The organism is Luteibacter sp. 329MFSha, assembly GCF_900111665.1.
Taxonomy (GTDB): domain Bacteria; phylum Pseudomonadota; class Gammaproteobacteria; order Xanthomonadales; family Rhodanobacteraceae; genus Luteibacter.
In genome coordinates this window covers 649478-707148 of record NZ_FOJE01000001.1, presented here as the reverse complement: position 1 = coordinate 707148, position 57671 = coordinate 649478, and the positions used below count along the sequence as shown (strand labels likewise).

Annotated in this window: 45 protein-coding genes (2 of these 45 running past the window's edge); 9 read left to right on the top strand and 36 right to left on the bottom strand. The window is 68.8% G+C overall.

Going from position 1 to position 57671, the window contains the following annotated elements:
* Positions 1-437, bottom strand: partial view of a DUF1003 domain-containing protein gene (locus BMW54_RS03110; protein WP_090052910.1) — the 5' portion only. 127 nt of this gene lie to the left of the window's left edge; only the first 437 of its 564 coding nucleotides appear in the window; it begins with the start codon at positions 435-437; its stop codon lies off the left edge, out of view.
* A gap of 102 nt (positions 438-539) precedes the next feature.
* Entirely contained in the window at positions 540-1649 is a 1110-nt protein-coding gene (locus BMW54_RS03105) for a mechanosensitive ion channel family protein (RefSeq protein WP_090052908.1), read from the bottom strand.
* A 72-nt stretch (positions 1650-1721) separates the two neighbouring features.
* Here BMW54_RS03105 and BMW54_RS03100 point away from each other — a divergent pair, with 72 nt between their 5' ends.
* A complete protein-coding gene (locus BMW54_RS03100) occupies positions 1722-2255 on the top strand; it encodes a mismatch-specific DNA-glycosylase (RefSeq protein WP_090052906.1) in 534 nt (177 codons plus the stop codon).
* On the opposite strand, the gene BMW54_RS03095 is transcribed toward BMW54_RS03100, so the two are convergent.
* A complete protein-coding gene (locus BMW54_RS03095; protein WP_090052905.1) occupies positions 2231-3451 on the bottom strand; it encodes a cytochrome c in 1221 nt (406 codons plus the stop codon). The genes BMW54_RS03100 and BMW54_RS03095 overlap by 25 nt on opposite strands.
* Before the next feature lie 3 nt (positions 3452-3454).
* On the bottom strand, positions 3455-4156 hold the full coding sequence (locus tag BMW54_RS03090) for a c-type cytochrome (protein ID WP_090052903.1): 702 nt from the start codon (positions 4154-4156) through the stop codon (positions 3455-3457).
* Between the two features lie 133 nt (positions 4157-4289).
* Here BMW54_RS03090 and BMW54_RS03085 point away from each other — a divergent pair, with 133 nt between their 5' ends.
* The gene (locus BMW54_RS03085; protein ID WP_090052901.1) at positions 4290-5870 is read left to right on the top strand and encodes an amidase; all 1581 of its coding nucleotides are present in this window, start codon (positions 4290-4292) and stop codon (positions 5868-5870) included.
* A gap of 5 nt (positions 5871-5875) precedes the next feature.
* On the opposite strand, the gene BMW54_RS03080 is transcribed toward BMW54_RS03085, so the two are convergent.
* The 11 genes from BMW54_RS03080 to cmk form a co-directional block, all read right to left on the bottom strand.
* Positions 5876-6811 carry a Dyp-type peroxidase gene (locus tag BMW54_RS03080; RefSeq protein WP_254779027.1) on the bottom strand — a complete coding sequence of 312 codons (936 nt, stop codon included), beginning with the start codon at positions 6809-6811 and terminating at the stop codon, positions 5876-5878.
* Positions 6812-6825: 14 nt separating this feature from the next.
* Entirely contained in the window at positions 6826-7092 is a 267-nt protein-coding gene (locus tag BMW54_RS03075; RefSeq protein WP_090052898.1) for a hypothetical protein, read from the bottom strand.
* 46 nt (positions 7093-7138) lie between these two features.
* Complete coding sequence (locus tag BMW54_RS03070) at positions 7139-8152, bottom strand: MBL fold metallo-hydrolase (RefSeq protein ID WP_090052896.1); 1014 nt, start codon at positions 8150-8152, stop codon at positions 7139-7141.
* A gap of 325 nt (positions 8153-8477) precedes the next feature.
* On the bottom strand, positions 8478-9353 hold the full coding sequence (gene galU, locus BMW54_RS03065; protein WP_090052895.1) for a UTP--glucose-1-phosphate uridylyltransferase GalU: 876 nt from the start codon (positions 9351-9353) through the stop codon (positions 8478-8480).
* Positions 9350-11248, bottom strand: coding sequence for a polysaccharide biosynthesis protein (locus BMW54_RS03060; RefSeq protein WP_090052894.1), 1899 nt, complete (start codon positions 11246-11248; stop codon positions 9350-9352). The genes galU and BMW54_RS03060 overlap by 4 nt, the downstream gene beginning before the upstream one ends.
* A complete protein-coding gene (locus BMW54_RS03055) occupies positions 11235-12158 on the bottom strand; it encodes an MraY family glycosyltransferase (protein WP_254779024.1) in 924 nt (307 codons plus the stop codon). Before BMW54_RS03055 ends, BMW54_RS03060 begins: the two co-directional genes overlap by 14 nt.
* A gap of 107 nt (positions 12159-12265) precedes the next feature.
* Positions 12266-13438, bottom strand: a complete 1173-nt coding sequence (lapB, locus tag BMW54_RS03050; RefSeq protein ID WP_090052891.1) for a lipopolysaccharide assembly protein LapB — start codon at positions 13436-13438, stop codon at positions 12266-12268.
* Positions 13435-13695, bottom strand: coding sequence for a LapA family protein (locus BMW54_RS03045; protein WP_090052889.1), 261 nt, complete (start codon positions 13693-13695; stop codon positions 13435-13437). Before BMW54_RS03045 ends, lapB begins: the two co-directional genes overlap by 4 nt.
* 115 nt (positions 13696-13810) lie before the next feature.
* On the bottom strand, positions 13811-14113 hold the full coding sequence (locus BMW54_RS03040) for an integration host factor subunit beta (RefSeq protein ID WP_036113981.1): 303 nt from the start codon (positions 14111-14113) through the stop codon (positions 13811-13813).
* Positions 14114-14195: 82 nt separating this feature from the next.
* The gene (gene rpsA / locus BMW54_RS03035) at positions 14196-15869 is read right to left on the bottom strand and encodes a 30S ribosomal protein S1 (RefSeq protein WP_090052888.1); all 1674 of its coding nucleotides are present in this window, start codon (positions 15867-15869) and stop codon (positions 14196-14198) included.
* A gap of 166 nt (positions 15870-16035) precedes the next feature.
* The gene (gene cmk, locus BMW54_RS03030; protein ID WP_090052886.1) at positions 16036-16716 is read right to left on the bottom strand and encodes a (d)CMP kinase; all 681 of its coding nucleotides are present in this window, start codon (positions 16714-16716) and stop codon (positions 16036-16038) included.
* Between the two features lie 124 nt (positions 16717-16840).
* On the opposite strand from cmk, the gene BMW54_RS03025 reads away from it, so the two are divergent.
* Complete coding sequence (locus BMW54_RS03025) at positions 16841-17101, top strand: acyl-CoA-binding protein (RefSeq protein ID WP_090052884.1); 261 nt, start codon at positions 16841-16843, stop codon at positions 17099-17101.
* A 188-nt stretch (positions 17102-17289) separates the two neighbouring features.
* Here BMW54_RS03025 and treY read toward each other — a convergent pair whose 3' ends face one another.
* The 14 genes from treY to asnB form a co-directional block, all read right to left on the bottom strand.
* Positions 17290-19899, bottom strand: coding sequence for a malto-oligosyltrehalose synthase (treY, locus tag BMW54_RS03020; protein WP_090052882.1), 2610 nt, complete (start codon positions 19897-19899; stop codon positions 17290-17292).
* Positions 19896-21974, bottom strand: a complete 2079-nt coding sequence (malQ, locus tag BMW54_RS03015) for a 4-alpha-glucanotransferase (protein ID WP_175472741.1) — start codon at positions 21972-21974, stop codon at positions 19896-19898. Before malQ ends, treY begins: the two co-directional genes overlap by 4 nt.
* Before the next feature lie 4 nt (positions 21975-21978).
* On the bottom strand, positions 21979-23733 hold the full coding sequence (gene treZ, locus BMW54_RS03010) for a malto-oligosyltrehalose trehalohydrolase (RefSeq protein ID WP_090052879.1): 1755 nt from the start codon (positions 23731-23733) through the stop codon (positions 21979-21981).
* The gene (glgX, locus tag BMW54_RS03005) at positions 23730-25841 is read right to left on the bottom strand and encodes a glycogen debranching protein GlgX (RefSeq protein ID WP_090052877.1); all 2112 of its coding nucleotides are present in this window, start codon (positions 25839-25841) and stop codon (positions 23730-23732) included. Before glgX ends, treZ begins: the two co-directional genes overlap by 4 nt.
* A gap of 11 nt (positions 25842-25852) precedes the next feature.
* Positions 25853-28024 carry a 1,4-alpha-glucan branching protein GlgB gene (gene glgB, locus BMW54_RS03000; RefSeq protein ID WP_090055633.1) on the bottom strand — a complete coding sequence of 724 codons (2172 nt, stop codon included), beginning with the start codon at positions 28022-28024 and terminating at the stop codon, positions 25853-25855.
* Positions 28025-28035: 11 nt separating this feature from the next.
* Positions 28036-31353 (bottom strand): maltose alpha-D-glucosyltransferase, encoded by a 3318-nt coding sequence (gene treS / locus BMW54_RS02995; RefSeq protein WP_090052876.1) that lies wholly within the window; start codon positions 31351-31353, stop codon positions 28036-28038.
* 3 nt (positions 31354-31356) lie between these two features.
* The gene (locus tag BMW54_RS02990; protein ID WP_090052874.1) at positions 31357-34629 is read right to left on the bottom strand and encodes a maltotransferase domain-containing protein; all 3273 of its coding nucleotides are present in this window, start codon (positions 34627-34629) and stop codon (positions 31357-31359) included.
* Between the two features lie 440 nt (positions 34630-35069).
* Entirely contained in the window at positions 35070-36056 is a 987-nt protein-coding gene (gene zipA / locus BMW54_RS02985; RefSeq protein WP_090052872.1) for a cell division protein ZipA, read from the bottom strand.
* A 26-nt stretch (positions 36057-36082) separates the two neighbouring features.
* Positions 36083-39583, bottom strand: a complete 3501-nt coding sequence (gene smc, locus BMW54_RS02980; protein WP_090052870.1) for a chromosome segregation protein SMC — start codon at positions 39581-39583, stop codon at positions 36083-36085.
* A gap of 247 nt (positions 39584-39830) precedes the next feature.
* Positions 39831-40094: a BolA family protein gene (locus BMW54_RS02975; RefSeq protein ID WP_090052869.1), complete on the bottom strand. Its 264-nt coding sequence runs from the start codon at positions 40092-40094 to the stop codon at positions 39831-39833.
* A complete protein-coding gene (locus BMW54_RS02970) occupies positions 40091-40390 on the bottom strand; it encodes a YciI family protein (RefSeq protein WP_090052867.1) in 300 nt (99 codons plus the stop codon). The genes BMW54_RS02975 and BMW54_RS02970 overlap by 4 nt, the downstream gene beginning before the upstream one ends.
* 4 nt (positions 40391-40394) lie before the next feature.
* Positions 40395-41927 carry a lysine--tRNA ligase gene (gene lysS, locus BMW54_RS02965; protein ID WP_090052866.1) on the bottom strand — a complete coding sequence of 511 codons (1533 nt, stop codon included), beginning with the start codon at positions 41925-41927 and terminating at the stop codon, positions 40395-40397.
* A gap of 56 nt (positions 41928-41983) precedes the next feature.
* Positions 41984-43109 (bottom strand): peptide chain release factor 2 gene (gene prfB, locus BMW54_RS02960; RefSeq protein WP_139206020.1). Its coding sequence is split into 2 segments (ribosomal slippage): positions 41984-43033 and positions 43035-43109, totalling 1125 coding nucleotides; the frame shifts between segments, so codons are not numbered across the junction.
* Positions 43110-43284: 175 nt separating this feature from the next.
* On the bottom strand, positions 43285-44955 hold the full coding sequence (gene asnB / locus BMW54_RS02955; RefSeq protein WP_090052864.1) for an asparagine synthase B: 1671 nt from the start codon (positions 44953-44955) through the stop codon (positions 43285-43287).
* A 234-nt stretch (positions 44956-45189) separates the two neighbouring features.
* Here asnB and BMW54_RS02950 point away from each other — a divergent pair, with 234 nt between their 5' ends.
* Complete coding sequence (locus tag BMW54_RS02950; protein ID WP_090052862.1) at positions 45190-45624, top strand: hypothetical protein; 435 nt, start codon at positions 45190-45192, stop codon at positions 45622-45624.
* On the opposite strand, the gene BMW54_RS02945 is transcribed toward BMW54_RS02950, so the two are convergent.
* Positions 45588-46940 (bottom strand): formimidoylglutamate deiminase, encoded by a 1353-nt coding sequence (locus BMW54_RS02945; RefSeq protein WP_090052861.1) that lies wholly within the window; start codon positions 46938-46940, stop codon positions 45588-45590. The two genes, BMW54_RS02950 and BMW54_RS02945, sit on opposite strands and share 37 nt — an antisense overlap.
* 51 nt (positions 46941-46991) lie before the next feature.
* On the opposite strand from BMW54_RS02945, the gene BMW54_RS02940 reads away from it, so the two are divergent.
* The 4 genes from BMW54_RS02940 (at position 46992) to BMW54_RS02925 (ending at position 52209) form a co-directional block, all read left to right on the top strand.
* The gene (locus BMW54_RS02940; protein WP_090055631.1) at positions 46992-48572 is read left to right on the top strand and encodes a GNAT family N-acetyltransferase; all 1581 of its coding nucleotides are present in this window, start codon (positions 46992-46994) and stop codon (positions 48570-48572) included.
* The gene (hutI, locus tag BMW54_RS02935; protein ID WP_090052859.1) at positions 48569-49804 is read left to right on the top strand and encodes an imidazolonepropionase; all 1236 of its coding nucleotides are present in this window, start codon (positions 48569-48571) and stop codon (positions 49802-49804) included. The genes BMW54_RS02940 and hutI overlap by 4 nt, the downstream gene beginning before the upstream one ends.
* Positions 49805-49942: 138 nt before the next feature.
* Entirely contained in the window at positions 49943-51460 is a 1518-nt protein-coding gene (locus tag BMW54_RS02930) for a hypothetical protein (RefSeq protein ID WP_090052857.1), read from the top strand.
* A complete protein-coding gene (locus BMW54_RS02925; protein WP_090052856.1) occupies positions 51457-52209 on the top strand; it encodes a class I SAM-dependent methyltransferase in 753 nt (250 codons plus the stop codon). Before BMW54_RS02930 ends, BMW54_RS02925 begins: the two co-directional genes overlap by 4 nt.
* 49 nt (positions 52210-52258) lie before the next feature.
* On the opposite strand, the gene BMW54_RS19145 is transcribed toward BMW54_RS02925, so the two are convergent.
* The 3 genes from BMW54_RS19145 to BMW54_RS02910 all read right to left on the bottom strand — a co-directional run bounded on the left by BMW54_RS19145 (position 52259) and on the right by BMW54_RS02910 (position 53952).
* Entirely contained in the window at positions 52259-52420 is a 162-nt protein-coding gene (locus BMW54_RS19145; protein WP_090052854.1) for a 30S ribosomal protein THX, read from the bottom strand.
* An 81-nt stretch (positions 52421-52501) separates the two neighbouring features.
* The gene (locus BMW54_RS02915) at positions 52502-53467 is read right to left on the bottom strand and encodes a cation diffusion facilitator family transporter (RefSeq protein WP_090052853.1); all 966 of its coding nucleotides are present in this window, start codon (positions 53465-53467) and stop codon (positions 52502-52504) included.
* Positions 53468-53505: 38 nt separating this feature from the next.
* Positions 53506-53952, bottom strand: coding sequence for a MerC domain-containing protein (locus BMW54_RS02910; protein ID WP_090052851.1), 447 nt, complete (start codon positions 53950-53952; stop codon positions 53506-53508).
* An 85-nt stretch (positions 53953-54037) separates the two neighbouring features.
* Here BMW54_RS02910 and BMW54_RS02905 point away from each other — a divergent pair, with 85 nt between their 5' ends.
* Positions 54038-56053, top strand: coding sequence for a TonB-dependent receptor domain-containing protein (locus BMW54_RS02905; protein ID WP_090052850.1), 2016 nt, complete (start codon positions 54038-54040; stop codon positions 56051-56053).
* Positions 56054-56175: 122 nt separating this feature from the next.
* On the opposite strand, the gene BMW54_RS02900 is transcribed toward BMW54_RS02905, so the two are convergent.
* The 3 genes from BMW54_RS02900 to gltX all read right to left on the bottom strand — a co-directional run.
* Complete coding sequence (locus tag BMW54_RS02900) at positions 56176-56655, bottom strand: transcriptional repressor (protein ID WP_090052849.1); 480 nt, start codon at positions 56653-56655, stop codon at positions 56176-56178.
* A gap of 40 nt (positions 56656-56695) precedes the next feature.
* Positions 56696-56971, bottom strand: coding sequence for a hypothetical protein (locus tag BMW54_RS02895; RefSeq protein ID WP_090052847.1), 276 nt, complete (start codon positions 56969-56971; stop codon positions 56696-56698).
* Between the two features lie 109 nt (positions 56972-57080).
* A protein-coding gene (gltX, locus tag BMW54_RS02890) for a glutamate--tRNA ligase (protein WP_090052846.1) crosses the window boundary here: on the bottom strand, positions 57081-57671 show its final stretch. Its footprint extends 813 nt past the window's final position; the window shows 591 of its 1404 coding nt (coding positions 814-1404); the start codon falls outside the window, past its right edge; it ends in the stop codon at positions 57081-57083.

Genomic DNA, 57671 nt, shown 5'->3' with positions numbered 1-57671 from the left:
CCCATGATCTCGATCTCGGCCTTGAGGTTCACCTTGTAATCGTTGGCGGCGTCGAGGCGGTCCATCGACGCCTGCCGGTTCTGGCTCATCATGATCACGGGCGCCTGCACGGCCGCCAGCATCGAGAGCATCAGGTTGAGGAAGATGTACGGATACGGATCGAACGGATGCTTCAGCACGAACGAATTGACGCCGGTCCACAGCATGAGGATCACGGCGAAGACGATGATGAAGGTCCACGAGCCGCCGAAGCGCGACACGTTGTCCGCCAGCCGTTCGCCGAAGGTGAGATCGGAGCGGAACACCGCGTTGACGTCCTCGGAAACGAGTTTGCGCTTCGCGAGGCGGTCGAGCAGGCGCTGTTCGGCGTGGCCGAGTTCATGCAGGCCCTTCGAGAACCAGTGGCGTGCGACGTGTTCGGGATCGGTCATGGACATGGTGGCGTACCGGCATCGGGAAACTGGCGCAGACGCTAGCACGACCGGCTGTCGTCGGCCTTGCGGGGGATGGCTTCCGCTTGCAGGCCCGCTTCGGACCGGTCAGCGCCCACCCATGGACAGGCGGCCGACGGACGGGGCGTCCGGCACGCGCACCTCACTCTCGATGTCGCCGCGCAGGCGCGGCAGGTACTGCGGGCACTCGCGGCGAACGAACGCGATCAGGCCTTCGCGCACCTTGCAACGCAGGTCGAAGGATCGTCCGGAATCCGCCGAGCTGACGAGGGCGCGCAGCTGCATCGCCTTGTCGTTGCTGTCGACCACCTGGAGCACGCACACGCGCCCATCCCATTCCGGCGCACCCTTGCACAGGCGCTCGAGCTCGGCCCGGACCGGATCCAGCGGCATGCCGTAATCGAACCACAGCAGTACCGTGCCGAGGATCTGCGAACTCGTGCGCGTCCAGTTCTGGAACGGCTGCTCGATGAAGTACTGCAGCGGCACGATCATCCGTCGCTCGTCCCAGATCTTCACGACGACGTAGGTGCTGGTGATCTCCTCCACCCTGCCCCATTCGCCCTCCACGATCACGACGTCGTCGATGCGGATCGGCTGGGTCAAGGCGATCTGGATGCCCGCGATGAGGTTACCAAGCACCGGCTTCGCGGCGAGGCCGACCGCGAGGCCCGCGAGACCGGCCGACGCCAGGAGGCTGGCGCCGAACTGGCGGACGGCGGGAAACGTCATGAGTCCGACACCGATGCCCAGCACGATCGCCACGACCATGGCGGTGCGGCTCAACACGCGCACCTGCGTCTGCAGGCGCCGCGCGTGCAGGTTGTCCTCGAGATCGATGGGGTTGAAGCGCGACACGGTGGCTTCCAGCGCACCCACGCAGCGCACGACGAACCAGGTACACGCCGCGATCAGCCCGAGGGCGATCGTGTGCTCGATGAAGGCGAGAAGCCTGGCCGGCTCCTCGGGCGCGGCGCGACAGGCGATCAGGAGCATCGCGAGCGGCACGATGGCCTCGAGCGGCGCGTTCGCCCGGGCGACGATGCTCGCGCCCATCGGATGACGCAGGGCGAAGCGGCGCAGCAGGAAGTGCACGACGCGGCGCGCGAGCCCCGCGACCACGAGCGCGATGACGACGATCAGCGCGAACCGGGTCCACGGCTGTGCGGTGTCTGGCAGCCAGTCCAATACAGTCATGGCTCCTTACCCTAGCGCCGGGGATGTCCACGTTTTGTTGTGACGCAGCACGGGCCGGGTAAAGTGCACGCCATGCCCACGCCTGCCGCCGCCGATGGTTTCGTGCTCCCCGACCTGCTGGAACCGGGGCTGCGCCTCGTGTTCTGCGGCACCGCGGCGGGTACGCGCTCGGCGCGCGAGGGCGCCTACTACGCCCATCCCGGCAACATGTTCTGGCGAACGCTGTTCGCCACGGGACTGACACCGCGTCTTCTCGCCCCCGCCGAATACCCGCTGCTGACCTCGTTCGGCATCGGACTCACCGATCTTTCGAAATTCCACTACGGCAACGACGCCGAGCTTCCCGCCGACGCCTTCGACGTCGCGGCGCTCGAGGCGAGGATCCGCCGCGTCGCGCCCGGCGCGATCGCATTCACCAGCAAGCACGGTGGCGTCGCCGCGCTCGGCAAGGGCATCGGTTACGGCGCGCAGCCCGCCACGTTCGCGGGCGTTCCCGCCTATGTCCTGCCATCGCCTTCGGGGCAGGCCAGGCGATCGTGGGACGTCGGCATCTGGCAGGCGCTGGCCGATGCCGTGCGCGCTCAGCTTCCGGGCGTGGACCGGTAGGCGCGCACGTCCCCGGGCGCCACGGCGGCCGCCTTGTTCGACCAGGCCTGGCGGATGTACGTGACCACCGCGGCCGCGTCGTCGTCGCCGAGGATCTGCGAGAACGGCGGCATCGAATAGGGTCGCGGGTTCGCGGCGGTCGCTGGCGCGAACCCGCCCGAGAGCACGATGCGGATCGCGTTGATGCCCGTGGGATCGGTCACCGAGCCGTTGCCATCCAGCGGAGGGTACGCCTCGCCCTTGCCGCGGCCGTCGGCGCCGTGACACGTCGCGCAGCGTTCCGTGTAGACCGTCCCCCCGCGCAAGGCGAGCTCGCGGGCGCCGGCGGCGGATTCGCGCTGCCGTGGCGCCGGGCGTTCCGGTAGCGAGGCGAGGTATGTCGCCATGGCCGCGAGGTCCGTGTCGGAAAGGTGCTGCGTGCTGCGCAGGACGACCTCCGCCATCGGGCCGAAAGCCGTCCCCTTCCGCGAGCGTCCCGTCTTCAGCAGGGCGACGACGTCGGCTTCGGTCCAGCCGGCGAGACCGCCGTGCCGGCCCATCGACAGGTCGGGCGCGTACCAGTTCTGCACGGGCACGATGCCGCCGGCGAGGAACGGATCGTCGACCGGCGCACCGAAGCTGTCGCGACGGGTGTGGCATTCGTTGCAGTGCCCGAGGCCCTGCACCAGGTAGGCGCCGCGATTCCACGCGGCCGACCGTTTCGGGTCCGCCTGGTATTCGCCTTCGTCGAAGTAGACGGCGCGCCACGCGGCCATCAATGGCCGCACGCGGTACGGCCAGCGCAGCGTGTTCTCGATCGACGGCCGCCGCACCGCGGGCAGGCTCTTCAGGTACGCGAAGATCGCATCGGTATCGGCACGCGTGACCTTCGTGTACGACGTGAACGGGAACGCGGGATACAGCGAGGTGCCATCGTGGCTCTTTCCCTCGTGCATCGCGCGGTAGAAATCGTCCGCGCTCCAGCCGCCGAGGCCCGTGTCGCGGTCCGGCGTGAGGTTGGGCGACGGGATCGCGCCGAAAGGCGTGGCGACGACGCGGCCGCCGGAATACGGCGCGCCATCGCGCGGCGTGTGGCACGCGGCGCAATCGCCGGCCGTGGCGAGGTAGCGTCCACGTTCGACGGCATCGTCGGCGAGCGCCGCATGCGTGACGAACGACAGCGCGAGGAAAGCGAGAAGTCGCGAGGCGCGTGTCATCGGTCAGCCTCCCAGCACGCCGCAGCGCAGCGGCGGTTGCACGCTGCCGGCCGCCGTCGCATGCGCGTCAGGCGGCACGGGCCGCTGCGCGAGGTACGCCGCGACGGCGCTGATGTCCGCGTCGCTCAGCCGCCCGACGATCGTCTCCATGCAGTCAGGCTCGACCGTCCCGCGCGTATTCGTGCGCCAGGCACCCAGCTGCGCGCTGATGTAGTCGTACGGCAGCCCGACCAGCCCGGGGATGTCGGGCTCCACCCCCGTCAGCCCCGGCCCGTGGCAGGCCGTGCACGCGGGGATGCCGCGGCCGCTGTCGCCGCGTGTCACCAGCTGCTCGCCACGCGCCATGGCGGCGGGCGTCGTCGACGGCACCGGATGCGTCCGGTACGCAACCTCCTGCGCGGCGAAGTACGCCCCGATCTCGCGCATGTAGTCGTCGGTCAGCGGCGCGACCATGTATTCCATGATCTCGTAGTGACGCAGGCCGCGCCGGAAATCCTGCATCTGGCGCACGAGGTATCCGGCGGGTTTGCCGGCCAGCCGTGGATTGAACGCGTTGTCCCCACCCTCGCCGTGCTCGCCATGGCAGCTCGTGCACGCGGCGATGCGCTGGACCAGGGTATCGGGAACCGTCGGCGGGTCGGCCGCCCAGGCGGGCGCGGCACCGAGCGCGGCGGCGATGACCAGCCGGCGGACAAGACATCGCATAAGGCACTCCCTGGCGTCACGTTGGCGTGGCCCGCGACGCGCTGCGACCGGGCTTGGCATCGGTCGAGTATATGCCCCCGCGCCTTGGGTAAGATGCGGTGCGACGCTTCGTTCCGCTCCCGGGGGAAACACCATGCCGCACCGCTGGACCCGCTCGCTCGCGCTCGTCGCGGGTATCGCCTCCTCGTTTTCCGTTGCCGCCGCGACCACGCGCCAGCCCGGAGAAGACGACGCGTTCGCCTCCATCGCCGTGCTGCGCGCCGCCTACGCCTCGGGCGAGCTGACGCCCGAGGGCATGACGCGCCTCTTCCTCCAGCGCATCGCGACGATCGACCAGTCGGGCTCCACGGTGAACTCGGTGCTCGAAACGAATCCCGACGCGCTGTCCATCGCGCGCAAGCCCGCGGAGGGCCCGCTCAAGGGCATCGTCGTCCTGCTCAAGGACAACATCGACACGGGCGACCGCATGATGACCAGCGCCGGGTCGCTCGCGCTCACGGTGAAGCCGGCGCCGCGTGACTCGGCGGTGGCCGCGCGACTGCGCAAGGCCGGTGCCGTCATCCTCGGCAAGACCAACCTGAGCGAATGGGCGAACATGCGCTCCACCCACGCGACCAGTGGCTGGACCGGGCGCGGCGGCCTCACGGTGAATCCGTACGTGCTCGACCGCAACGCATGCGGGTCGAGCGCCGGCTCGGGCGCCGCCATCGCGGCGGGCCTGGCGACCGTGTCGATCGGCAGCGAGACCGACGGCTCCATCATCTGCCCGGCCTCCATGACCGGCCTGGTCGGGATCAAGCCCACGGTCGGGCTCGTCAGCCGCGCGGGCATCGTGCCCATCTCGGCGAGCCAGGACACCGCCGGCCCGATGGCGCGCAGCGTCGCGGACGCAGCGGCCGTGCTCGCGGCGATCGCGGGCAGCGATCCGCGCGACCCGGCCACGGCGGAAGCCGACCGGCACGTCTCCGACTACGCGTCCGTGCTCGTCCCGGGCACGCTGCGCGGCAAGCGCATCGGCGTCGTGCGGCAGCTCGCGGGCATCGAGCCGAACGCCGACCGCGCGCTGGAGACGACGATCGCGCTGCTGAAGTCGGAGGGTGCGACCGTCGTCGACGACGTGGAGATCCCGCACCTGAAGGAACTCGGCGAACACGAACTGGACGTGCTGCTGTACGAGTTCAGGCACGGCATCGAGGCGTACCTCGCCACCCGCCCCGACCAGCCCATGAAGACGCTGGCCGACCTGATCGCCTTCAACACGCGCGAAGCGGCCAAGGAAATGCCGTGGTTCGGACAGGAGCTCTTCCTGCAGGCGCAGGCGAAGGGCGGCATCGACGATCCCGCGTACGTCGCGATGCGCGACCGCAACAAGCGCCTCGCAGGCCCCGAAGGCATCGACGCCGCGCTGGCGAAGGACCGGCTGGACGCCCTGCTCGCTCCGAGCTGGGGACCCGCCTTCGTCAACGACCTCGTGCTGGGCGACCATGTCGTGAGCGGCGACCCGACCGTCGGCGGCGTTTCCGCGCCCGCGGCGATCGCGGGTTACCCCTCGATCACCTTGCCGGTCGCCTTCGCGCACGAGCTGCCCGTCGGCGTGGTGTTCTTCGGCGCGAAGTGGAGCGAGCCGACGCTGATCGGCATCGCCTACGGCGTGGAACGGAAGGCGCAGGCGTTCCGCCGGCCGACGTACCTGAAGACGCTGCCGGTGCGTTGATACCGCTACGGGGCGCGCGTTGCCGCGCTCTCCAGCAGCGCGGCGGACGGCACGAAGAAGAGGCTTCCCGTCACCGCGGTGCTGACGTCGAGCAGGCGGTCGTAGTTTCCGGGCGGGTTACCGACGAACATGTTCACCAGCATGCGTTCGATGCGCGACGGATGGCGCGCGTAGCCGATGAAGTACGTGCCGAACTCGCCCTTGCCGATATCGCCGAAGGGCATGTTGTCGCGCAGGATCTTCAGCTCCTCGCCCTCCTCATCGATGGTGGTCAGCACGGTGTGGGCGTAGGACGCCTTGGCGCTCGCAGGCAGTTCCACGTCGGACAGCTTGCGCCGGCCGACGATCGTCTCCTGCCGTTCGACGGGCAGCGCGTTCCATGCGCGCAGGTCGTGCAGGTATTTCTGCACGATCACGTAGCTGCCTCCGGCGAACGCGGCGTCCTCGTCGCCGATCGTCGTCGCGGCCACCGCTTCGGCACCGACCGGATTCTCGGTGCCGTCGACGAAGCCGAGCAGATCGCGCTCGTCGAAATACTTGAACCCGTGCACTTCGTCGACGGTGGTCACGTGTGCTCCGATCCGCTCCATCACCTGGGTGGCGAGTTCGAAGCAGAGGTCCATGTGCGTCGCGCGGATGTGGAACAGGAGATCGCCCGGCGTCGACGGAGCGTGCCGCTCACCGCGCAGTTCGCGGAACCGGTGCAGGCCCGCGGGCCTTGGGCCCGGGTACAGGCGACTCCACGCCTCGGATCCGATCCCGGTGACGCACGACAGGTGCCGCTCGGGAAACCGGAAGCCGATACCGCGCGTGAGCCCGGCCATGTCGGAGCACAACGCGCGCACCGCATCGACCGCTTCGTCGCCGGCGTGGATCACCGCCACCAGGAAGATCGCCGCCTGCGTCAGCCTCGCCGTGACCGCCTGACTCGCTACCGCCATCGTCGCTCCCGGCATTACGGCTGCCAGGCCCGCATCCACGCCTCGAAAAGCGCGATCTTCTCGTCGGCCCACGGCGTGCCGCCCGGCGGCATGCGCGGAGTCTCCTGCCCCTTCAGCCGCGCGAGGACGTGCCGCGCGTTGGCGTGGTCGGCGTAGACGTCGTCGCCCGCCGGGTCGGCCATGTAGACGAAGTCGCGCAGCATGACGCCCATGCCGCCCATGCATCGGGCGTCGCCGTCGGAAAACAGGGGGGCGATCGCGCTCGCAAACGATGGATTCATGAGGTCTTCTCCAGTGGAACGATGGGTGTGTCCGGTTCGCGGGGCGTCACTTCGATGTCGGTGCCGGCGGGGCGGGCTTCCGGTTGACCGAGTAGGTCACGGGAACGAACGCGTAGCCCTTTCCATCGGCCGTCCTGGCGACATGGCCCATCGCCGGGAATGGCAGGTGGGAGCCCGCGACGAGGAAGCCCCGGGCGGCGGCGTCGGCGAACACTTTCTCGCGTTCGTGCTCCGCGGCGCGGTCGTGACTGTCCCAGGCGATCCGCACCGACGGATCGGCGAACTGCACGGGCGAGGCGTGCACGACATCGCCCCAGGCGAGGAGCATCTGGCCCCTGCTTTCGATGGCGTAACACGTATGCCCCGGCGTATGTCCCGGCGTGGGCAACGCCCTGACCCCCGGCACGATCTGCGTCGCGCCATCGAACGGCGCGAGCCTGCCGGCGGCGATGTAGGGACCGAGCGCCTTCTGCGCGACCGCGAAGCTCGCGCGGACGCCTTCGGGAGCCCGCGCTTGATTCGCGGGATTCATCCAGAAACCGAGGTCGGCGCGGGCGATGTGCAGCACGGCGTTCGGGAAGACGCGTTCACCGTCGCGCGCGAGTCCACCGGTGTGGTCGGCGTGCATGTGGGTGATCACGATGTCGTCGACCTGTTCCGGCGCGTACCCGGCGGCCCGGAGGCTGGCGAGCATGCGCCCCAGCGTCGGGCCGAAAGCGTCGCCGGCGCCGGTGTCGACGAGCACCAGGCGGCTTCCCGTGTTCACCAGGAACTGGTTCATCGACGTTTCCGCGGGCAGCGGCTGGAAAGCCTTCCGGAAAGCGCTACGGATCGCCTCGGGGCGTTCGCCGGTCAGGAGCTCGTCCATCGGGAAATCGATGGTGCCGTCACTGAGCGCCGTGACCTCGATGTCGCCGACCATGACCCGGTAATAGCCCGGCGCCTGCCCGCCCTGCAGAGGAGCGGCCGCGAACGCGGGACCGGACGGACCCGTGAGGGACGTCGCCGAGGCGATGCAGAGCAGGACGCGCGCGAGCGCGCCCCGGGATGGCAGATTCATGAGGACCTCTTCGATGCGGTTGGACGTCGCGGCCGACGGGGGGCGCCGGGGGCGATGACATGGCCCTTAGGCTAGGCAACGCGACGCGCACCGGGTAGCTCCGATGCATGCATCATCGCGATGTCCGGCTGGCAACAAAGAGGGTGGGTTTTCGCAAGCGTGCCCGCCGTTCCGCGAGCGACGGCAAGGCGCCGTAGGAGCGCGCCCTGCGCGCGACATCTTCTCGCCTGATGCAGCAGGTCGTGTTGCGTTTCGCGAAAAGCTGTCGCGCGCAGGGCGCGCTCCTACGGCGGGGAAACCGGGGCCGTGATGGCCCCCGGCTGGATCAGGCCTTGTTCGCGAACTCGCGGACGATCGGTGCGAGCTTCGGATCCTCCAGCGCCATGGCCATGGTGGCCTGCACGAGGCCGGCCTTGTTGCCGCAGTCGAAGCGCGTGCCCTCGAAGCGGTAGGCCAGCACCTTGCCCTGGTCCTTGAGCAGGTTCTCGATGGCGTCGGTGAGCTGGATCTCGCCACCGGCACCGGGGGTCGTCTTGTGCAGGTAACCGAAGATGCTCCCCGGCAACACGTAACGGCCCACGACGGCGAGGTTGGACGGCGCATCGGCCGGCTTCGGCTTCTCGACCATGTGACGGATCACGGTGGCACGGTCGCTGAGCGCTTCCGTGGCGTCGACGATGCCGTACTTGTCCGTGTCCGTTTCGGGCACTTCTTCCACGGCGATCACGCCGGCGTCGTTCGCGAACGCGACATCGGCCATCTGCCGCAGGGCGCCCTTGCCCTTGGTCCAGATCAGATCGTCCGGGAGCATGATGCCGAACGGCTCGTCGCCGACGACGGCTTCGGCGCGAAGCACCGCGTCACCGAGGCCCAGGGCTTCCGGCTGCGTGACGAACACGCATCGGACGTGGCGCGGAAGGATGCCGCGCAGGATCGAGAGCAACTCGTCCTTGTTCTTCTCGGCGAGCTTTTCTTCGAGCTCGTAGGCCTTGTCGAAGTAGTCGGCGATCGCATGCTTGTATCGGTTGGTGACGAACACCAGCGTATCGGCGCCCGCATCCACGGCTTCGTCGACCGCGTACTGGATCAGCGGACGATCGAGCACCGGCAGCATTTCCTTGGCCACCACCTTGGTCGCGGGAAGGAATCGCGTACCGAGGCCGGCAACCGGAAATACGACCTTGCGCAGGGGTTGGGTCATGCAATGTCTCCACTTTCGTTTCGGCGTAGCGGCAGAACGTTGTCGCTCTGCGGCTCGCTCCAACGGAAGGAAGGCAGCAGCTGCGACACGCACCGGCGCAGGGTTTCTTCATCGAACGCGGCCACGGCCTCTTCGGCGCGTGCCAGCTGGGTCTGCAGCAGTTCCCACGACACCTGTCGGTGCTGGGCCTGGAAGATCTTCGCGTGGGTCGTGCTCGTGTAGTTCTCCAGCGGGTGGAACAGTTCCTCGAACAGCTTCTCGCCCGAACGGAGTCCCGTGTAGACGATCTGGATGTCCGAGCCCGGCCGCTTGCCCGCCAGGCGGATCATCTGCTCGGCGAGGTCGCGGATCTTCACCGGATCGCCCATGTCGAGCGCGAAGATCTCGCCACCCTTGCCGAGACTGGCCGCCTGGAGGATCAGCTGGCAGGCCTCGGGAATGGTCATGAAGTAACGCGAGATCTCCGGATGGGTGATGGTCACCGGGCCGCCCTGCCGGATCTGCCGGCGGAACAGCGGGACCACCGAACCGGCGGAGTCCAGTACGTTACCGAATCGAACCGTAATGAAACGTGTCGAGGTATGCGCTGCGAGGTTCTGGCACCAGATTTCCGCCATGCGCTTGCAGGCGCCCATCACCGAGGTCGGATTGACCGCCTTGTCGGTGGAGATGAGCACGAACGACTCGGCACGGCAGCGCACGGCTGCGTCGGCCACGATGCGGGTGCCGAGCACGTTGTTGCGGAATGCCTCGCGCAGCTGGCCCTGAAGCATCGGCACGTGCTTGTACGCCGACGCGTGGAACACGATCTGCGGCTGGGTGTCATCGAACAGGCGGTTGATCGCCGTGGCGTCGCGCGCGTCGGCGAGCACGCCGTTGAAGATGAGCTCGGGATAGGCCGAGGTGAGCTCCTGACCGATGCGGTAGAGGTTGTACTCGGACATCTCGACGACGGTCAGCGAGCTGGCGCCGAGGCGCGCGACCTGGCGGCACAGCTCCGAACCGATCGAGCCGCCACCGCCCGTCACGAGCACGCGGCGGCCACTGACGTTCTCGCGGATCGCGGTCCAGTCGAGCTCCACGGCGTCGCGGCCCAGGAGATCCTCGATCGCGACTTCCTTGATCTCGTTGAACTGCGCCCTGCCCGCCACGACGTCTTCCAGGCGGGGCACCGTGCGGAACGGCAGGCCCGTCGTTTCGCAGAACGCCACGATGCGGCGCATCTGCGCGGTCGTCGCGCCGGGCACGGCGATCAGCAGCATCTGCACCGCGACGGCCTTCGACAACTCCGCGAGCTGGTCGACGGTGCCGAGCACCGGTATGCCGCCGATCTGCGCGCCGCGCAGCGCCAGATTGTCGTCGACGAAGCCGATCACGCTGTAACGACTGTCGCGGCGCAGATCGCGCGACAGGGCTTCGCCGGCGCGATCCGCGCCTACGATCAGCACGCGCTTGGTCGGCGCCGACTGGAACAGGTCGATGCGGCTGTCCTTCCAGAACCGGTAGCTCAGGCGTGGCAGGCCGAGGAGCACGACCAGCACGACCGGGTAGACCAGAAGCACCGACCGGGGCACGCCGTCGAGGCGCGCGTACATGACCATGGCCAGGCCGATGATCAACGCGCCGATCACCGTCGCGCGGATGATGTTCCACAGGTCGGGAAGACTGGCGAATCGCCAGACGCCCTTGTACAGCCCCGTCCAGTTGAACACGGCGCCCTGCACGAGCAGCACGATGGGGAACTCCATCGGCAGGTACGTGACCGGCGCGAGGTCGGGCATCAGCGCGTAGCGCAACGACTTGGCGATCCACCATGCGAACGCCGCCATGGCCAGGTCGTGCGCGACGACCGCCGTGCGGGGGTGGATGATGCCTATGAACCTACGCAGAAACATGTCGCTCCCTTCGACGCAAGCAACCACGCTTGCCAGTACGCCAGACCGCTGCTCCAACCAGATACACGAGCCCGAAGCACAAGGGCGCCACCGCCGGCAGGCGGAACGCGATCCATGCGACGGGAACGCAGACGAGGACGTTCCATGCGAAATAGCCGGCGGCCACCTTCCGGTGCGACGACCCTCGTCTCACGAGCCATTGGTACAGGTGCTCGCGGTGCGGAGTGTACCAGCGCGCACCGCGCAGCATTCGCACGAGCAGCGTCAAAGTGGCGTCGATGACGAAGGCCGACGAAAAAATCAACGACGGCCAGAGTAAGTTCGTGCGAAAAGCCCAGAACATCGCCGAAATGGCGAAAACCATGAGACCTAGCGTGCCGCTGCCCACGTCCCCCATGAAGATCCGCGCCGGCGAGCGGTTGAACCACCAGAACCCGAGCGCCGCCGCGGCCATCGCCAGGCCAGCCCCCGCGATCGCGGGGCTGCCCGCGGCCCAGGCCAGCGCCGCAGAGGCGGCGCCGAAGAACATCGCCTGCTGCGCGGCGAGTCCGTCGATGCCGTCCATGAAGTTATGCAGGTTGATGCACCAGACGCCGGCGACCAGGAGCGGGAGGGCCCACCAGAGGCTCGTGGTCAGGGACGCGATGGCGACACAGAGCAGCAGCGTCGCGGCCAGCTGGATCACCAGCCGTGGGCGGATCGGCAGCGAACCGTGGTCGTCCAGCCAGCCGATGGCAGCGACCGCGATCGTCGCCACCGTGAACGCGCCGACCGTCGCGGGCCCGGGGGACAGGGGAAGCATCAGCAGCGCGGCAGGCATGCCCACCAGCGCGCCGAGGACGATCCCGATGCCTCCGCCGCGTGGCGTGGGCAGGGTGTGCGAGCGCCGGCGCCCCGGCGCGTCGAGCATGCCGCGGCGATGCGCATAAGCGATCGCCGCGCGAACGCAGGCGAACGAGACGAGGAAAGCGACGAGCGTGCAGCCGGCGAGCGTGGCGGCGGGCGAGACCGGGAGCGTCATTCGTTGGCGACGCCATGGATGGGGCGGACGGTGCCCCAGCTCTTGCAACTCGGGCACTGCCAGTGGTGCGCCTTCGCTCCGAATCCGCAACGGCTGCAGCGATACATCGCCTGCCCTTCGAGCAGCTTGCGCGTGAGGTCGCGCAGGATCAGGTAATTCTCGCGCGCCTCGCCGGACACCTTGTCCATCGTCGCGTCGATCAGCGCCATCAGGCCACGAACCGACGGCCGCTTGCGCAGCTGGCCCGTGAGGAAGTCGATCGCGGTGCGCTCGCCGTCCCTGCCCTCGTAAAGCCGCGTCAACGCGAGCACGGGCGAGATGCCGTGGTAGCGCTCCATGATCTCGCGCAGGAAGGACTCGGCGCGGTCCATCTGCTGCGAGCGCGCGTAGCAGTTGAGCAGCGGCGGGAGGATCTCCGGCACGAACGCGATGTCGGCGGCGATCGCGGCCTCGTACGAGGCGATCGCCTGCTCGATCTCGCCGTCTTCCGACGAGAGGCGACCCGCGATCATGTGCGCGCGCACGCAGTCGCGCTGGCACACGAAGGCCTCGCGCACGTAGTCGCGCGCCTCGGTACGCGCACCGTGCTGGCGCGACTGCTCCGCCAGTTCGCAATAGAACTGGGCGATCATGGGCGACTCGTCCTCGCCCGTCATCGCCTCGAGGCGGCGGGCATGATCGATCGCCTTGTGCCATTCGCGCTCGTGCTGGTAGATCGCGATCAGGTGACGCAGCGCCGACGGCGCCAGCGCGTCCATCGCGACCAGATCGGAGAACAACGTTTCAGCGCGATCGAGCAGGCCCGCGCGCATGTAATCCTCGCCGAGCTCCAGCAGGGCCACCGTCTTCATCTCATCCGACAGCCCCTGACGGGACACAAGGTGCTGGTGCAGACGGATCGCGCGGTCCACTTCGCCGCGCTTGCGGAACAGGTTGCCCAGCGCCAGATGCGTCTCGACGGTGTCCCGGTTGTACTCGGCCAGGCGCAGGAACACCTCCAGCGCCTTGTCCTGCTCTTCGTTGAGCAGGTAGTTCAGGCCACGGAAGTAATCGGACGAAAGTTCGTTGACGCGATCGCCCGAACGCCGCGCGAGATTCCGGCGGGCGAGCCACCAGCCGCAGGCGAAGGCAAGCGGGGGAACGAGCGCCAGCAGCCAGATCGGATTCATGCGGCGGTCGCGTTGCCTACCTTGCTTCCGTCACGCTCGCGCCGACGTCGCCGCCGATGGCTCAGCGACGTGCCCAGCCAGGCCGTGATGCCGCCGAGGATCCAGCCCACCAGCACCGCGGCGAGCATGGCGCCGCCCTTGGGGAGCGAAAGTCGGGCGAAGCCCAGGTCGAACGGCACCAGATCGGCGTTCAGCGCGCCGAAGACGATGCCCGCGGCGACGAAGAGCAAGAGGAAAAGGATGGCTATGAGACGCATCCGGCGACTGTACCCGAAAGCTGAACACGGTGGTGCCCACCGGTTCGCTTTTCGTACAGGTTTCGGGCGCTTGGGACGGCAGACGGCCGTCGGCCGCGCCAAAAAAAACGCCGCGTCAGAGCGCGGCGTTCGTTTCCTCGACGAGGTTCACGCGTTCGCGTAATTCCTTGCCAGGTTTGAAATGCGGGACGTGCTTGCCCGGCAGGGCGACGGCCTCGCCGGTCTTGGGGTTACGTCCCATGCGCGGCGGACGGAAATGGAGCGCGAAGCTGCCGAAGCCGCGGATCTCGATGCGCTCGCCCGTGGAGAGGGCGTGGCTCATCTGTTCGAGCACGCTCTTGACGGCTAGTTCCACGTCGCTGAACGCAAGGTGGGTCTGGCGCCGCGCCAGCGCCTCGATCAGTTCCGACTTTGTCATGGGTCCCCTGGTGGTTCTCGAACTGACGCAAATACGGTGGAACAACAGCGAGGGGCGGTGTTGGCCGCCCCTCGCCCGACGGTTAGTCGGCCTTGTTCATCTGCTCCTTGAGGAGCGCGCCGAGCTTGGTCGTGCCGCCGGCGGCGGACTGGTAGTCGGCCATCGTATCGGCCAGCTCTTCCTCGTCCTTCGCGCGGATCGACAGCTGCAGCTGACGGCCCTTGCGATCCATGCCGGTGAACTTCGCCTCGACGGCGTCGCCAACCTTCAGGTACTGCGTGGCGTCTTCCACGCGTTCCTTGGCGATGTCGTTCGCGCGGATGTAGCCCTCGACGCCTTCGCCGAGGTCGATCGTCGCGCCCTTGGCGTCGACTTCGCGGACCGTGCCGGTCAGGACCGTGCCGCGCGGATTCGTGGCCATGAACTGACCGAACGGATCCTGCTCCATCTGCTTGATGCCGAGGGAGATGCGCTCACGCTCCGGATCGACCGCGAGAACCACGGCCTCGACTTCGTCGCCCTTCTTGAAGTTGCGGACGAGGTCTTCACCCGATGCCTGCCACGAGATGTCGGACAGGTGGACGAGACCGTCGATGCCGCCTTCCAGACCGATGAAGATACCGAAATCGGTGATCGACTTGATCTGACCGGAGACCTTGTCGCCCTTCTTGTGCATGGCGGCGAAGGCTTCCCACGGGTTCGAGCGGGTCTGCTTGATACCGAGGGAGATGCGACGACGCTCTTCATCCACGTCGAGGACCATGACTTCCGTCTCGTCACCGACCTGCACGACCTTGGCCGGGTTGACGTTCTTGTTGGTCCAGTCCATCTCGGAGACGTGCACGAGGCCTTCGACGCCCGGCTCGATCTCGACGAAGCAGCCGTAATCGGTGACGTTGGAGACCTTGCCGAACAGGCGGCTGCCGACCGGGTAGCGGCGGGCGATGGCGACCCACGGGTCGTCGCCGAGCTGCTTGAGGCCGAGCGACACGCGGTTGCGCTCGCGGTCGTACTTGAGCACGCGGACGTCCAGCTCGTCGCCGACGTTGACGACTTCGGACGGGTGACGCACGCGCTTCCACGCCATGTCGGTGATGTGCAGCAGGCCGTCGATGCCGCCGAGGTCGACGAACGCGCCGTAATCGGTGAGGTTCTTCACCACACCCTTCACGACCGCGCCTTCCGTCAGGCGCTCGAGCAGCTTCTCGCGCTCTTCCGAGAACTCGGTCTCGACAACCGCGCGGCGGCTGACGACGACGTTGTTGCGCTTGCGATCGAGCTTGATGATCTTGAACTCGAGGTCCTTGCCCTCGAGGTAGACCGGGTCACGGACCGGACGCACGTCGACGAGGGAGCCCGGCAGGAACGCGCGGACGTCCTTGATGTCGACCGTGAAGCCGCCCTTGACCTTGCCGGAGATCTTGCCGGTGATGGTCTCTTCCTTGTCGAACGCCTGCTCGAGGTCGTCCCACACCATCGAACGCTTGGCCTTCTCACGGGAGAGCTTGGTCTCGCCGAAGCCGTCTTCGAGCGCGTCGAGCGCGACCTTGACCTCGTCGCCCACTTCCACTTCCAGCGCGCCGGACTCGTCCTTGAACTGCTCGATGGGGACGATGCCTTCGCTCTTCAGGCCGGCGTTGATCACCACCACGTCGTTGCGGATTTCCACAACGATACCGGTGACGATGGAGCCGGGCTTCAGCTTGGAAATGGCCTGCTGGCTCTGTTCAAACAGTTCGGCAAAACTTTCAGTCATGTTGATTCCAGGGTTATGAAAGGCCGTACCCGCGTTCGCGTACCTTCGTGATCGCAAACGGACGGGGGACCCACCGGTTGTGGGTGCGGGAATGCCTGAAAAGGGACGCCCTGCACCGTTGCCAAGAGCCCGCGCGCACTGCGCGGACACCAATGCCGGATGCGCCTTACGGACGCACCACGGCGAATACTTTCGCCACCACCGCATCGATGGGCATGCCCGTGGTATCGATCACCACGGCGCCCTCGGCGGGCTTCAACGGGGCGACCGGCCGCGACGCATCACGCTCGTCGCGCGCCTCGATCTCTCGTTGCAGGACCGCAAGTGTAACGCTGAGCCCCTTATCCTTCAACTGCTTATAGCGCCTTTTCGCGCGCTCGGCCGCGCTGGCCGTCAGGAAGAACTTATGGGCGGCATCGGGGAAAATCACCGTCCCCATGTCCCGGCCGTCGGCGACGAGGCCCGGCGCCTTGCGGAAGCCGTGCTGGAGGTCCACCAGGGCCTGGCGGACCGACGGGATCACGGCGATCGCGGAGGCGGCGGCGCCGGCCGTCTCCGTGCGCAGTTCGTCGGTGGCGTCGTGCCCATTGACCAATACCCGGGTCTCGCCGCCGTCGGCGCTGGCCCGGAAGCGGATCTTCACGGTTTCGGCGCAGCGGGTGACCGCCTCGGCGTCCGAAAGATCGATGCCCTCCTCGCCCGCCGCGTAGCCCACGGCGCGGTACAGCGCGCCGGAATCGAGCAGGTGCCAGCCCAGTCGCTCGGCGACGAGGCGGCTGATCGTGCCCTTGCCCGAACCGGAGGGGCCGTCGATGGTCAGGACGGGGACGGCAGCCGGATGGGCCATGGGAACAACCTCTCGCGCGAAACCGCCATGATATCGCGTCGGCGGCCGGATCCCGGCCATGGACAGCCTCCGGGGGCCGTGCTACAAGCCCGGAACCTTCCCCTGTGCCGGTGGCGATCGCCGCATGTCCGATGAGCTCCAGCGCCGGTTCGAGGCGGCCGCCCATGCGGTCATGGGCCTGGACGACCGCCCGGACAACGACACGCTCCTGCGGCTGTACGCGCTTTACAAGCAGGGATCGGAGGGCGACGTCCACGGCGGCAAACCCGGCTTCTTCGACTTCGTGGGCACCGCGAAGTACGAGGCCTGGGGCAAGCTGAAGGGCACCACGCGCGAGCAAGCCATGCGGGATTACGTCGCACTGGTGGAGTCGCTCCGGGCCTGAATCGCCGCGTCCCCGGCACCCGGCCCGCTGACGCGGGATCGCCGATGCGATCGGCTCCCACCCCTTCGGTCGCGGCTTGTCGCGAGGTGCCCGCTTCGCGGGATCGCCGATGCGATCGGCTCCCACCTCCGGGTGTGGCTACCGGAGGGTGGGAGCCGATCGTATCGGCGATGGGTTCGCGACGAGGATCAACCGTGCCGGGACAGCCACGCGGCACACGGCAGCCCGCCGCAGAGATCGGCCGCGGCGACGGTCCCGCCCTCGACGGTCCCCTCGCCCAGCACCGACGTCCAGTCCCCGTCGGGAAGCTGCAACGTCGTGCCTTCCCAGCACGCCGCCGGGATCGCGGGGCCGTCGGCACCGCCCAGCCAGCGGGCCGTGTGCCGCGCGACGGCCACCACGAGACGCTCCCCGCGACGCTCCCGCACGAACGCAAGCACATGGTCCGCCGCGGGTCCCGTCGCGTCGAGCGCCCGGTACCCGCCCTGGGCGAACAGGTCAGGATGCTTCGCGCGCAGCCGCAGGAGCCGCGCGATGATGGCCTGCTTGATCGCGCCCCCGCGCCACGTCGGCAATAGGTCCGCGGGAGCCAGGCCCCCTTCGAGCGACGCCCGGCGCGCCGCGAAATCGACCGGCCGCCGGTTGTCCGGGTCGACCAGGCTGAAATCCCAGTAGTCGGTGCCCTGATAAAGGTCAGGCACCCCCGGGGTGGTCAGGCGAAGCACCGTCTGGGCCAGACCGTTCGCCGCGCCGGGCGCCGCGATGTAGCCGGCGAACGCCGCCAGTTCGGCCGCCGCGTCGCCCGACAGCAGCGCGCGCAGGAAATCCTCGCAGGCGTCCTCGTAGGGTTCGTTGGGCGAGGTCCAGCGCGTCCAGCGCTTGGCCTCGCGCAGCGCCTTGCGCTGCCACGCGGCGATCCGGGAGGCGAAGCGCTCGACGCCTTCCTGATCGTCGGGCGCCAGATCGAGCGGCCAGGCGCCCACCAGCATCTGGTAGAGCATCAGTTCCTCGGACGCCGACGGCGCCATGCGGCCCTCGGCCCGCTGGCGCAGGTCGGCGTGACGCGCCCGCCATCTCTCGACCGTCACCACCCACCGACCGGCCTCCTCGGAAAGCACGGCGAGCCGCGCCCTGAGGTCCTCGCCCCGCTTGTGGTCGTGCGTGGCCGTGGCGAGCAGGTTGTGCGGCACGGTGTCGGCGCGCTCGATGCAACGCGCGTGGAATTCCGCAGGGGGCATCGCGAGGTGCGCGGCGTCCACGCCCACCTCGTTACGCGACAGCAGGCGGCCGTATCGGTAGCCCGCCGTGTCTTCCACGGCTTTCGCGGCGACCGGCGACGTGGCCTGCTGGAAGACGGCGATGGCCCGTTCGCGCGCACGTCGCACCGGGCCCGGCGGCAGCGCGCGCGGCGCCTCGCCTCCCAGCCAACGGGCCACCAGGTGCAGCAGCTCGACGTCTTCCACGCGGATGGTGCGCAGCGCGCCCTCGACCGCGCGGGCGAACACCGCTTCGTCGTACGCGTCGCGCCCCGTGCCGCCCGCGTACGTGCGATAGACGGGGAAATGCACGAGCAGCTCGACGAGCACACGGCGGATGGCGGCCAGCGACACGTCCCGCGTCGCCACGTCGGCGCGCGCCGCGGCGAACAACGCGCGCGCGGTTCGATCGAGTTCCGCTTCGAAGCTGTCGACGAGGATCTGCCGCCGCGCGCGCACCGCCTGCGTACCGAAGTCGGCGGCGTCGCCCGTGAGGCTGCGCCACAGACCGGTCAACGACGACTCGCCGGCTTCGTCGTGGAGCACGGCCGACACCTGGTCCATGAACTCGTAGCCCGTCGTGCCGTCCGTGCGCCAGTCGAGGCGCAGCGCCTCGTCGTGCGCGAGGATCTTCTCGACCACGAGATACGCGCCGTCGCGCGGCGCACCCTCGGGTCGCGTCGGACGAAGGCGTTCCAGCCGATGCCGCAGCTGGCGGCAGTAGCGGCGCGGATCGGCGAGGCCGTCCACGTGGTCGCAGCGCACGCCGTCGATCAGCCCCTCGGCGTAAAGCCGGAAGATCGTCTTGTGCGTGTCCTCGAACACGGCCGTGCGTTCGATACGCAGGCCGGCGAGTTCGTTGATGTCGAAGAAGCGGCGATAGTTGACCATGTCGCTCGCGAGCTTCCAGAACGCGAGGCGGTAATGCTGTTTCTCGATGAGCGCATGCAGCGCCGCCCTGCCCTCGTCGCTCGACGCGTCGTGCGTGGCCGCGGCATCGTCGGCGAGGCCGGCCACCGTCGCCGGCGCGAGCGGCAGGCGATCGTCGTAAACCCGGAGCACCCATTCGCCGCGTCGGTGTTCCAGTTTCAGGTGCCCGGCGCGCAGCGTCTCGTCGTAGCCCGCTCCGAGGATCGGCAGCAGCAGCCTTCCCCGCAGCAACGGATCGGGGGCTTGCCAGTCGATGTCGAAGTAGCCGGCGTAGCGGCTCTCGCGGCCGTGCCTGAGCACGTCCATCCACCATGCGTTCTCCACACCCACGCCCATGTGGTTGGGCACGATGTCGACCACGAGGCCCATGCGATGGTCGCGCAACGCCTTGACGAGACGACGCAGCGCGTCCTCGCCGCCGATCTCGGGATTGACCTCATGACAATCGACCACGTCGTAGCCATGCGTCGAACCGGCGCGCGCGCGCAGGATCGGCGAGGCGTAGAGATGGCTGACGCCGAGGCTAGCGTAGTAAGGCACGACGCCCGCGGCGTCGTCGAGCGTGAAGCCCGCATGGAACTGCAGGCGCGCCAGTGCGCGCGGAGGACTCATGAACGGTTCCGGGTCTGGTCGATGGCGGAGCAGACCGCATGGGCGATGGGGCCGTCGAACAGACGCGCCGAGGAATCGGGCATGCGCCGCCGCCAGTTGGGATGCACGGCGTCGGTTGGGCCCGGCAGGTTCGGCTGCTCGTGCAGTCCGAGCACGTCCTCCACCGGGAAGATCGCCAACGGTGCGGGCGCGAGGGACACGTGACGCGCGGCCGCCACGACGACCGGTGAGATGTCGTCCTGAGCGGGAAGCGGCTCCTCGTTCCACGCGGAGCCGGAGGCGTACAGCGCGCGCCAGAGCATGTGCCGATCGTTCTCGCGTTCGGCGACCTCGTCGACCTCGGGATTGTCGAGACCGGTCCGGCGCCGCCATTCGACGTCGCGACCGCTCCACCAGCCGGCAACCGTCGGCACATCGTGCGTGCTCGTCGTCGCCATCGCCTCGCGCGACCACTCCGTCGGTGCGATGAAGCCGCCGTCCGCGGCGCGTTCGAACCAGAGCACGCGGATGCCAAGCAGCCCTTTTTCACCGATCGTCCCGCGGAAATCGGACGGCACCGTGCCGAGGTCCTCGCCGATGACGATCGCGCGATGCAGGTGCGACTCCAGCGCGATGAGGCGCAGCATGTCCGTCAGCGGGTAACGCACGTACGCGCCTTCGGTCGCGCCGGCACCGTGCGGCACCATCCAGAGGCGCTTCAGTCCGAGCACGTGATCGATGCGGACGCCACCCGCGTGCGCGAGGGCCGCGCGCAGCATGCCGATGAATCCACGGAACCCCGACTCGCGCAGGCCGCGCGGGGAGAACGTCGTCAGGCCCCAGTCCTGTCCGAGCCGGTTCAGCGCATCGGGCGGCGCGCCGACGGACAGGCCGCTGAGGACCTCGCCCTGGTGCGCCCAGGCGTGGCTGCCGCCCGAATCCGCGCCCACGGCGAGGTCGGCGATCAGGCCGATCTTCATGCCGGCGTCGCGCGCGGCCTGCTGCGCGCCGGCCAGGCCTTGCGACGCGAGCCATTGCAGCCAGGCGTGGAACGCCACCTCGCGCGAGTGCTCGCGCGCGAACGCCGCCACGGCCGGGCCCGCCGGATCGTGGAACTCCGCCGGCCATCCCTGCCAGCCGCCCGGACGCCCATGCGCGGTGAAGTCCGCATGCAACGCTTCGAAGCGCGCATGCCGTTCGAGCGGCTCGCCCTGTTCGCGTCGGAACGCCATGAAACGTTCAGAGCCCGCGAGGTCGACCGAGGCCCACTCGTAGACCGAACGCAGGATCGTCATGCGCGCACGCGCCGCGCGCGGCCAGTCGATCAGCTCCAGCCACTCGAGCTCGGCCAGCTCCTGGCGCAGGTTGTGCGTGTCGATCACGGCGCGCACCGTCTGCTCGCCACTCGTGCGCGTCGGGTCGATGTAGAGGCCGTTGAGGAAGAGGCGGCTCGACGGGGCGTACGGGCTGTACCGCTCGGGCGCCGCCGCGAACAGCGCGTGCAGCGGGCTGATGGCGAGGGCGTCGGCGCCCTTCTCCGCCGCCGCGCGCGCGCACAGCTCCAGCGCGGTGAAATCGCCGATGCCACCGTCGGACGGCCGGCGCAGGCCGGACATCTGCACGGCGATGCCCCACGGACGATGCGCGTCGCGCACGTCCGCGACGCCGAAGCAACGCGACGGCGCCACGGCGAGCGTGACCTCGTCGTCGCCCAGGGCGAGCGTGTAATAGCCCGGCTCGGAAGGCGCCGCGATCTCGCGCTCGCTCGACGGCAGTTCGCCTTCGGAGACGACGCCGCCGTCTTCGCGCAGTATCTTCCAGGCCCGTCCGCGTGGCGAGGCCGGCAGCGCGAGCCGGCCCGCCGCGTCGGCGGTCAGCAACCGCGGGATCTCGCGACCGCTGCGCTCGTCCTCGATGCGCCGCAGGCTGGCCTCGATGTCGTCGGCGTTGTCCGCCGCGAGCCCAAGGGCACGCAGCACGGCGCGCAAGGTGTCGGGAGGCGTCACCTGCGGCCGGTCGAGCGCGTCCCGCCAGTGCACGTCGATGCCTGCCTGTTCGGCCAGTACGGCAAGGCGATCGTCGAGAGAGGCGTTCACGGGATCAGGACTCCAGGCTGGCAAGGGTGCGGCGCGCGGGAAGCACGCCGCGGGAAAGGGTCGCGATGTCGGCGGCATCGCCGTGGAGCCATGCCGATGTCGGAGAAGGTGGCGGGTCGACCGTGACGTCCTCGTCTCCGAGGTTGACGAAGAGCGTCAGCGTCGACGATCCGAGCGTCCACGACGCGCGCAGCGCGCGCGCACCGAGCGCTAGCGCGCCCGCTCCGCGCGCGCTCTCGATATGCGGCGCGACGTGCTTCTGGCGCAGGGCGATCAACTCGCGGAGCAGCACGCGTCGTGCCTCGCCGGCGTCGGGGTCGCGCGACGGAATCGACGAGCGGAAGGTGTCGCCGTCGTTCGGATCGGGAATCTCCTCGCCGCCGAAGCTGGTGAACGCCTCGAATTCCCTGCGCCGGCCGTCACGGACGGCCTTGCGCAAATCTTCGTCGGGGAAGTCGGTGAAGAACAGGAACGGCGTGCGACTCGCCCACTCCTCGCCCATGAACAGGAGCGGCACGAAGGGCGCGAGGAGCAACAGCGCCAGCGCGGCCTCCATCGTCTCGGGTGCGATGAGCGTCGTCAGCCGATCGCCGAACGCGCGATTACCGACCTGGTCGTGGTTCTGCACGAAATTGACGAAGCGCGCGGCGGGCAGGTGACCGCTCGGTTCGCCGCGCCGACGGTTTCCCATCGCCTCGCCCTGGAACGCGAAGCCTTCCTGCAGGCTGCGCAGCAACTTCTCCATCGCCGCGGGATGGTAGTGCGCGTAGTAGCCCTCGTTCTCGTCCGTGACCAGCGCGTGCAGCGCGTTGTGGAAGTCGTCGTTCCACTGCGCGTCGAAACGTCCCGGGCCGAGCAGGTTCGCCTGGTTCGCCTCGTTCTCGAGCACCAGGTGGACGTGGCGGTCAGGGCCCGTCGCCGCGCGCACGCGCGCGGCCAGCGACGAGAGCCAGCCCGGATTGCCGATGGCGTGCACGGCATCGAAGCGCAGGCCGTCGAAGCGGAACTCCTCGAGCCAGTACAGCGCGTTGTGCACGAAGAAATCGCCGACCTGCGGCGTGGCGACGCCGATCGCCGCGCCCCACGGCGTGTGCGCCGACTCGTCGAAGAACGGCGACGCGTAGGCGCCGAGGTAATTCCCCTCGGGACCGAAGTGGTTGTACACCACGTCGAGGAACACCATCAGGCCGAGGTCGTGCGCCGTGTCGACCAGCGACTTGAGATCCTCCGGCGAGCCATAAGCCGCCGCTGGCGCGAAGGGCAGCACGCCGTCGTAGCCCCAGTTGCGCTCGCCCGGAAACTGCGCGATCGGCATCAGCTCCACCGCCGTGATGCCGAGCGACGCGAGGTGCGGCAGCACCATCTCCACGCCGTGGAACCCGCCGAGCGCGCCGACGTGCAGCTCGTAGATCACCGTCTCGCGCCACGGCCGGCCACGCCATTCCTGATTCCGCCAGCGATAGGCCGCAGGATCGGTCACGACGCTGTAGCCATGGACGTCGCCGTCCAGCTGACGCCTGGACGCCGGGTCGGGTACGCCGTCGCGGCCGTCGATACGGAACCGGTAGCCCGCCCCCTCCTCCACGGGACAGATGCACTCGAACCAGCCATCGTCCAGCGCACGCATCGTCGTCGGTTCCGCCTCGTCGAATTCGATGACGACCTTCTCGGCGTCGGGCGCCCAGAGGCGGAAGCGCGTGCGTCCATCGCCCAGGGGTTTGAAGCCGTAAGGCATCGCATGGAACGACTCGGCGGTCATGCGCTCTCCAGCTTCACGGTCGCGGCCAGCAGCACGACGCTACGGCCCTGCACCTCGATCGACGGTTCGCTCCAGGGGATCTCCTGCGCGCCAGGCTCCGCCGTGTTGCAGCGCAGGCGCCAGTTCGCCCCGGGCTGCGGCAGGTGGAACACGTGGGTTTCCGGCGTCGCGTTGAGCATCACCAGCGTGACGTCCGCCCGCTTCTCGCCGTGCAGCTGCGCGCGGCGAACCGCGAGCAGGCGCCCCTCCGTGTAGCCCCAGGTTTCCTGACTCATCTCGGTGCCGCTCTCGTCGAACCAGGCGACCTCCTTCATGCCGGGCACCACGTCGGTGTCGCCACGCAGGAAGTGCTTGGCCCGCAGCGTCGGGTGCTGCTCGCGCAGCCGCGTCAGCAGGCCGACGAAGTCGGTGAGTTGCCTGCCCGCGTCCGAGGTCGCCAGCTTCCAGTCATACCAGGAGATGTCGTTGTCCTGGCAGTACGCGTTGTTGTTGCCCTGTTGCGTGCGGCCGAACTCGTCGCCGCCCAGCAGCATCGGCGTGCCGTGCGAGAAGAACAGCGTCGCCAGGATCGCGCGCTTGACGCGGTCGCGCTGGGTGCGGATGGCCGGATCATCGGTCGGACCTTCCACGCCGTAGTTGTAGCTCTCGTTGTCGTTGCCGCCGTCGCGGTTGTCCTCGCCGTTGGCTTCGTTGTGCTTCTCGTTGTAGCTGACCAGGTCCTCGAGCGTGAATCCGTCGTGCGCGGTGACGAAGTTGACCGAGGCCCAGGGCTTGCGGCGCTGGTGGTCGAACAGGTCGCCGGAGGCCTGCAGGCGACCCGCGAGCGCGCCGCGCATGTTGGCGTCGCCCTTCCAGAACTTGCGGATGTCGTCGCGGTACTTGCCGTTCCATTCGGCGAAGCCCGGCGGATGATTGCCCAGCTGGTACCCGCCGGGACCGATGTCCCATGGTTCGGAGATCAGCTTCACGTTGGCCAGCACCGGATCCTGGCGCATCGCGTCGAACATGCCGCAGTTCGGGTCGAAGCCCCGATCCCCCTCGCGTCCCAGGCTCACGCCCAGGTCGAAACGAAATCCGTCGACATGGAACGTCTGTACCCAGTAACGCAGGGAATCCATCACCAGCTGGAGCACGCGCGGATGCGCAGTGTTGACCGTGTTGCCGGTACCCGTGTCGTTGATGCAGTAACGCGGGTTGTCCTCCATGAGCCGGTAATAGCTCTTGTTGTCCAGGCCGCGGAACGACATCGTCGTGCCCAGCTCGCTGCCCTCGCAGGTGTGGTTGTAGACCACGTCGAGGATCACCTCGATGCCCGCCGCGTGCAGCGCCTGCACCGCGGCCCGGATCTCGTTGAGCGCGCCCTCCGCGAGATAGGCCGGCTCGGGGGCGAAGAAAGCGAGCGTGTTGTAGCCCCAGTAGTTGCGCAGCTTCATCTCCGTCAGGCGACGGTCCTGCAGGTACGCATGCACAGGCAGCAGCTCCACCGCTGTCACGCCGAGCTTGACGAGGTAATCGATGACATACGGATCGGCCAGGGCGATGAACGTGCCGCGCTCGTGCTGACGGATGCGCTTGAGGTTCCTCGTGAAGCCTTTCAGGTGCGTTTCGTAGATGACCGTCTCGTTCCACGGCGTGTGCGGACGGTTGCCCTGCGTCCAGTGCATGGGTTCGTCGACCACCACGGCCTTCGGCATCGCCGCCGCGCTGTCACGCCGGTCGAACGACAGGTCGGCGCGCGGCGAGGCCACGCGATACCCGTGCAGCGCGTCTGACCAGCGGACCTGGCCCTGCAGCAGCCGCGCGTAAGGGTCCAGCAGGAGCTTGTTGGGGTTGAAACGGTGTCCTTCCTCCGGTGCGTACGGGCCGTGCGCGCGGAACCCGTACAACGTTCCACCACGTACACGCGGCAGGTAGCCGTGGAACACTTCGTCCGTGCACTCGGGCAGGTCGTAACGCGCGATTTCGCGCTTGCCCGAGGGGTCGAAGAGACACAGCTCGATTCGCTCGGCATGGGCGGAGAAGACGGCGAAGTTGGTGCCCATGCCGTCGCAGGTCGCACCCAGGGGATAGGGCGTGCCTGATTGCATGCGTTCGGGTAAGGCGGGCATCGTGATCCTGGTCAGTCGGCGACGAATAGAACGGTGGATAGCGGTGGCAGGCTGACGACCAGCGACTGGTCGAAGCCATGCGAGGGCACGGACTGCGCGTGACGCTCGCCTTCGTTGCCGACGCCGGACCCGCCGTAGTCGGCGGCGTCCGAGTTGATCGCCTCCCGCCAGCGCCCACCTTCGGGCACGCCGATACGGAAGCCGTGGCGAGGCGTCGGCGTCATGTTGCTGACCACCAGCACAGGCCGCGCCCCCTCGGCGAAGCGGAGCCACGCGAAGACGCTCTGCGCGGCGTCGTCGCCGATCACCCAGCGGAAACCGCGCGGATCGCTGTCCCATGCGTGCAGGGCCGGCGTCGCGGCGTAGACGGCGTTCAGATCGCGGACGAGCTTCTGCACGCCGAGGTGCGCGGGATGGTCCAGCAGGTCCCACGCGATCTGCGCATCGTGGTTCCACTCGTGCGGCTGGGCGATCTCGCCGCCGGTGAACAGCAGCTTCTTGCCCGGATGGGCCCACATGAATCCGTAATAGGCGCGAAGGTTGGCGAAGCGCTGCCACTCGTCGCCAGGCATGCGGCCCAGCAACGAGCGCTTGCCGTGGACGACCTCGTCGTGGGAAAGCGGAAGCACGAACTTCTCGGAATACGCGTAGACCATGCTGAAGGTCATCTCGCCGTGGTGGTATCGGCGATGGATCGGGTCGCGCGACATGTACTCCAGCGAGTCGTGCATCCAGCCCATGTTCCATTTGAACGTGAAGCCGAGGCCACCCTGCTCCACCGGCTGCGTCACGCCCGGCCACGCGGTCGACTCCTCGGCGATCGTCATGCAGTCCGGATGCCGCTCGGCGACGAGCTGGTTCACGCGGCGCAGGAAGGCGATCGACTCGAGGTTCTCGCGGCCGCCGTGGATGTTCGGCACCCACTCGCCATGCTTGCGCGAATAGTCGCGGTAGAGCATCGACGCGACGGCGTCGACACGCAGGCCGTCGACGTGGAACCGCTCCAGCCACGCGAGCGCGCTGGCGACGAGGAACGCCGAGACCTCGTTGCGGCCGAGGTTGAAGATCAGCGTGTTCCAGTCCTGGTGGAAGCCTTCGCGCGGGTCGGCGTGCTCGTAGAGCGGCGTGCCGTCGAAGTGCGCGAGGCCATGGATGTCCGTCGGGAAATGCGCGGGTACCCAGTCGACGATCACGCCGATGCCCGCCTCGTGGCAGCGGTCGACGAAGCGCGCGAACGCTTCGGGCGTCCCGAAGCGCGACGTCGGTGCGAACTGGCCCAGCGGCTGGTAACCCCACGAGCCGCCGAAGGGATGCTCGGAGATCGGGAGCAACTCGATATGCGTGAAGCCCATCCCGGCGACGTACGGGATCAGGCGTTCCCCGATCTCGTCCCAATGCAGGTCCTGGCCGTCCTTGCCGCGCAGCCACGAGCCGGCGTGCAGTTCGTAGATGGAGATCGGCGACCCGGCGTGATGCAGCGCGCCGCGCCGGCGCAGCCACTCGTCGTCGGTCCAGCGGAAGGCTGTCGGATCCGCGACGATGGATGCCGTCGCCGGTGGCAGCTCGGCGGCGAGCGCGACGGGATCCGCCCGCTGGGTCAGCGATCCGTCGGCACCCCAGATCTCGTACTTGTAACGCGCGCCCGGCAGCAGCCCGGGAATGAAGAGCTCCCAGACGCCGGCCGGCACGCGCTTGCGCATCGGATGGCGACGGCCGTCCCAGCTGTCGAAGTCGCCGACCACGCTGACCCGCTGCGCGTTCGGCGCCCACACGGCGAAACGCACGCCGTGCACCCCGTCGACCGTGACCGGATGGGCGCCAAGGCAGCGGAACAGTTCGATGTGCTGGCCAGCGGAAAGCTGCCGCAGGTCGTCGTCGCCGAGCAGCGTGCCGAAGGCATAAGGGTCGTGCGTTTCGTGGATGGCGGCCGGCCAGTGCACGCGCAGGCGATAGCCCACGTCGCCATCGACGAAGCCGGCGAAGAGGCCGTCGGCGTGTACGCGCTCGAGCTCGCCGAGCACACCGCCCGAGGCGTCGATCGCTTCCACCGCCGTCGCGCCGGGCTGCAGGCTGCGCACGACGCTCCGCCCGTCCACCGTGTGCGGCCCGAGGATCGCGAACGGGTCGCCATGCCGGCCTTCGACCAGCGCGTCGATCGCGGCCCCGTCGCCGAGGCCGTAAATGCGGGGATCGGTCACGTGTCCTCCTTCAGTTCGTTCGCGGTATCGCCCCGCGCGACGCTGAGCAGTCCACGCAGCGGGACGTCCAGCCAGCCCGGGCGATTCGCCGCCTCGTACACGACCTCGTAGGCCGCCTTCTCGATGACGAAGAGCTCGAGCACGGGCGCGAGCGCGTCCGGGTCGATCCAGCGGACGGGTGCCGCGTCGAGCACGTCGCGGTAAGCCGCGAGGAACACGCGCGTCGAGCGCTCGCGGAAGCGTGCGAGGTAATCGACGAACCCTTCGTCCTCGACGGGCGCGAGCCCGTCCTCCCCGCGGCGAGCCATCGCCGCCGCGTAGTCGAGCGAGCGCAGGAAGCCCGCCACGTCGCGCAGCGGCGACGTCTTCGCGCGCCGCTCCTCGAGCGACCGCGCCGGCTCGCCCTCGAAGTCGATGATGTACGCGTCGTCCTGCACGACCAGGATCTGGCCGAGGTGGAAGTCGCCGTGGGTGCGCGTCGTCGGCGCACCGACGCCCGCACGGGCGAGCGTGGCGATGCGATCGCCCAGGGCGCCCGCGTAGCCGCGCAGCGCCTCCGCTTCGGCGGCGAGGCTTTCCGACAGCTCGTGCGTGGCATCGACCGACGCCAGCGCGCGCTCGACCTGGGCGCGGATGGCATCCCGCCACGCGTCGGCGGTCTTCGCGTCCGCCTTCTCCGGCGAGAACGCCGGGAGCTCGGACGGCTTCGCGAGCAGCGCATGGAGTTCGGCCAGACGCGTGCCCACGGCGGCCGCGAAGGCGTCGTAACCGGCCTCGATCTCCGCCCTGCGCTCGTCGTCGGCCGAGTGGCCGTACTCGTCGTAGCTGCGGCGCAGGAAATCCAGCGTCCAGCGCCAGGCATCGCCCTGATTGCGCAGGAAGCCCTGCAACACCGCGAGCGTGGTGCGCTCGCCGTGCTCGCCGACCCGCACGACCTCGCCCAGCAACGGCGCCGTGTTGGCGTAGCCATGTTCCGTGAGGAACCGGCCCATCTCGACCTCGGGATTCACTCCGGCGGACGTACGCCGGAACAGCTTCACGACGCCCGCGTCGTGCAGGATCATCGAACTGTTCGACTGCTCACCCGCCAACCAGCGGTTCTCGATCGCCGGATCGAAGTCGACCGCGCCGAACGCATCGGTGGTCTCGAAACGCACCGATCCATCGTGCAGCGGCAGCTCCGTGCCGTTGCGCAGGCCGACCAGCAGGCCGCTGGCGAAGGCGTCGAGGGCGAAACCATCGGTAAGCAGGCCGATACGGCGGCCGCGGCGCACGCGTGCCAATGCAAGCTGCTGTGCACGCGCGCTCGGGTTCTCGTCTTCCCAGACGATGCCCGCCGGCAGGCTGTAGCGCTCGGTGCCGCCGTCGGAGAGCGTCGCTTCGACCTCGGTGAGGATGAGGTCGTCGCCGCGATCGGGCCAGGGCACCGCGTAAAGGATCTTCACGCCCTCGATGCCACGGTCCTTCGAGGCGAACCAGCGGCGCACCGCGAGGTAGCCCGGCAGCACCTGTTTCTCGATGACGCCACGGTGGTGCGCCATGACCGGACCTTCGACCAGCGCGCCGCGCAGCACCAGCGTCTCGTAATCGGGCATCGGCTCGGCCGGCACCTCGTGCCACGAGGGCATCTGCGCGTTCGGGCAGATCTGGAACGCGTAGAAGCCGTAAGGCGGCACGGTGAGCAGGTACGGCAGCTGACCGATCGGCGGGAACGACGACCCGCCGACGATGTCGATCGGCACGCTGCCGTCGAACGCCGCCAGGTCGAGCTCGACCGCCTGCAGCGCGCGCGACATGTTCGCCACGCACAGCACGTGTTCGCCGCCGAACTCGCGCAGGTAGGCGAGCACCTTGCGGTTGCCGGGGTAGAGGAATTTCAGCGTGCCGCGACCGAACGCCTTGTAGCGCTTGCGCACCGCGAGCATGCGGCGCGTCCAGTTGAGCAGCGAATGCGGATCGCGCGACTGCGCCTCGACGTTGATCGCCTGGTAACCGTAGAGCGGATCCATGATCGGCGGCAGCACGAGGCTGGCGGGATCGGCGCGCGAAAACCCGCCGTTGCGGTCGACCGACCACTGCATCGGCGTGCGCACGCCGTCGCGGTCGCCGAGGTGGATGTTGTCGCCCATGCCGATCTCGTCGCCGTAGTACAGCACCGGCGTGCCGGGCATCGTCAGCAGCAGCGAGTTCATCAGTTCCACGCGGCGGCGATCGCGTTCCAGCAGCGGCGCGAGTCGACGGCGGATACCGAGGTTGATGCGCGCGCGGCGATCCGCGGCGTAGGTCTGCCACAGGTAATCGCGCTCGCTGTCCGTCACCATCTCGAGCGTCAACTCGTCATGGTTGCGCAGGAAGATCGCCCACTGGCAGTTCTCCGGGATCGCCGGGGTCTGGCGCATGATGTCCGTGATCGGAAAACGGTCCTCGCGGGCGATCGCCATGTACATGCGCGGCATCAGCGGGAAATGGAACGCCATGTGGCATTCGTCGCCTTCGCCGAAGTAATCCTGCGTGTCCTCCGGCCACTGGTTGGCCTCGGCCAGCAGCATGCGGTCGGGGTAATGCTGGTCGATCTCCGCGCGCATCATCTTGAGGATCTGATGCGTCTCGGGAAGGTTTTCGTTGTTCGTGCCCTCGCGTTCGATGAGGTACGGCACGGCGTCCAGACGGAGCCCGTCGACACCCATGTCGAGCCAGAAGCGCATCACGTCCATCACGGCCTTGAGCACCGCGGGATTGTCGAAGTTCAGGTCGGGCTGGTGCGAGAAGAAGCGATGCCAGAAGTACTGACCCGCGACCGGGTCCCAGGTCCAGTTGGACTTCTCGGTATCGAGGAAGATGATGCGCGTGCCGTCGTAGGCCTGGTCGGTGTCCGACCAGACGTAGAAGTTGCGTGCCGCGGAGCCCTTCTTCGCGTGGCGAGCGCGCTGGAACCAGGGATGCTGGTCCGACGTATGGTTGATGACCAGCTCGGTGATCACGCGCAGGCCACGCGCATGCGCCTCGGCGATGAAGCGGCGGGCGTCGGCCAGCTTGCCGTAATCGGGATGCACCGCCTTGTACTCGGCGATGTCGTAACCGTCGTCGCGGCGCGGACTCGGGTAGAACGGCAGCAGCCAGAGCGTGTTCACGCCCAGCTCCGCGATGTAGTCGAGCTTGTCGATGAGGCCCTGGAAGTCGCCCACGCCGTCGTCGTTGGCGTCGAAGTACGACTTCAGGTGCACCTGGTAGATGATCGCGTCCTTGTACCAGAGCGGATCGCTCGAGAAATCGGGAGCGACGGCCTTCTTCTTTCCTTTGCCGCGTGTTGCCATGGATCAGACTCCGGGAAGGCGGACGTGCCAGACGGCGTAAGGCTGGCCGAGGCCGAGCCATACGTGTTGGGTGGCGCCGCGCCAGGTGAGGGGTTGGTCGTGGAGGAGGTCGTGGATGTCGAGCGCGGCGTCGGTGGCGATACCCCAGTCGCCCAGCGGCAACGTGAGATCCGCCGCCTGCGCGTTGTGCGGGTCCATGCTGATCGCGACGAGGACGAGGTCGTCGCCCGCGCGCTTTTCGAAGAACAGCACCTGGTCGTTGTTCGCGGGCAGGAAGCGCACGCCGAGGTGCGTCTGCAACGCGGGGTGGGCGCGGCGGATGCGATTGAGGCGGGTGATCTCGGGCACGATGTTGCCCGGGGCGTCGAAGTCGCGGACGCGGATTTCGTACTTCTCGGAATCGAGGTACTCCTCCTTGCCCGGCATCGGCGCGGACTCGCAGATCTCGAAGCCCGAGTACATGCCCCACAGACCCGACAGCGTGGTCGCCAGCGCGGCGCGGATCAGGAACCCGGGGCGGCCCGAGGTCTGCAGGAAGTACGGATTGATGTCGGGCGTGTTGACGAAGAAGTTGGGCCGGAAGAAATCCGTCGGCGGCGTGGTCGTCAGCTCGGTGAGGTAGTCGATGAATTCCTGTTTCGAGTTGCGCCACGTGAAATAGGTGTACGACTGGCTGAAACCGACCTTGGCGAGCCGGTACATCGGCTTCGGCCGCGTGAACGCCTCGGAGAGGAACAGCGCGTCGGGATACTTCGCGCGGACCCGGGCGATCATCCACTCCCAGAACGGGAACGGCTTCGTATGCGGGTTGTCGACGCGGAACGTGCGGACGCCTTCCGCGGCCCAGAACAGCACCGCGTCGCAGAGCGCCTGCCAGAGCGAGGGGATCGCGCCGTCGGCGTAGAAGTCGACGTTGACGATGTCCTGGTACTTCTTCGGCGGATTCTCGGCATACTTGATGCTGCCGTCCGGCCGCCAGTCGAACCACTCGGGATGTTCCTTCAGCCACGGGTGATCCGGCGAGCACTGGATCGCAAAATCGAGCGCCAGCTCGAGGCCGTGTTCGTGCGCCGCGTCGCGCAGCGCGCGGAAATCCTCGAGCGTGCCGAGCTGCGGATGGATGTCCGTGTGGCCGCCGTCCGGCGAGCCGATGGCGTACGGACTGCCCGGGTCGTCGGGCCCCGGCGTCAGCGTGTTGTTCGGCCCCTTGCGGAACGCCTTGCCGATCGGATGGATCGGCGGGAAGTACAGCACGTCGAATCCCATGTCGCGGATCGCCGGCAGGCGCGCGATCGTGTTGCGGAACGTGCCGTGCTTCGCCTTGTCGTCGGTCATCGAACGGGGGAACAGCTCGTACCAGCTGGCGAACTCGGCCTCGCGACGGTCGACCTCGATCACGAACGCCTGCGTCGTGCTCGCGCGTTCGCGCGGATCCGTCACGCTCATCAACTCGACGGCGGCATCGGACATCAGCAGCGCGAAGCGCTCGGCTCCTTCCGTCTTGGCCGCGGCGGCCGCGAGGTTGCGCAACGCCTTGGCCTTCGGACCCGAGGCGTCCTTCGCCCGCGCCTCGACGAGCAGCCTGCCCTCCTCCAGTTCGAGCGCGATGTCCACGCCGGCGGCATGCTTGACCTCGACCTCGTGGTGCCAGGTCGCGTAGCGGTCGTGCCATGCCTCGACCTGGAATTCGTAGCGCCCGATGCGCGTCGGCGTGAAGCTGCCGGCATGGATGTCGTTGTTGTCCAGCACCATCGGCGCCTCGCGCCAGCCTTTCTCGTCCTGGGCGCGGTAGCGCAGCCGCGCCGCGAGCACGTCGTGCCCGTCCATGAAGATGTCGGCGGTGACACGAACCGCCTTGCCGACGACGCGTTTCGCCGGGAACCGGCCGCCATCGACCGTGGGCTGCACGGCTTCGATGATGACACGCGGCGCCGACGTGGCACCCTGCAGCACCTCCTTCTGCGCCGACGCGCCGAGCTTGCGCTTGATCGGCGCGGACGGCGTGCCCGTCAGCGTCACGACCGCGCCGGGCTCCAGCACGAGGCTGTCGCCCTGATCGAACACCTTGCGGCCGTCCGCGGCCGTCCAGGGGGCGAAATGGCTCGCGGCCCCGGCCAGCGCGTCGGCCGCGGTCACGACGACGTCGCGGTCGAGCGATGCGTTTACCATGGTCAACGTCGCCCGCGGCGCCGTGCGTGGATCCGCGCCCTCGACACCGAGGAAGGTAGCCACGCCGGCATGCAGCGTGATCGCGGGAAGCGTCGCCACCTGATCGGCGACCGCCGCGTTGGCGGTCTTGACGCATGCGGTGAGGTCGACGGCCGCGTTCGCGGCGAGTTGCCCCGGCGTGACAGGTGCACCGCGTCGCGGATCGAGCGCGTCGTGCACGGCAAACTCGAAGCCCATCGGCATCATCCAGCCCGCCGGCGATGTCGCGCAGAACGCGATGGCGCGCCGGTACGCGTGATCGAGCTGATTCTCTTCGCCCAGCTCGTCGCCCAGCCGTGGCGCGAAAGGCTCTTCCACGCAGGCCAACGCGGGCGCGACGGTCGCGAGACGCTCCTCCTCGTCGATGAACCACGGCGCGCGGAAATCCCACCACGCCGCCGAGGACACCACCGCGTCGAAGCCCGCGCCACGCAGACCGGCGAGTTCGTCGGGCGTGATGCCGGGTGTCCAGGCGAGAAAGGCGGCGCGAGCCGTGCCCCCGTTGACGGTATCGATCAGCGTCTTCCACACGGCGGCACGCAGGCGCTGCGGATGCATGAGGCGGAAGCCGGAGACGCCGGCGTCGACCCAGCGTCGCAGGCGATCCGTCCACCAGCCGGTCGCTTCGTCCACGACCTCCGGGTCGTTGAGACGCCAGCGCGCGCTGTCGCTCTCGCTGGGCGTCCAGCGCGGGTCAGGCGTGCCGTGCTGCGCCGCCACCGCGCGGAACCACTCCGGGTGCTCGGCCCGGACGGTCGCGTCCGACGCGATCTCGTCCAGCGGCAGGTCGAGCCATAGTTCGAGTCCCCGCGCGCGGCAGGCCTTCGCGATCTGGGCGAGGCGCGTCGTGGCGTCGCCATCGGCGGCGATCGCCGCGTTCAGCCGGTCGAAGTCCTTCGTGACGAAGACGTCGCCGCAGGGCGAGGCCTCGAACGGCGGAGCGACGAGAAGCTGGCGAAACCCCAGCGAGGCGGCGTGATCGATCCACGCGTTCCATGCGGTCATGGGCCCCGCGAGCAGCGGATGCAGATAGTAGATGCGAAAGGGCGCACTCGGGCTGGCCGACATCGGACTCGTGTTCCTTGGGCAATGGACACAAGCATGCCGGGCCGGATGTGTGCATCGTGCCAATGACCCGGGCACGCGAAGGCCTCCACAGTGACGCATCCGGGTGTTGCGGGTTCGTGAATCCGCGGCGGTCTTTCGGGAGAAACGTGAGCGGCCGGGGCGCGGTCGCTCGTGTCATCGCCCCGCCGTGGGCACCGGCGTGCGCCGGTGCGACGGTGAGGGGGTAATGAGGTACGAGGCGACGCATGGAGCACGAGCAGCCGGGGGGCCGTCGCTCGTGTCGTCGCCTAGCCGTGGGGAGCTCCTCACCGTCGCACCGGCGCACGCCGGTGCCCACGGCGGGGCGTTGGGACGGGCGAGAACGCGCACAAGCTGTCCCAGACGGAACGATGGGTGCGTCTGCAACCCGCCCATAGCCAACCGTGCGGATGGCCTCCCGCTTACTGCCCGAACTTGATCTCTTCGCCCTCGTGACCGCGGTCCCAGCCGCGCAGTTCGTCGCGGATGTGCGCGATGCGCTGGCGACCCAGCGCGTTGCGTTCTTCGTCGAGCACGAGGCCGTCGAGGAGTTCGGCGAGGCGCTGGGCCGTGGGGAGCATGGCGTCCCAGGCGTCCAGCGCGGGGATCGGGCCCGGAAGGGCCATGAAGAAGGACAGGCCCGGCGTCTGCAGGGTCGCGATGCGGGCCATGTCGAAGTTGCCTGGCTTGACCAGGTTGGCGACGCTGAAGATCGGGCCCTTCTCGGGGTGACCGTCGACCAGACGATGGTAGATACCCATGTCGCCGAACTCGAGGCCCGCCTTCTCGGCCGCGACGACGAGATCGGAACCGTTGAACCGGCTGCCCTCGCGCGACACGACATACAGACTGACGATGCGCTCGACGGGCGCGCTGGGCGGCCGGCGACCAAGGTCGGAACGCGGGGGCGCCTTCGGCGGCGGCGCGGGCGCGGGCGCCGGTGCCGGAATCGGTGCGGGTGCCGGCGTCACGGCGTCGTCGACGTCGAACGGCAGGTCGAGGCGCGGATCGACGCGGGCCCCGCGCGGCGCCGGGTCCTCGCGCAGCACGGGGGCGGCGGACTCCGTCTGCTCGCCCGCGAGCGACGCACCGAGACGCTCCAGTTCGGCGCGAAGGTCGACGTCGAGTTCGCCCTGCGCGGGACGCGGCGCGAAAAGCGGATCGTTCGCGTCCTCGTCGCGTGCGCTGAAGGAGGCGACCGGTTCCATGTCGTCATCCCCGCCCTCTTCGCCGAAGACCGGCTCGCGGCGCTCACGCGCGCGCTCCGGCTGCTCCTGTACCGGCTTGCGCCTGCCCTGCTCCTTGCGCGGCTGGCCGAAGAGCCAGAGCAGCACGAGGACGACGATGCCGACGAACAGCATCGGGATGCCAACCGCGGGATTCCAGGCGAGGCCGATGGCGGGGGTCATGGTTTTTTCGTTCCTTAAAGTAATGCTCAGGCGACGCCGGCGAGCTTCGACGCTTCGGCCAGGTCGACCTGGACGAGGCGCGAGACGCCCGGCTCGCGCATGGTAACGCCGCAGAGCTGGTGCGCGGCTTCCATGGTGGCCTTGTTGTGGCTCACGAAGATGAACTGCACCTTCTCGCTCATCTCGCGGACCATCGCCGAGAAGCGGCCGACGTTGGCCTCGTCGAGCGGCGCGTCCACCTCGTCGAGCAGGCAGAACGGCGCCGGATTGAGGCCGAAGATCGCGAACACGAGCGACACGGCCGTGAGCGCCTTCTCGCCGCCGGAAAGCAGCGTGATGTTGGAAACGCGCTTGCCGGGCGGCCGCGCCATGATGGCGACGCCGGTGTCGAGAAGGTCTTCGCCCGTGAGTTCGAGGTAGGCGTGGCCGCCGCCGAACAGGCGCGGGAAGAGTTCCTGCACGCCGGCGTTGACGCGGTCGAAGGTCTCCTTGAAGCGCTGGCGCGTCTCGCGATCGATCTTCTTGATCGCGCCTTCCAGTGTTTCGAGGGCGCCGGCCAGATCGGTCAGCTGCGCGTCGAGGTACTCCTTGCGCTGCGACTGCTCGGCGTGCTCCTGGATCGCGGCGAGATTCACGGGCTCGAGGCGGGCGATCTTCTGCGCGAGGTCGACGAGCTGCTGCTGCCAGCGCTCGGGCTCGGCGTCCTCCGCCAGTTCGGCGAGCAACGCCTCGAGTTCGAGGCCGGACGCCTGGATCGCCTGCGCGAGCTGGTCGGCGCGCAACTGCAGCGCCTGCGCCGCGAGGCGTTTCTCCGAGACGTTCTCGCGCACCTTGTTGAGCACCTGCTCGATGCGGTGGCGCTCCTGCTCCAGGCGGCGGAACTCGGCGTCGCAGTCCTCCAGCGCACGGCGCGCCTCGACGAGCTGCCTGTCCACCAGCAGGCGCTGGTCGAGGTAGGTCTGGCGTTCGGATTCCAGCTCGGCGATCGGATCGGATCCGGCCGCGAGCTGCTGGTCGATCTCGTCACGGCGGGCCGTGACCTGGCGCAGCTGCGTGTCGAGGCGTCCCATCGCCTGCTCGAGCGAGGTCAGCGCCGCGCGCTTCGATTCCATACCGAGCGCGAGCTGGTGCGCCTGATCGGCGGCTTCGCGCGCGTTGATGCGCGCCTCTTCGCGTGCTTCGAGCAGTTCCCGGCGCTCGTTCTCGAGGCCGCGGCGTTCGTCCTCGCGATCGCCCATCAGGCCGACCGCCTCGTCGAGGCGCGAGCGCGCGTCGCGAGCCTGGCCTTCAAGTTCGTCGAGCTGGTCGACGATGGCCGAAATCTCGCCGCCGACCTTCTCGGCGCGCGCGCGCGCCGTTTCCATCTTGCCGCGGTGGCTCTGCAACTGGCCGGCGAGCTCGGACAGACGGCGATGCGCGGCATAAAGTTCGCGCTGCGCGTCGTCGCGCTGGCGTTCGGTTTCGAACTTGGTCGTACGCAGCGTTTCAAGCTGCTCGGTGCGCTCCTCGATGGAGGCTTCGAGCGTCTCGATCTGTTCGGCGAGCTGGCGGATCTCCCGTTCGCGGGCGAGCACGCCGACCTGGTTGCCCTGCGCGCGCAGCACGCGAGCCCAGCCCGGACCCATCCACGCGCCATCACGGGTGATCACGGACTGGTGCGCGGCGAGCGAGCCGACGCGCGCGGCGGCCGCCTCGACCGAGTCGGCGACGAACACGTTCGACAGGAGGTTCACCGCGGACAGCGGTCCGCGCACGTGCGCGGCGAGGGTACCCTCGGGCCCCGGGCCGCCCTTCGCGCCGGCGAACAGCGCGACGTCGGCCTGACCCAGCGCGTCGAATTCGGCGGTGAGCGCCTCGGGCGCGTCCACGAGCACGCCATCGAGCACGCCGGCGAGCACGGTCTCGACGGCGGACTCGTAGCCCGTTTCCACCTGCAGCGATTCGCCGAGGCGGCGCGACCGGTCGAGGCCCAGCCGGGCGAGCCAGCCGCTCGCGGCCGATTCGTCCTGGCCGAGGGCCGCCGTCTGCAACGCTTCCAGCGAGGCCTGGCGGCCGCGTGCGGTCTGCAGTTGCTGGCGCGCATCGTTCAGCGACGACTGCACCTGGCGCTCGTCGTCGAGCACCCGCTCGTAGGCGACCTTGTGCTGGTCGAGCACGCCGCCCAGCTGCTCCACGCGCTCGCGCTGCGTTTCGTGTTCGGTGTCGAGCTGCTCGGACGCCGCGTCGAGCGCCGCGACGTCGGTCGCGCGCTGCTCGGCTTCGAGCGCTTCGCGGCGTTTGGCGAGATCGACGAGCTGACGATCGAGGTAGGCCAGCTTGGTGCGCTCGACTTCCGCGGCGCGGCTGGATTCGGACGCGCCGCGGGTATGCGTGTCCCAACGCTGCTGCCAGTCGGCCAGGCGGGATTCCGTCGCGCGCTGCGCGTCGCCGGTCTCGTCCTGGATCTGCTGCAGCGCCTCGAGTTTCGGCTCGCCCTCCGCCAGCGCGAGGCGCAGCGTCTCGATCTGCTCGCGGTCGGTGTCGATGTGCCCCTGCAGTTCCTCGAGCTCGCGTTCCGCGTCGGCGCGGGAGCGGGTCAGGCGTTCGGTGAGGTCGCGGTTGTGCCGCACCTGTTGCTCGACGCGCGCGATCTCGGCGCCGACCTTGTAGACCTCGGCCTGCACCTGGTTCAGATGTTCGCTCGCGCCCTGATGCCGCTCGCGCACGGTTTCCAGCTGCGCCTCGACCTGGCGCTGCCCGGCCAGTTGCTTCTCGATCTCGAGCTCGGCCTCGCGCAGACCGGAACCCTCGCCCTCGTGGCGACGCTGCAGCGAGCGGTACTCGAGCGCGCGTAGTTCGGCTTCGCGGCGGGTATGTTCTTCCTTGAACGCCTTCCAGCGCTCCGCGGCGCGCGCCTGGCGATTCAGGTGGTCGAGCTGCTTCTCGACCTCGTCGCGCACGTCGCGCACGCGGTCGAGGTTCTCGCGCGTGGACTTGATGCGGCTCTCGGTTTCCTTGCGGCGCTCCTTGTACTTGGAGATGCCGGCGGCCTCCTCCAGGTGCGTGCGCAGGTCTTCCGGCGCCGCCTCGATGATCTGGCTGATCATGCCCTGCTCGATGATCGAGTAGGAACGCGGACCGAGGCCGGTGCCGAGGAAGAGGTCGGTGATGTCGCGGCGGCGGCAGCGGCCGCCGTTGAGGAAATACGCGGATTGCCCGTCGCGGCTGACGACGCGCTTGACCGAGATCTCGGCGAAGCTGGCGTATTCGCCCTGGATGGTGCCGTCCGCGTTGTCGAAGATCAGTTCCACCGCCGCCTGGCCCACCGGCTTGCGCGCGCTGGAGCCGGAGAAGATGACGTCGGTGAGCGAGTCGCCGCGCAGGCGGCTGGCGGCGGATTCACCCATCACCCAGCGGATGGCGTCGATGATGTTCGATTTGCCACAGCCGTTCGGACCGACGACGCCGGTCATGTTGGTGGGCAAATGCAGCGTGGTGGGGTCGACGAACGACTTGAATCCCGCCAGCTTGATCGTGGTCAGACGCATGATGGTTTCCGTTGAGACGCGGCCGTGGGCCCCGTTCGGGAGCCTCCCCCTGGCAGATCGGTCACTTTGCCAAAGGGGTCCGCCGGGTGCAATACGCGAAATGACACGAAGACAGTAGCCTAACCCATTGATTGTAGGAGCGCACCTGGACGCGACGGCATTCCGCCTCGGTAGGCGAGCCTACGCGCCAGCTCCCGGAGGCCGACGAAGAGCATTCGCGCCCGGGTGCGCCCCACGGCGGCACCGGTTATTCCCCGGGCGCCTTCGCCTCGATGGACAGCGCGTGGATGCCGTCGGGCATCATCTCGCCAAGCGCGTCATAGACCATGCGGTGGCGCTGGATCGGGTTCTTCCCCGCGAACGCCGGACTGACGATGCGCGCGAAGAAGTGGCCCTTGCCCTCCCCCGCGTGGCCCGCGTGCTTGTGGCCCTCGTCGATCACGTCCAGCTGGACCGGGGCGAGCGCCGCGGTCAGCAGCCGGCGGATGCGCTCGACCTTCTCGACCGTCACGGCAGCACCCCGAGGAACGGCCGCACGGCGACGTCCCGGTACACGCCCGCGGCGACGTAGGGATCGGCGTCCGCCCAGGTCTTCGCGGCTTCCAGGCTCTCGAACTCGGCGACGATCATGCTGCCCTGGAACCCCGCCTCGCCCGGCGTGGGCGAATCGATGGCCGGAAACGGGCCGGCGAGCTTCAGACGACCCTCGTCCTTCAGCGCGTTGAGGCGCGCCAGGTGCGCGGGACGCGCTTCGAGACGCTTCGCGAGCGTGCCGGGATGATCGAGCGCGACGATGGCGTAGAACATGGGATCAGACCTCGGGGCGCATGGTCGGGAAGAGGAGCACGTCGCGGATCGACGACGAACCGGTGAGGAGCATCACGAGGCGGTCGATGCCGACGCCAAGGCCGCCCGTGGGTGGCAGGCCGACTTCGAGCGCGCGGATGTAGTCGGCGTCGAAATGCATGGCCTCGTCGTCGCCGGCGTCCTTCGCATCCACCTGCGCCTGGAAGCGCGCGGCCTGGTCCTCGGAGTCGTTGAGCTCGGAGAAGCCGTTGGCGAGCTCCTTGCCGTTGATGAACAGCTCGAAGCGGTCGGTGATGCCCTTGTCGGTGTCGTTCTCGCGCGCCAGCGGCGAGACCTCGACCGGGTGATCGATGATGAAGGTCGGCTGGATCAGCGTGTGCTCGACCGTCGCCTCGAAGATCTCCAGGAGCAGCTTGCCCCAGCCGTAGCCGGGCTTGACGTGGATGCCGAGACGGGCGGCGTGCGCGGCCATCGCCTCGCGGTCGCGCAGCTCGGACGCCTTGATCTCGGGGTTGAGCTCGAGCACGGCGTCTTCCATCCGCCAGCGGCGGAACGCCGGGCCAAGGTCGACGGTGGCGCCGTCCCATTCGATCTGCGTGCTGCCCACGACATCGGTGGCGGCCGAGCGGATCATGCCTTCCGTGATGTCCATGATCTCGTGATACGTGGCGTAGGCCTGGTACAGCTCGAGCATCGTGAACTCGGGGTTGTGCCGCGTGGACACGCCCTCGTTGCGGAAATTGCGGTTGATCTCGTAGACGCGGTCGAAACCGCCGACCACGAGACGCTTGAGGTAGAGCTCGGGCGCCACGCGCAGGAACAGCGGGATGTCGAGCGCGTTGTGATGCGTGGTGAACGGGCGCGCGGTGGCGCCGCCCGGGATCACGTGCATCATCGGCGTCTCGACTTCCATGAAGCGGCGCGGCTCCGCTTCGAGCCAGCGGCGCACGTGGCTGATGATCTTCGAGCGCAGGGCGAACGTGCGGCGCGATTCCTCGGTGACGATGAGGTCGACGTAGCGCTGGCGGTAACGCTGCTCCACGTCCGCCAGACCATGATGCTTGTCCGGCAGGCCGCGGAGCGACTTAGTCAGGAGGCGGATGGCCTCGACCTTGACCGACAGCTCGCCGGTCTTCGTGCGCATGAGCACGCCCGTGGCGCCGACGATGTCGCCGAGGTCCCAGCGCTTGAACGCGTCGTAGGCCTCCTCGCCCAGCGTGCCCTGGTGGACGAACAGCTGGATGCGGCCCGTGCCGTCCTGCATCTGCACGAAGCTGACCTTGCCCTGCCCGCGCATCAGGATGATGCGGCCGGCGACGGCCACGCGACGCGGCGCGGCCTCGATGGCCTCGGCGGTCCAGGTGTCCTTGTCGGCGAATTCCGCCTGCAGGTCGCCCGCGAAGCTGTCGACCCGGAAGTCGTTCGGATAGGCGATGCCCTGCGCGCGCAGCGCTTTCAGTTTCTCGCGGCGCTCGGCAATGAGACGATTTTCATCGGCGGCAGCGGCGGAGGCTTCGGCGTTGGCGTTTTCGGTCATGGCTAGGCTGGCTTCTTGTCTGGGAAACCGGAGCGCGACGCGCCCCGGCCGTTGGATCAGGCATCGACGCGCTTGGAGCCGGCTTCGAGGCCGGCCTTCAGGCTGGCTTCGACGAACTCGTCGAGGTCGCCGTCGAGCACCTTCTGGGTATCGGAGCGTTCCACGCCCGTGCGCAGGTCCTTGATGCGCGACTGGTCGAGGACGTAGTTGCGGATCTGGCTGCCCCAGCCGATGTCGGACTTCGACGCTTCCAGCGCGTCCTTCTCGGCGTTGCGCTTCTGCAGCTCGAGCTCGTACAGCTTCGCCTTCAGCATCTTCATCGCGCGGTCGCGGTTGGCATGCTGGCTGCGCTCGGTCTGGCACGCGACGACCGTGTTGGTCGGGATGTGCGTGATGCGCACGGCCGACTCGGTCTTGTTCACGTGCTGGCCGCCCGCGCCGGACGAACGGTAGACGTCCGTCTTGAGGTCGGCCGGGTTGATGTCGATCTCGATGTTGTCGTCGACTTCCGGCGAGACGAACACCGAGGTGAAGCTGGTGTGCCGGCGGTTGTCGGAGTCGAACGGGCTCTTGCGGACCAGGCGGTGCACGCCGATCTCGGTCTTCAGCCAGCCGTAGGCGTAATCGCCCTCGACGCGGAACGTGGCGGACTTGATGCCCGCGACTTCGCCGCCGGAGACTTCCATCAGCTCGGCCTTCCAGCCGCGCGACTCGGCCCAGCGCAGGTACATGCGCAGCAGGATCTCGGCCCAGTCCTGGGCTTCGGTACCGCCGGCGCCGGCCTGGATGTCGACGAACGCGGCCGCCGAATCGAGCTCACCGGAGAACATGCGCTGGAATTCGAGCTTGCCGACGCGGGCGTCGACCTTGTTCAGGTCGTCGACGATCGACTGCACGGTGGCCTCGTCGCCATCGGCGGCCGCCATCTCCAGCAGTTCCTTCGCGTCGTCGAGCGAGGAGGTCATCTCCTCGACGCCCGTCACGATGGTGTCGAGCTGCGCGCGTTCGCGGCCCAGCTCCTGCGCGCGCTTCGGATCGTCCCAGACGTTGGGGCTCTCGAGCTCGCGATTGACTTCCTCTAGCCGTTCTTTCTTGACGGCGTAGTCAAAGATACCCCCTAAGCGACTCGACGCGGCCCTTGAGGTCCGCGATCTGCGCAAGGATCGGATTGGTCTCGATCATGGTCGGTTCGCCTGCTGTGCGGCGCGGAGGGCGCCGGCTAAAGCAGCCGATTCTAGCAAAACCGGACGCCCTCGCGACCGGCTATCGCCGATGCGATCGGCTCCCACCCCTTCGGTAGCAGGTGCTTTCGCCGCACTGGCGGCGGTGGGAGCCGATCGTATCGGCGATCCGGCCGTCAGGCCGGCAATGCCTCGCGGTGCACTCCCCGAATGGCCCGCCCCGACGGGTCGGCAGCCGCGGCGAACGCGGGATCCCACGCCAGCGCGGCCGGCGAGGAGCAGGCGATCGACTTGCCGCCCGGGACCGTCGCGGCGCAGGCCTCGCCCGGGAAATGCGTCTCGAAGATCGTCCGGTAGAAGAACGCCTCCTTGGTGGCGGGGGTGTTCAGCGGGAACCGCGAGGCCGCGGCGGCGAATTCCCGGTCGGAGACCATGGCCTCGGCGTGGGCCTTGAGCCCGTCGATCCAGCCGTAGCCGACGCCGTCGCTGAACTGCTCCTTCTGCCGCCAGAGGATCTCGTCGGGCAGCACACCCTCGAACGCCTCGCGGAGGATCCCCTTCTCGATCCCCTTGCGGGACACCATCTTCGCCTCGGCGTCGAAGGCCATCGCGGTGTCCAGGAATTCGACGTCCAGGAACGGCACGCGGGCCTCGACGCCCCAGGCCGACATCGATTTGTTGGCGCGCAGGCAGTCGTAGTAATGCAGGGCGTCCAGCTTGCGGATCGTCTCCTCGTGGAACGCCCGAGCCGACGGCGCCTTGTGGAAGTACAGGTAACCGCCGAACACCTCGTCGGAACCCTCGCCGGAAAGAACCATCTTCACGCCCATCGCCTTGATGCGCCGCGCGAGCAGGAACATCGGCGTGGAGGCGCGGATCGTCGTGACGTCGTAGGTCTCGATGTGGCGGATCACTTCCGGCAGCGCGTCGAGGCCTTCCTCGAACGTGTAGCGGAACCCGTGGTGCACGGTGCCCAGCGCTTCGGCCGCGACCTCCGCCGCCTTCAGGTCCGGCGAACCTTCGAGGCCGATCGCGAACGAATGCAGCCGTGGCCACCACGCCTCGTCGCGGTCGTCGTCCTCGATGCGCTTGCGCGCGAAGCTCGCGGCCACCGCGGCGACCAGCGAGGAATCCAGGCCGCCGGAAAGCAGCACGCCATACGGGACGTCCGTCATCATCTGCCGGTGGACCGCCGCCTCGAACGCGGCGCGCAATGCGGCCGGCTCGATGGCTGTGCCCTGCGTGACGTCGTAGTCGCGCCATGCCGGCGTCCAGTACGGCACAGCCTCGCCGCGCTCGCTGTCGTAGACGTGCCCCGGCGGGAAGGGTGCGACGTCGGCGCAGACGCCGACCAGCGACTTCATCTCGGAGGCGACGCAGAGGCGCCCTTCGCGATCGTGGCCCCAGTACAGCGGACACACGCCGAGCGCGTCGCGCGCGATCAGGTACCGGCGCCGCTTCGCGTCCCACAGCGCGAAGGCGAAGATGCCGTTGAGCCGGCCCAGGAATCCTGAGCCTTCCTCGCGATACAGCGCGTTGATCACCTCGCAGTCGGACCCGGTGGTGAAGGCGTAGCCGCTGGCGGCGCGCAGCTCGCGATGGTTGTAGATCTCGCCGTTCACCGCCAGCGCCAGCTCGCCGTCGACCGAGCGCAACGGCTGCGCGCCGCTCGCCGGATCGACGATGGCGAGGCGCTCGTGGACGAGGATCGCGCCCTGGTCGACGTAGACACCGCTCCAGTCGGGCCCGCGGTGGCGCTGGCGCTGCGACAGTTCCATGGCCTGGCGACGCAGGGCGACGAGATCGTCGCCCGCCGTCACACCGAACATTCCGAAGATCGAACACATGATCGTGGCTCCCGAAGGGTGAAACGCGCAAAGAAAAAGGCCCGCCTGTGAGGGCGGGCCTTTCGTGTATTCCGGTGGTTTCGCTTGCAACCGCCTACACGCCGACCCTCCCGAAGTTCCGGGCATTATTGGTATTGGCGTTATTGGCGGCGATGCGGATCATGGATCGACTAGAACACGATCGGGACCCTCGCGCAAGCACCCGTTAACCGAAGGACGTCTATCATCGCGGGCATGAACACCCTGCTCGCCCTCGCCCTCCTTTCCTCCACGCCCGCCACGCCCGACTGGCTCGCCGGCGACTGGGACCCGTACAGCAACGCCTTTCTCGGCCTGCGCACGCTGAGCATCGGCAAGGACACGCTGAGCTGGAAAGGCTGCGCGGACGCGCGCTTCGAGGTGCTCGCCAGCGACGGCCACGGCGACAGCGTCACGCTGCGCCTCGCGCCGGGCACCACCTGCTCGCTCGACGACGTCGCGCGGACGCGCATGGATACCGTGCGCCTGACGCTCCGTCCCAACCGTTGCGATCTGGGCGTGTCGATCTACGCGTCCGCCGAGGCCGCGAAGCGAAACGAGCCGTCGGCCGAGGGTCTCTACGGCAAGCCGAAGTGTCCGTCGGGGCCCGCGGCTCACGCGGCGGCCAGCTTCTCCACCACGCCACGATAAGCCCGGGCGATCGCCTCCTCCCCGGCGTGCGCGAAGTCGCGAACGCGCCACTGCCCGCCGACCATCACGTCGCGCACCAGCGGCGTGTTGCCCGCGAAGAGGAAGCTGTCGATCACGTCGGCTTCGTCGCGTGCCGCCAGCAGCGGCGACGCGTCGTCGAGCACGAGCAGGTCGGCGCGCGCCCCCTCGAGCAGGCGACCGATGTCCGCCCCCGCCGCGCGCGTGCCGCCGTCGAGCGCACGTTGCCATAGCGCTGTACCGACGCTTTCCTCGGGCACGCGGGCCGCGACGTTGCGATGGCGCGTGACGAGGCGCTGCCCGTATTCGAGCCAGCGCAGCTCTTCGACGGGCGATACCGAGATGTGCGAGTCCGAACCGACGCCGAACGTGCCGCCCGCGTCGATGAACGGCGCCAGCGGGAACAGGCCGTCGCCGAGATTCGCTTCCGTGGTCGGGCAAAGGCCCGCCACCGCGCCGCTCTTCGCCAGCCGGTCCGTCTCGTGCGCGGTCAGGTGCGTGGCATGGACGAGCGTCCAGCGCGCGTCGACGTCCGCGTGGTCGAGCAGCCATTCCACCGGCCGGGCGCCGCGGACCGAGAGGCAGTCCTGCACCTCGCCGATCTGCTCGGCGATGTGGATGTGCACCGGAAGATCCTTCGCGATGCCCGTGGCCAGCAACGCGCGCATCGCGTCCTCGGGCACCGCGCGCAGCGAATGCAGCGCGATGCCGAGGGTGAACATGTCGTCCTGTAACGGCGCCAGCCGCTCCAGCAGCCGGACGAATCCGCCCACGTCGTGACGGAAGCGCTGTTGCCGCTCCGTCAGGGGGCGGCCGTCGAACCCGCCCGTCATGTAGAGCACCGGGAGCAGCGTCAGGCCGATACCCGCCTCCTTCGCGGCCTCGATCAGCGCCAGCGACATCGTCGCGGGATCGGCGTACGGCACGCCGCGCGGGCCATGATGCAGGTAATGGAACTCGCAGACCTGCGTATAACCCGCCTTGACCATCTCGACGTAGAGCTGCGTGGCGATGGCCTTCAGGTCGTCGGGGTCCACGGCCTCGGCGAAGGCGTACATGGTCTCGCGCCAGGTCCAGAAGCTGTCCTCGCCCGGACCGCGGCGTTCGGCCAGGCCGGCCATCGCCCGCTGGAACGCGTGCGAATGCAGGTTCGGCATGCCCGGAAGCACGAAGCGGCCGATGCGTTCGCCCCGCGTCGTCGTGGCGAAGCGCCCGGCGGTCACCCCGAGCGCGGCTTCCCCGGCCCGCCAGGCACCGTCCTGCCAGAAGAAGTCGGCGTTGAAGGCGGCGTGCGGCATGGGTGCGATCCGTCGATGAATTCGTCGCATGGTACCGCGCATAATCGGGGCATGACCGAATCCCCGAACACGCACCCGCCCAAACTCCTGCTGCGCCAGGCGCGGCCCGTCGACGTTCCCGAGCTGGTCGCCCTCACGGCGCGGGTCTACACGCCCGAATGGGGCCACTCCGCGGAAATGCTGCAGGGCCAGCAGACGCACTTTCCCGAAGGCCAGTTCGTCGTCGAATACGAAGGGCGGATCGTCGGCTTCTGCGCCACTTTCCGCATCGGCGAATCCCTGGCGCTGGCGCCGCACACCTGGATGCAGATCACGGGCGGCGGCTTCGCCTCGCGCCACGATCCCAAGGGCGACTGGCTCTACGGCATGGAGGTCGTGGTCCATCCCGACTACCGGGGCATGCGCATCGGGCAGCGGCTCTACCAGGCACGCAAGCGGCTCTGCACCGATCTGAAGCTCCGCGGCATCGTGTTCGGCGGCCGCATGCCGGGCCTGGCGCGCGCGATCGGCCGCTACGGCAGCGCGGAGGCGTACGCGCAGGCCGTGGTGGACGGCAGCCGCCGCGATCCGACGCTGAGCTTCCAGCTGCGCAACGGCTTCGAGATGGTCGGCCTGCTGCGCGAGTACGTGCCGTCCGATCACGAATCGCTCGGCTATGCGGCGCTGCTGGTCTGGCGCAACCCGCAGCGACACGACCAGCCCGATGTGCCGCGCGTCTCGCAGAGCCACCGGCTGCCGGATTCCGTGCGCGTGGCCTCGGTGCAGTACCAGCAGCGACGCATCGGATCGTTCGACGAATTCGCGAAGCAGGTCGAGTACTTCGTCGACATCGCGGCGGATTACGACGCCGACTTCGTCGCGTTTCCCGAACTGATCACGCTGCAGCTGCTGTCCATCGAGAACGCCGAACTGTCGCCGGTGGACTCCATCCGTCGGCTCTCGGAGTACACCGACGAGGTCAAGGCGCTCTTCCACCGTCTGGCCGTGCACTACAACATCAACATCATCGGCGGCTCGCATCCCACGCGCCAGCCGAACGGCGACATCCACAACGTCTGCTACGTCTGCCTGCGCGACGGGTCGATCCACGAGCGCGAGAAGCTGCATCCGACGCCGAGCGAGCGCAACGTCTGGAACATCACGGGTGGCGACGCCGCGGCGACCATCCCCACCGACTGCGGCCCGATCGGCGTGATGATCTGCTATGACTCGGAGTTCCCCGAGGTGGCACGTCACCTCACGGACCAGGGCGCGCTGATCCTCTTCGTACCCTTCTGCACCGATGTGCGCGAAGGCTACCTGCGCGTGCGTTACTGCTCGCAGGCGCGCGCGATCGAAAACCAGTGCTACGTCGTGCTGTCGGGCAACGTGGGCAACCTGCCGGGCGTCAACAACTTCGACATCCAGTACGGCCAGAGCTGCATCCTGACGCCCAGCGACTTCCCCTTCGCGCGCGACGGCATCGCGGCGGATTCCACGCCGAACATCGAAACCGTACTGTTCGCCGACCTGCGCCTCGAGAACCTCGCCCGCGCGCGCAACTCCGGCGCGGTGCAGAACCTCAAGGACCGTCGCTACGACCTCTACGAGGTGCGCTGGGCGCGCGGCGTCGCCAGCGAAGGCCAGCCATGACGGACGACACGCGCTGGGACCACCTGCTCGTCGACGTGAGCCTGGCGACGATGCGCGACGACGGCGCGCCCTGCGGCGCCATCGAAGGCGCCGCCATCGGCTGGCGTGACGACCGCATCGCCTTCGCCGGGCCGATGTCGGCCCTGCCCGGCGATACGCATGCGCTCGCGCGTCATGTCGAATCGCTTCCCGGTACATGGGTGACGCCGGGCCTCATCGACTGCCACACGCACCTGGTCTTCGGCGGCGACCGCGCGACGGAGTTCGAGCGGCGCCTGGAGGGCGCCACGTACGAGGAGATCGCCCTCGCGGGCGGCGGCATCGTTTCCAGCGTGCGCGCGACCCGCGCCGCGAACGAGGACGAGCTGCTGCGCCAGTCGCTACCCCGCGCACGCGCGCTGCTGGCCGACGGCGTCACGACGCTGGAGATCAAGTCCGGCTACGGACTCGAGCCAGACGCCGAGCGCCGCATGCTGCGGGTGGCACGGCGGATCGGCGAGGTGCTCGGCGTCGACGTGCGCACCACGTTCCTCGGCCTGCACGCGCTTCCGCCGGAATACGCCGGACGACGCGACGAGTACGTCGCGCTGGTCTGCGACATCATGCTGCCGTCGCTCGCGGACGAGGAACTGGTCGACGCGGTCGACGCCTTCTGCGAAGGCATCGGCTTCACGCACGCCGAGACGCAGCGCCTGTTCGAGAAGGCGACCGCGCTGGGCCTGCCGGTCAAGCTCCACGCGGAGCAGCTGTCCGACCTGGGCGGCGCGGCGCTCGTGGCCCGATACAACGGACTCTCCGCCGACCACCTCGAATGGACGAGCGACGACGGCGTGCGCGCCATGGCCGCGGCCGGCACCGTGGCGGTGCTGTTACCCGGGGCCTATTACGCGCTGCGCGACACGCGTCCGCCGCCAGTGGGCGCGTTCCGCGACCACGGCGTGGCGATGGCCGTGGCGACGGATCTCAACCCGGGCACCTCGCCGCTGCTGTCGCTGCGCCTGGCGATGAACATGGCCTGCACCCTGTTCCGCCTCACGCCCGAGGAGGCCCTCCGTGGCACGACGGTCAACGCCGCCCGCGCCCTCGGCCTCGACGATCGCGGCGTCCTCGCGCCGGGCAAGCGTGCCGACATCGCGGTGTGGAACGTGAAGCACCTCCCGGAACTCTGCTACTGGATCGGCGGGTCGCTGCTTCGGGACCTCTGGATCGCGGGCGAGCGCGTCGCGACCTGAGTCAAATCCGGCACTTTTTTCAGAAAACTTCCATCGATCCCGTCGGGCTCCGCCGCATAACATGGTCGGACGTCGCCTCTGGCGCCGTCCGACCATGGAACGTCCGCGCAAGGCCATCGCGCGGCCGGAGGAAGATCGTTGAAGGACCCATCGCCGCGCCCCGACCGGCGCCACATCCGCCGCATCCCCGTGGCGATCGCCGGATTCCTGGCGATGACGGTCGCGGCCTGCACGGACGCGGTCGATCACGAGGCCGAGCACGCACGCCGCGCGCGGCAGATGCGCGACGTCAACCGCATGCTCGATGCGATGGAGGGTTTCGGCCAGGTCGCGTCCGCGACGTCGGCGCCGCCGGCGCCCGCGCCCTCCGCCGCCGTCACCACAGCCGCATCCCGGGAGACTCCCGACCACGAATGGGCCCCGCGCTGGCGATGGTCGCCGTGGGCGTTGCTGGCCGGTGGCGGTGGTATCGGAGCGCTCGCCTTCGTTCTCGTTCGTCGTCGGCGACGTCCGGTCGCGTCGCCGGCCCCGAGCATCGCCGCGTTCTTCGTCGACCCAGCCGACGATGCGCCGGAGCAGGCCCCGGGCGAACCGTCCGCGCCGCCGCCGACCGACACGGCCCCGATATCCACGCCGTCACCGACCTGGATTTACCAGCCGTCACGCTACGAAGCGCCCGGCCTGCACATGGTGGCGCCGGCCGTCGATCTGCTCGTCCCGCCGCATGACGACAGACGCTCCGTACCCGAGACGACGTACCCGACGCTGCACACGGCGCTGGCGAACGCGGCGGGCGACGCCGGCCCGTTCCTGGTCGGCGACCCGACGTACCCGCGCCTGAGACTCGCCGACGCGTCATCCGAGGCCTTGCGTGCGTGGCGCGACCTCATCGCCGACCACCTCGACGACAGTGGTGACGACGAGCACCTCGCCCGCTGGCTCGCCCCCGCAATCGACGCCGCGCTCGCCCTCGAACTACCACCACGCGACGCGGCGCGACAGATGACCGACATCGTGGCCGACGTGGCACGCGTAAAGGCGTCGATGGCGGAAACCGATCGCCCGCACGCCGAAGCCCTTCTGGTCCGGCTGCATCTCGCGAACATCGAGCGCCTGAGCGGTGCGACCCGCCTCTTCGCGATCCGTGAACTCGCCGCAGGGCTCGCCGGCGCCGTCGATCCGCTTCTCATCGACGCGCGCATCGACGTACTGCTCGCGTGGGCGTCGTGGTCGCTGGGAGCCGCCGCCAGCGCGCGGCTCGACGAGGCCGACACCGCCTGTGACGCATTGGCCAGCGAGGGCGGCGAAGGCGGCGACCGCGCGCGCCGACGCCGTGGCGAGATCCTGCTCCATCGTGCCGCCCTGTGCCGGACCGATGCGCGCCTGGCGCGACTCGACGAGGCGCAACGCCTGCTCGACGAGGCCTACCGATGCCAGCCCGATGCGGAAACGGCCCTGCTCCTCGCGACCGCCGCGGAGCGACGCGCGGCGCTGCTGCCCGCACCCGCCGCCGAGAACGCGTGCACGCACGCGCTGGTGCATGCCTTCCTCGCCGAGGCATCCCCCGCGTGGCGAAGCGCCGCGCTCGCGCGACGTCGCGCCATCCAGCGTCTCTACGAAAGCCTTCCCTCCCCCACGGAAACCGACCCGCCATGATCACCGCAAGCCCCACGGGCGATGCCCGCCAACCCTTCTGGACCACCCGTTACGGGATCGCCACGCCCGTCGCTACCGAGACGGCGGCGGCCCGCTCGCTGCAGCTCTACGGCGAGTGGGCCGAACAGGAAACCACGCTGCTCAGCGGCCTCGTCGACGAAGGGCACACCGTGCTCGAATTCGGCGGCGACTACGCCGCCCACGCCCTCTGGATGGCGCAGGCGGTGGGACCGGCCGGCCAGGTCCACGTGGCCGAACCGCGCCGCATCCGCTTTCAGCAGGCCTGCGCGAACGTCGCGATCAATGGACTGGACAACGTCTTCACCCATCCCGTCTGGCTCGGCAAGGGCAAGGGCCAGGTGTCGCTCGCGTCGGTGCTGCCGGGCACGCGCGCCGGCGACGAGAAAGTCCGCCTGGCCACCGTCGACAGCCTGCGCCTCGACGCCCTGCATCTGCTGAAGGTCAACCAGTCGCACGCGCTGGTCGACCTGCTGGCCGGTGCGGGCGACACGATCCGCACCCATCGTCCGCTGGTCTACGCGCGCCTGACGGGCATGGACGAAGCGCGTGCCGAGGTGGACGCGCTCAAGGCGCTGGGCTACCGCGTCTGGTCGCACGTGCCCTATCTGTTCAACGTCGACAACCACGCAGGCAACGACACCAACGTCTTTCCGGGCATGGTCCAGCAGAACGTGATCGCCGCGCCGGCGGACGGAACGTTCGAATTCGCGGACCGGCTGGAGCTCTGAGCAAAAAAAATCCCGCCGAGGCGGGATTCTTTTCACGCGTGGCGAAGGCTCAGGCCTTCTTGCGCGGCGCGGCCTTCTTGGCGGCGGCGGGCTTGGCGGCGGCCGGCTTCGCGACGGCGGCGCCGGAGACGACGTCCACGTGCGGACGGGCCTTGCCATAGCTGGAACGGTAGATCTTGCCGCGACGGGTGCGGCGGTCGCCCTTGCCCATGGGAAACTCCTTGATTCGTAATGATGAAGAGGAACGGCCGGACATCGTATCAGCGGCCGCGCAAAGCGCAAGGGGAGCCGCTCAGTGCGCGTGCGGGCCCGCCTTGCCGCAGCCTTCGAGTTCGTCGGGGCACGGGCCCGGATCGAACTGGACGGTGGCGTGATCGACGCGCCAGCGATCGCTGAGCAACGTCTTGATCGCCGTCAGGACGCGCGCCTGATCCGCCTGCTCCGCGCCGGGCGCGAGCTCGGCGTGCAGCGTGGCCATGCGCGAGCCGGCGGTGACCTGCCACACGTGCACGTGGTGGATGTCCACGATGATCGCGTCGACGGCGTGAAGCTCGCGCTGCACGTCCCCGAGGTTGACGCCCTCGGGCGTACCTTCGAGCAGGATGTGGCCCGAGCGGCGGACGAGCGACCAGGCGCTGCGCAGGATCAGCAGCGACACGAGGATCGACAGCACGGGGTCGGCCCAGTTCCAGTCGAGCCAGCGCACGGCGAGCGCCGCGAGCACGGCCGCGACCGACCCGAGCAGGTCGCCCAGCACGTGCTGGCTCGCGCCGGCCATGTTCACGTCGTCGGGATCGTGGCCGTGCAGCGTGCGCAGCACCACGACGTTGGCGACGAGGCCGAGCACGGCGACGACGAGCATCACGCCCGAGAGGATCGGCTCCGGATGGAACAGGCGCTGCACCGCCTCGTAGACGATGAAGGCCACCAGCGCGAACTGGGTGAGCGCGTTGACGAAGCCCGCGAGGACTTCGATGCGGCCGTAGCCATAGGTGCGCCGCGAGTCGGCCGGACGCGCGGCGAAACGCGCCCCCAGGAACGCGAGCAGAAGCGCGAGCGCGTCGACCAGCATGTGGCCGGCGTCGGCCAGCAGCGCCAGCGATCCGGACACGATGCCGCCGGCCGCCTCGGCGACCAGCATGAGCAGCGTGAGCACGAAAGCGAACAGCAGCTTGCGCTCGCTGCCGCCCTCGACGTGGCTGTGGTCGTGATCGTGGGCGTGCGCGTGCCCGTGCGAATGGGAGTGGTCGTGTGCCATGGGAAGGAAGGCTAGGCGCGAGCGACGCGGTTACACAATCACGGGTGCGCGCAGGACGGCCCGTGGATGTGTCCAGCGTGCTCGCCGCGGTCGACGCGCAGGTTGACGAAGTGCGCCGCGGCGACGAGGAAACCGCCGCACGTGACGAGGACGCTGTGCAGAAACAGCGAGCCACCGTGCAGGAACGTCACGCCGAGGATCAGCAGGAGCAGCCCCGGGACCGCGAGCAGCAACGGCAGGCGGCGGCGGTGACGCCGGAAGCCGGAGACGAGCGCGACGCTGGCCAGCACGCAGGCGAAACCGACGAAACCGGCTTCGAAGCGGTGGTCGGCCAGGAACGAAAGCCCGATGAGCGGCAGCAGCGCGATCACGAACGGCAGCGCGGCGCAGTGGATGGCGCACAGGAAGGACGCCGTCGCGCCCAGGCGGTCGGCGGCGTGCCACCAGCGGCGCGGTACTTCGGATTCGGCGGCGGAGTCGGTCATGGAAGACATAGCGTGACTAGTTGCACGGGTCGAGGCAAGCGATGATACTTTATAACATTGCAAAACCCAACTGGAGCTCCACCCGATGCGCAGAACCCTTATCGCCCTGGCCCTGGCCGCGAGTTTCGGCACGTCCCTGCCCGTGATGGCGGACGACGCCGCCCAGGACGGGACCCCGCCCTCGGTGGGGGCGACCGACGCCCAGGGCAAGAGCCGCAAGCACGTCGACAAGCTCGACGCCATCGTGGTCAATGCCGTGCCGGGCGGTCAGAAGGCCGACCAGATCGTGGCGCCCGTGGCGGTGCTGGCAGGCTCGGCCCTGGACGACGCCAAGGGCGTGTCGCTCGGCGAGACGGTGTCCTCCATCCCCGGCGTGCAGAGTTCCGCGCTCGGTACCGCGGTGGGCCGACCCGTGATCCGCGGCCTCGACGGCCCGCGCGTGGCGGTGCTCGAGAACGGTCTCTCGTCCCAGGACGTGTCGAACGTCAGCCAGGACCACGCGGTCACCCTCGAGCCGTTCCTCGCCGACCAGATCGAGGTGCTCAAGGGTCCGGCCACCCTGCTCTACGGCTCGGGCGCGATCGGCGGCGTCGTCAACGTCGTCGACGGGCGCGTTCCCGAAAAGGCCCCGGACAACGGCTTCGCCGGGCGCGCGGAAGTGCGCGGCGATTCCGTCTCGGATGGCAAGACCGGCCTGCTCCGCCTCGACGCGGGCAACGACCGGTTCGCCATCCACGTGGACGGCATGCACCGCGACAACGAGGACTACGACATTCCCGGGGGCACGCTGGCGAACAGCGCGGTGAAGACGACCTCGGGCTCGGTGGGCGCGTCGCTGCTCGGTTCGTGGGGCTTCGTCGGTCTGTCGGTGTCGCGCTTCCTCGACCTCTACGGCAGCCCTGCGGAACCCGGCGATCCGGCCGAAGGCGAGGATCCGGTCCACATCAAGATGGCGCAGACCAACCACACCCTGAAGGGCGGCCTGGTGAAGCCGTTCGACGGCATCGCGAAGATCGATTTCAGCCTCGGCCATGGCGCGTACCAGCACGTCGAATACGAAGGCGACGTTCCGGGCACCACCTTCACCACGAACAGCAACCAGGGCCGCCTTCTCGTCACGCACGAGCCGCTCGCCGGTTGGGAAGGCGCGTTCGGCGTGCAGACGCAGCACCGCCAGTTCGCGGCCGTCGGCGAGGAGACCTTCGTTCCGGCCACCACGACCAACGGCGTCGGCGTGTTCCTGACCGAGCAGCGCGACTTCGGCCCGTTCAAGGTCGAGCTCGGCGCGCGCCACGACAGGCAGAGCGTCGATCCGGACGACGGTCCGAAGCGCGACTACAGCCCGAACAGTTTCTCCGCCGGTGTCGCCTGGCGTTTCGCGGAGCAGTGGCATCTGTCGCTGAACCTCGATCATGCCGAACGCGCGCCGTCCGAAGAGGAACTCTTCGCCAACGGGCCGCACGAGGCCTCGAACACGTTCGAGATCGGCAGCGACCTCACGAAGGAAAAGTCGAACCAGGCGGAACTCGGCCTGCACTTCCACGGCGAGTTCGTCGAGGGCAAGATCGCCGCGTACTACAACCGGTACAAGAACTTCATCTACCTCGCCGACACCGGCGAGATCGAGGACGACCTGCCGGTGCGCATCTGGTCGCAGAACGACGCGACGTTCCGCGGCGCCGAAGCCGAAGCGACCTTCCACCTCGCCAAGGGCCCTTCCGGTCACTGGGACCTGCGCGTCTTCGGCGACACCGTGCGCGCCACGCTCTCGGATGGCGCGGGCAACGTGCCGCGCATCCCCGCCGGTCGCGTCGGCGGCACGCTGAGCTGGAACACCGACGGCTTCCGCGCCAGCGTCGGCGCCGTGCGTTACATGAAGCAGGACAGGATCGCCGCGTTCGAGACGGACACGGCCGGCTACACGCTCGTCAACGCGCACTTCGCCTGGACCTTCGTCAATGACGAACGCAGCCAGTGGGAAGCCTTCGTGGACGGCAACAACCTGACCAACCAGACCGCGCGCCCGGCCACGTCCTTGTTCAAGGATGTCGCGCCGCTGCCGGGCCGGAACGTCTCGGTGGGTCTGCGCGCGTTCTTCTGACCACGATTCAGTGGTTGTAGGAGCGGACCTGGCCGCGACAGCTCTTCGCGACAGACTGACAGGGCCTGTGGCGCTGTCGCGAAAAGATGTCGCGCGCAGGGCGCGCTCCTACCACCGCGGTGTCAGGACTCGAGGCAGTTCCGGCAGATGCCGTGCACTTCGAGGGTCTGGGCCTGCGGGCGGAAGCCGAGGGCTTTCGCCTGCGCCTCGATCAGTTCGGCGACGCGTTCGTCGCAGACTTCCTGCGCGCACTGGCAGGTATCGCAGATGAGGAACGGCACCTGGTGCGCCTCGGCCGGGTGATGGCACGAGACGTACGCGTTGATGGATTCCAGCTTGTGGATGAAGCCGTTCTCGAGGAGGAAATCGAGCGCGCGATACACCGTGGGCGGCGCGGCGTTGCCGTGCTTCTCACGGAGGCGATCGAGCAGGTCGTAAGCTTTTACGGGCTTCCCCGCACCGGCGACGAGTTCGAGCACCTCGCGGCGCAACGGCGTGAGGCGCAGGCCGCGCTCGGTCGACGCAATCTCCACCGCCTCGACGAAGCCGCGGGCGTCGTCGTGGTGCTGGTGAGCGTGGTGGTGGGCGGCGTGCGTGGTCACATCGGTATCCTCGTGTCCATCATCCTAACATGAGGACCTTTCAGCGCTTTTTCGACCCCGGCAACGGTGGAGGCGTGCGCCGCGGAAGGAACGGGAAGATCCAGCCGATCGGCCCCAGCACGAGCGAACCGATCACCCCGGCCTTCACGCGTCCGCGCCAGTAGCCGAGCAGCGCGCCGACCACCACGAACGCGATCTGCCAGAGCACGAGCTCCGTCCACGGGACGATCGCCATCAGGTTCATAAAGATCCGCACCGACGCGTCCGGCGCATCCGGATCGACGCCCTGCATGGCTCTGGCCAGGAGTTCGTCCATGGGCGCCTACCGTCGGGTGGGAGCGGCCTTGGCCGCGATGGGTGCTTGCGGCAAGCACCCATCGCGGCCAAGGCCGCTCCTACAAGGGTTTGGGCGGGTGCCGGACAAATCAGCCCTGCGCCCGCGACAGCGCCTCGTCGATGCGCGCGATCGCGCCCTCGCGCCCGGCGAGGTAGATGGTGTGTTCGATCGACGGGGAGACCTGCGTGCCCGTCATGGCGACGCGCAGCGGCGCGGCGACCTTGCCCATGCCGAGTTCCAGCGACGCGGCGACGCGTTCGACCGCGCCGTGCACCGCCTCGGGCGTCCATGCCGCGAGCGCGGCGAGTTCGTTCTTCGCGGCGTTCAGCGCGGCGGGCGCGGTTTCCGCGCGCAGGTGCTTCTCGACCGCCTTCTCGTCCCACTCGACGATCGGGCCGTACCAGATCTTCGCGCGCTCGGCCATTTCCTTGAACGTCTGCACGCGATCGCGCAGCGCGACCACGACATCCGCGGGATCCGGACCCCGCGCGACGTCGATGCCGATCCTGGCCAGGTGCCAGGCGAGTTCGGGACCGAGCGTTTCGGGCGCGTCGGTCTTGAGGTAATGCTGGTTGAGCCACGAGAGCTTGGTGACGTCGAAGCGCGACGCCGCCTTGTTGACGTCGGCGACGTCGAACAGTTCGGTCATCTGCGCGACGGAGAAGATTTCCTGGTCGCC

Excerpts from the sequence above, each read along its gene's own strand:
- BMW54_RS02990 (WP_090052874.1), bottom strand. The coding sequence starts at position 34,629 with ATGTCGGCCAGCCCGAGTGCGCCCTTTCGCATCTACTATCTGCATCCG.
- zipA (WP_090052872.1), bottom strand. The coding sequence starts at position 36,056 with ATGACCCCCGCCATCGGCCTCGCCTGGAATCCCGCGGTTGGCATCCCG.
- treZ (WP_090052879.1), bottom strand. The coding sequence starts at position 23,733 with ATGACCGCCGAGTCGTTCCATGCGATGCCTTACGGCTTCAAACCCCTG.
- rpsA (WP_090052888.1), bottom strand. The coding sequence starts at position 15,869 with ATGACTGAAAGTTTTGCCGAACTGTTTGAACAGAGCCAGCAGGCCATT.
- BMW54_RS03070 (WP_090052896.1), bottom strand. The coding sequence starts at position 8,152 with ATGAATCTGCCATCCCGGGGCGCGCTCGCGCGCGTCCTGCTCTGCATC.
- glgX (WP_090052877.1), bottom strand. The coding sequence starts at position 25,841 with ATGCCCGCCTTACCCGAACGCATGCAATCAGGCACGCCCTATCCCCTG.
- BMW54_RS03085 (WP_090052901.1), top strand. The coding sequence starts at position 4,290 with ATGCCGCACCGCTGGACCCGCTCGCTCGCGCTCGTCGCGGGTATCGCC.
- smc (WP_090052870.1), bottom strand. The coding sequence starts at position 39,583 with ATGCGTCTGACCACGATCAAGCTGGCGGGATTCAAGTCGTTCGTCGAC.
- BMW54_RS03075 (WP_090052898.1), bottom strand. The coding sequence starts at position 7,092 with ATGAATCCATCGTTTGCGAGCGCGATCGCCCCCCTGTTTTCCGACGGC.
- galU (WP_090052895.1), bottom strand. The coding sequence starts at position 9,353 with ATGACCCAACCCCTGCGCAAGGTCGTATTTCCGGTTGCCGGCCTCGGT.
- BMW54_RS19145 (WP_090052854.1), bottom strand. The coding sequence starts at position 52,420 with ATGGGCAAGGGCGACCGCCGCACCCGTCGCGGCAAGATCTACCGTTCC.
- BMW54_RS02950 (WP_090052862.1), top strand. The coding sequence starts at position 45,190 with ATGAACACCCTGCTCGCCCTCGCCCTCCTTTCCTCCACGCCCGCCACG.
- treS (WP_090052876.1), bottom strand. The coding sequence starts at position 31,353 with ATGGCAACACGCGGCAAAGGAAAGAAGAAGGCCGTCGCTCCCGATTTC.
- lysS (WP_090052866.1), bottom strand. The coding sequence starts at position 41,927 with ATGACCGAAAACGCCAACGCCGAAGCCTCCGCCGCTGCCGCCGATGAA.
- lapB (WP_090052891.1), bottom strand. The coding sequence starts at position 13,438 with ATGAATCCGATCTGGCTGCTGGCGCTCGTTCCCCCGCTTGCCTTCGCC.
- BMW54_RS03060 (WP_090052894.1), bottom strand. The coding sequence starts at position 11,248 with ATGTTTCTGCGTAGGTTCATAGGCATCATCCACCCCCGCACGGCGGTC.
- BMW54_RS03105 (WP_090052908.1), bottom strand. The coding sequence starts at position 1,649 with ATGACTGTATTGGACTGGCTGCCAGACACCGCACAGCCGTGGACCCGG.
- BMW54_RS02895 (WP_090052847.1), bottom strand. The coding sequence starts at position 56,971 with ATGGACGAACTCCTGGCCAGAGCCATGCAGGGCGTCGATCCGGATGCG.
- treY (WP_090052882.1), bottom strand. The coding sequence starts at position 19,899 with ATGAGTCCTCCGCGCGCACTGGCGCGCCTGCAGTTCCATGCGGGCTTC.
- BMW54_RS03080 (WP_254779027.1), bottom strand. The coding sequence starts at position 6,811 with ATGGCGGTAGCGAGTCAGGCGGTCACGGCGAGGCTGACGCAGGCGGCG.
- BMW54_RS03090 (WP_090052903.1), bottom strand. The coding sequence starts at position 4,156 with ATGCGATGTCTTGTCCGCCGGCTGGTCATCGCCGCCGCGCTCGGTGCC.
- BMW54_RS03100 (WP_090052906.1), top strand. The coding sequence starts at position 1,722 with ATGCCCACGCCTGCCGCCGCCGATGGTTTCGTGCTCCCCGACCTGCTG.
- BMW54_RS03045 (WP_090052889.1), bottom strand. The coding sequence starts at position 13,695 with ATGCGTCTCATAGCCATCCTTTTCCTCTTGCTCTTCGTCGCCGCGGGC.
- BMW54_RS02915 (WP_090052853.1), bottom strand. The coding sequence starts at position 53,467 with ATGGCACACGACCACTCCCATTCGCACGGGCACGCGCACGCCCACGAT.
- hutI (WP_090052859.1), top strand. The coding sequence starts at position 48,569 with ATGACGGACGACACGCGCTGGGACCACCTGCTCGTCGACGTGAGCCTG.
- asnB (WP_090052864.1), bottom strand. The coding sequence starts at position 44,955 with ATGTGTTCGATCTTCGGAATGTTCGGTGTGACGGCGGGCGACGATCTC.
- BMW54_RS02910 (WP_090052851.1), bottom strand. The coding sequence starts at position 53,952 with ATGACCGACTCCGCCGCCGAATCCGAAGTACCGCGCCGCTGGTGGCAC.
- BMW54_RS02940 (WP_090055631.1), top strand. The coding sequence starts at position 46,992 with ATGACCGAATCCCCGAACACGCACCCGCCCAAACTCCTGCTGCGCCAG.
- BMW54_RS02945 (WP_090052861.1), bottom strand. The coding sequence starts at position 46,940 with ATGCCGCACGCCGCCTTCAACGCCGACTTCTTCTGGCAGGACGGTGCC.
- BMW54_RS03055 (WP_254779024.1), bottom strand. The coding sequence starts at position 12,158 with ATGCTCGACGCGCCGGGGCGCCGGCGCTCGCACACCCTGCCCACGCCA.
- BMW54_RS02905 (WP_090052850.1), top strand. The coding sequence starts at position 54,038 with ATGCGCAGAACCCTTATCGCCCTGGCCCTGGCCGCGAGTTTCGGCACG.
- cmk (WP_090052886.1), bottom strand. The coding sequence starts at position 16,716 with ATGGCCCATCCGGCTGCCGTCCCCGTCCTGACCATCGACGGCCCCTCC.
- BMW54_RS03040 (WP_036113981.1), bottom strand. The coding sequence starts at position 14,113 with ATGACAAAGTCGGAACTGATCGAGGCGCTGGCGCGGCGCCAGACCCAC.
- BMW54_RS02970 (WP_090052867.1), bottom strand. The coding sequence starts at position 40,390 with ATGTTCTACGCCATCGTCGCGCTCGATCATCCCGGCACGCTCGCGAAG.
- BMW54_RS03025 (WP_090052884.1), top strand. The coding sequence starts at position 16,841 with ATGTCCGATGAGCTCCAGCGCCGGTTCGAGGCGGCCGCCCATGCGGTC.
- BMW54_RS02925 (WP_090052856.1), top strand. The coding sequence starts at position 51,457 with ATGATCACCGCAAGCCCCACGGGCGATGCCCGCCAACCCTTCTGGACC.
- BMW54_RS03095 (WP_090052905.1), bottom strand. The coding sequence starts at position 3,451 with ATGACACGCGCCTCGCGACTTCTCGCTTTCCTCGCGCTGTCGTTCGTC.